The organism is Thorsellia anophelis DSM 18579, from assembly GCF_900111395.1.
GTDB lineage: Bacteria > Pseudomonadota > Gammaproteobacteria > Enterobacterales > Thorselliaceae > Thorsellia > Thorsellia anophelis.
Window position 1 is genome coordinate 57,672 of sequence record NZ_FOHV01000009.1, and the last position, 57,671, is coordinate 115,342.

46 protein-coding genes and 2 pseudogenes (2 of these 48 cut by a window edge) are annotated in these 57,671 nt (G+C 35.7%); 21 read left to right on the plus strand and 27 right to left on the minus strand.

Annotated features, from left to right (window positions below; translation table 11 throughout):
- Together rep and BMW37_RS07210 are read right to left on the minus strand one after the other, a co-directional pair.
- Positions 1-277, minus strand: the 5' end (the start) of a protein-coding gene (gene rep, locus BMW37_RS07205) for a DNA helicase Rep (RefSeq protein WP_093319106.1). 1,748 nt of this gene lie to the left of the window's left edge; the window shows 277 of its 2,025 coding nt (coding positions 1-277); it begins with the start codon at positions 275-277; its stop codon lies beyond the left edge, outside the window.
- 146 nt (positions 278-423) lie between these two features.
- A complete protein-coding gene (locus BMW37_RS07210) occupies positions 424-1,044 on the minus strand; it encodes an L-threonylcarbamoyladenylate synthase (RefSeq protein ID WP_093319108.1) in 621 nt (206 codons plus the stop codon).
- A 266-nt stretch (positions 1,045-1,310) separates the two neighbouring features.
- On the opposite strand from BMW37_RS07210, the gene BMW37_RS07215 reads away from it, so the two are divergent.
- Positions 1,311-1,505 (plus strand): hypothetical protein, encoded by a 195-nt coding sequence (locus BMW37_RS07215; protein WP_093319111.1) that lies wholly within the window; start codon positions 1,311-1,313, stop codon positions 1,503-1,505.
- Positions 1,506-1,891: 386 nt separating this feature from the next.
- On the plus strand, positions 1,892-2,428 hold the full coding sequence (locus BMW37_RS07220; protein ID WP_093319113.1) for a hypothetical protein: 537 nt from the start codon (positions 1,892-1,894) through the stop codon (positions 2,426-2,428).
- Between the two features lie 401 nt (positions 2,429-2,829).
- Here the strand turns inward: BMW37_RS07220 and BMW37_RS07225 are convergent, their stop codons facing one another.
- Positions 2,830-3,585 carry a M48 family metalloprotease gene (locus BMW37_RS07225; protein WP_093319116.1) on the minus strand — a complete coding sequence of 252 codons (756 nt, stop codon included), beginning with the start codon at positions 3,583-3,585 and terminating at the stop codon, positions 2,830-2,832.
- 491 nt (positions 3,586-4,076) lie between these two features.
- Between BMW37_RS07225 and putA the strand changes: the two genes are divergently transcribed.
- Entirely contained in the window at positions 4,077-8,198 is a 4,122-nt protein-coding gene (gene putA, locus BMW37_RS07230; protein ID WP_093319118.1) for a trifunctional transcriptional regulator/proline dehydrogenase/L-glutamate gamma-semialdehyde dehydrogenase, read from the plus strand.
- A 208-nt stretch (positions 8,199-8,406) separates the two neighbouring features.
- Here putA and serC read toward each other — a convergent pair whose 3' ends face one another.
- The 9 genes from serC to trxB form a co-directional block, all read right to left on the minus strand.
- Positions 8,407-9,495, minus strand: a complete 1,089-nt coding sequence (gene serC, locus BMW37_RS07235) for a 3-phosphoserine/phosphohydroxythreonine transaminase (RefSeq protein WP_093319121.1) — start codon at positions 9,493-9,495, stop codon at positions 8,407-8,409.
- Between the two features lie 109 nt (positions 9,496-9,604).
- Positions 9,605-10,228: a hypothetical protein gene (locus tag BMW37_RS07240; protein WP_093319125.1), complete on the minus strand. Its 624-nt coding sequence runs from the start codon at positions 10,226-10,228 to the stop codon at positions 9,605-9,607.
- Positions 10,229-10,245: 17 nt separating this feature from the next.
- Positions 10,246-10,860: an acyl carrier protein phosphodiesterase gene (locus tag BMW37_RS07245; RefSeq protein ID WP_093319127.1), complete on the minus strand. Its 615-nt coding sequence runs from the start codon at positions 10,858-10,860 to the stop codon at positions 10,246-10,248.
- 155 nt (positions 10,861-11,015) lie between these two features.
- Positions 11,016-12,638 (minus strand): membrane protein insertase YidC, encoded by a 1,623-nt coding sequence (gene yidC, locus BMW37_RS07250; RefSeq protein WP_093319130.1) that lies wholly within the window; start codon positions 12,636-12,638, stop codon positions 11,016-11,018.
- A gap of 28 nt (positions 12,639-12,666) precedes the next feature.
- Positions 12,667-12,954, minus strand: coding sequence for a membrane protein insertion efficiency factor YidD (gene yidD / locus BMW37_RS07255; RefSeq protein ID WP_093319133.1), 288 nt, complete (start codon positions 12,952-12,954; stop codon positions 12,667-12,669).
- A complete protein-coding gene (gene rnpA, locus BMW37_RS07260) occupies positions 12,918-13,277 on the minus strand; it encodes a ribonuclease P protein component (protein ID WP_093319235.1) in 360 nt (119 codons plus the stop codon). The genes yidD and rnpA overlap by 37 nt, the downstream gene beginning before the upstream one ends.
- A gap of 234 nt (positions 13,278-13,511) precedes the next feature.
- Positions 13,512-13,655, minus strand: coding sequence for a 50S ribosomal protein L34 (gene rpmH, locus BMW37_RS07265; protein ID WP_093319135.1), 144 nt, complete (start codon positions 13,653-13,655; stop codon positions 13,512-13,514).
- Positions 13,656-13,885: 230 nt separating this feature from the next.
- Positions 13,886-15,361 (minus strand): ribonuclease G, encoded by a 1,476-nt coding sequence (rng, locus tag BMW37_RS07270; RefSeq protein ID WP_093319139.1) that lies wholly within the window; start codon positions 15,359-15,361, stop codon positions 13,886-13,888.
- Between the two features lies 1 nt (position 15,362).
- Positions 15,363-16,343, minus strand: a complete 981-nt coding sequence (gene trxB, locus BMW37_RS07275) for a thioredoxin-disulfide reductase (protein WP_177168612.1) — start codon at positions 16,341-16,343, stop codon at positions 15,363-15,365.
- A 524-nt stretch (positions 16,344-16,867) separates the two neighbouring features.
- On the opposite strand from trxB, the gene rpoE reads away from it, so the two are divergent.
- The 6 genes from rpoE to BMW37_RS07305 all read left to right on the plus strand — a co-directional run bounded on the left by rpoE (position 16,868) and on the right by BMW37_RS07305 (position 26,245).
- The gene (gene rpoE / locus BMW37_RS07280; RefSeq protein ID WP_093319142.1) at positions 16,868-17,449 is read left to right on the plus strand and encodes an RNA polymerase sigma factor RpoE; all 582 of its coding nucleotides are present in this window, start codon (positions 16,868-16,870) and stop codon (positions 17,447-17,449) included.
- Positions 17,450-17,537: 88 nt separating this feature from the next.
- A complete protein-coding gene (locus tag BMW37_RS07285; protein WP_093319144.1) occupies positions 17,538-18,212 on the plus strand; it encodes an RseA family anti-sigma factor in 675 nt (224 codons plus the stop codon).
- A gap of 274 nt (positions 18,213-18,486) precedes the next feature.
- The gene (gene ybaL, locus BMW37_RS07290) at positions 18,487-20,160 is read left to right on the plus strand and encodes a YbaL family putative K(+) efflux transporter (RefSeq protein ID WP_093319147.1); all 1,674 of its coding nucleotides are present in this window, start codon (positions 18,487-18,489) and stop codon (positions 20,158-20,160) included.
- Between the two features lie 371 nt (positions 20,161-20,531).
- Complete coding sequence (gene malP, locus BMW37_RS07295; protein WP_093319149.1) at positions 20,532-22,970, plus strand: maltodextrin phosphorylase; 2,439 nt, start codon at positions 20,532-20,534, stop codon at positions 22,968-22,970.
- 227 nt (positions 22,971-23,197) lie between these two features.
- The gene (gene malQ / locus BMW37_RS07300) at positions 23,198-25,291 is read left to right on the plus strand and encodes a 4-alpha-glucanotransferase (RefSeq protein WP_093319152.1); all 2,094 of its coding nucleotides are present in this window, start codon (positions 23,198-23,200) and stop codon (positions 25,289-25,291) included.
- 303 nt (positions 25,292-25,594) lie between these two features.
- Positions 25,595-26,245, plus strand: a complete 651-nt coding sequence (locus BMW37_RS07305) for a PIN domain-containing protein (RefSeq protein ID WP_093319154.1) — start codon at positions 25,595-25,597, stop codon at positions 26,243-26,245.
- Between the two features lie 83 nt (positions 26,246-26,328).
- On the opposite strand, the gene aat is transcribed toward BMW37_RS07305, so the two are convergent.
- The 7 genes from aat to BMW37_RS07340 form a co-directional block, all read right to left on the minus strand.
- On the minus strand, positions 26,329-26,994 hold the full coding sequence (gene aat, locus BMW37_RS07310; RefSeq protein ID WP_093319157.1) for a leucyl/phenylalanyl-tRNA--protein transferase: 666 nt from the start codon (positions 26,992-26,994) through the stop codon (positions 26,329-26,331).
- Positions 26,995-27,035: 41 nt separating this feature from the next.
- Positions 27,036-28,829, minus strand: coding sequence for a heme ABC transporter ATP-binding protein/permease CydC (gene cydC, locus BMW37_RS07315; RefSeq protein WP_093319159.1), 1,794 nt, complete (start codon positions 28,827-28,829; stop codon positions 27,036-27,038).
- Between the two features lie 239 nt (positions 28,830-29,068).
- On the minus strand, positions 29,069-30,235 hold the full coding sequence (locus BMW37_RS07320) for a polyamine ABC transporter substrate-binding protein (protein ID WP_425441770.1): 1,167 nt from the start codon (positions 30,233-30,235) through the stop codon (positions 29,069-29,071).
- A gap of 215 nt (positions 30,236-30,450) precedes the next feature.
- Positions 30,451-31,617, minus strand: a complete 1,167-nt coding sequence (locus tag BMW37_RS07325) for a polyamine ABC transporter substrate-binding protein (protein WP_425441771.1) — start codon at positions 31,615-31,617, stop codon at positions 30,451-30,453.
- A gap of 526 nt (positions 31,618-32,143) precedes the next feature.
- Complete coding sequence (locus tag BMW37_RS07330; RefSeq protein ID WP_093319162.1) at positions 32,144-33,730, minus strand: ABC transporter substrate-binding protein; 1,587 nt, start codon at positions 33,728-33,730, stop codon at positions 32,144-32,146.
- Between the two features lie 269 nt (positions 33,731-33,999).
- Entirely contained in the window at positions 34,000-34,311 is a 312-nt protein-coding gene (locus BMW37_RS07335) for a Na+/H+ antiporter NhaC family protein (RefSeq protein WP_218139478.1), read from the minus strand.
- Between the two features lie 1,509 nt (positions 34,312-35,820).
- Complete coding sequence (locus BMW37_RS07340; protein WP_093319164.1) at positions 35,821-36,129, minus strand: transposase; 309 nt, start codon at positions 36,127-36,129, stop codon at positions 35,821-35,823.
- 211 nt (positions 36,130-36,340) lie between these two features.
- Between BMW37_RS07340 and cas3 the strand changes: the two genes are divergently transcribed.
- The 11 genes and pseudogenes from cas3 (at position 36,341) to BMW37_RS07395 (ending at position 46,399) form a co-directional block, all read left to right on the plus strand.
- Positions 36,341-38,986: a CRISPR-associated helicase Cas3' gene (gene cas3, locus BMW37_RS07345; protein WP_093319167.1), complete on the plus strand. Its 2,646-nt coding sequence runs from the start codon at positions 36,341-36,343 to the stop codon at positions 38,984-38,986.
- A 3-nt stretch (positions 38,987-38,989) separates the two neighbouring features.
- Positions 38,990-40,495 (plus strand): type I-E CRISPR-associated protein Cse1/CasA, encoded by a 1,506-nt coding sequence (gene casA / locus BMW37_RS07350; protein ID WP_093319169.1) that lies wholly within the window; start codon positions 38,990-38,992, stop codon positions 40,493-40,495.
- Entirely contained in the window at positions 40,476-40,991 is a 516-nt protein-coding gene (gene casB, locus BMW37_RS07355; protein WP_093319172.1) for a type I-E CRISPR-associated protein Cse2/CasB, read from the plus strand. Before casA ends, casB begins: the two co-directional genes overlap by 20 nt.
- Positions 40,991-41,626, plus strand: a complete 636-nt coding sequence (gene cas6e / locus BMW37_RS07360; protein ID WP_093319175.1) for a type I-E CRISPR-associated protein Cas6/Cse3/CasE — start codon at positions 40,991-40,993, stop codon at positions 41,624-41,626. The genes casB and cas6e overlap by 1 nt, the downstream gene beginning before the upstream one ends.
- A gap of 10 nt (positions 41,627-41,636) precedes the next feature.
- The gene (cas7e, locus tag BMW37_RS07365) at positions 41,637-42,677 is read left to right on the plus strand and encodes a type I-E CRISPR-associated protein Cas7/Cse4/CasC (RefSeq protein ID WP_093319177.1); all 1,041 of its coding nucleotides are present in this window, start codon (positions 41,637-41,639) and stop codon (positions 42,675-42,677) included.
- Between the two features lie 3 nt (positions 42,678-42,680).
- A complete protein-coding gene (cas5e, locus tag BMW37_RS07370; protein ID WP_093319180.1) occupies positions 42,681-43,391 on the plus strand; it encodes a type I-E CRISPR-associated protein Cas5/CasD in 711 nt (236 codons plus the stop codon).
- A 9-nt stretch (positions 43,392-43,400) separates the two neighbouring features.
- Positions 43,401-44,273 carry a type I-E CRISPR-associated endonuclease Cas1e gene (gene cas1e / locus BMW37_RS07375; RefSeq protein ID WP_093319183.1) on the plus strand — a complete coding sequence of 291 codons (873 nt, stop codon included), beginning with the start codon at positions 43,401-43,403 and terminating at the stop codon, positions 44,271-44,273.
- Positions 44,251-44,535 carry a type I-E CRISPR-associated endoribonuclease Cas2e gene (gene cas2e / locus BMW37_RS07380; RefSeq protein ID WP_093319186.1) on the plus strand — a complete coding sequence of 95 codons (285 nt, stop codon included), beginning with the start codon at positions 44,251-44,253 and terminating at the stop codon, positions 44,533-44,535. Before cas1e ends, cas2e begins: the two co-directional genes overlap by 23 nt.
- A gap of 391 nt (positions 44,536-44,926) precedes the next feature.
- Positions 44,927-45,229, plus strand: a pseudogene (locus BMW37_RS07385) (hypothetical protein); the annotation flags it as partial.
- A complete protein-coding gene (tnpB, locus tag BMW37_RS07390) occupies positions 45,219-45,557 on the plus strand; it encodes an IS66 family insertion sequence element accessory protein TnpB (RefSeq protein ID WP_093319192.1) in 339 nt (112 codons plus the stop codon). The pseudogene BMW37_RS07385 and the gene tnpB, both read left to right, overlap by 11 nt.
- A 422-nt stretch (positions 45,558-45,979) precedes the next feature.
- Entirely contained in the window at positions 45,980-46,399 is a 420-nt protein-coding gene (locus BMW37_RS07395; protein ID WP_177168613.1) for an IS66 family transposase zinc-finger binding domain-containing protein, read from the plus strand.
- A gap of 221 nt (positions 46,400-46,620) precedes the next feature.
- On the opposite strand, the pseudogene BMW37_RS07400 reads toward BMW37_RS07395, so the two are convergent.
- The 7 genes and pseudogenes from BMW37_RS07400 to BMW37_RS07430 form a co-directional block, all read right to left on the minus strand.
- Positions 46,621-47,666, minus strand: a pseudogene (locus BMW37_RS07400) (IS110 family RNA-guided transposase).
- A gap of 181 nt (positions 47,667-47,847) precedes the next feature.
- Positions 47,848-49,203 (minus strand): Na+/H+ antiporter family protein, encoded by a 1,356-nt coding sequence (locus tag BMW37_RS07405; RefSeq protein WP_093319197.1) that lies wholly within the window; start codon positions 49,201-49,203, stop codon positions 47,848-47,850.
- Between the two features lie 27 nt (positions 49,204-49,230).
- Positions 49,231-50,781, minus strand: coding sequence for a histidine ammonia-lyase (gene hutH, locus BMW37_RS07410; protein WP_093319200.1), 1,551 nt, complete (start codon positions 50,779-50,781; stop codon positions 49,231-49,233).
- A gap of 2 nt (positions 50,782-50,783) precedes the next feature.
- Positions 50,784-52,463: a urocanate hydratase gene (gene hutU, locus BMW37_RS07415; protein WP_093319203.1), complete on the minus strand. Its 1,680-nt coding sequence runs from the start codon at positions 52,461-52,463 to the stop codon at positions 50,784-50,786.
- Between the two features lie 162 nt (positions 52,464-52,625).
- Positions 52,626-53,882, minus strand: a complete 1,257-nt coding sequence (gene hutI, locus BMW37_RS07420) for an imidazolonepropionase (protein WP_177168614.1) — start codon at positions 53,880-53,882, stop codon at positions 52,626-52,628.
- A gap of 253 nt (positions 53,883-54,135) precedes the next feature.
- Positions 54,136-55,182 carry an arginase family protein gene (locus tag BMW37_RS07425; RefSeq protein ID WP_093319208.1) on the minus strand — a complete coding sequence of 349 codons (1,047 nt, stop codon included), beginning with the start codon at positions 55,180-55,182 and terminating at the stop codon, positions 54,136-54,138.
- 29 nt (positions 55,183-55,211) lie between these two features.
- A complete protein-coding gene (locus tag BMW37_RS07430; RefSeq protein ID WP_143047610.1) occupies positions 55,212-55,931 on the minus strand; it encodes an IclR family transcriptional regulator in 720 nt (239 codons plus the stop codon).
- A gap of 861 nt (positions 55,932-56,792) precedes the next feature.
- Between BMW37_RS07430 and BMW37_RS07435 the strand changes: the two genes are divergently transcribed.
- Positions 56,793-57,065: a hypothetical protein gene (locus BMW37_RS07435; protein ID WP_093319212.1), complete on the plus strand. Its 273-nt coding sequence runs from the start codon at positions 56,793-56,795 to the stop codon at positions 57,063-57,065.
- 584 nt (positions 57,066-57,649) lie between these two features.
- Here BMW37_RS07435 and BMW37_RS07440 read toward each other — a convergent pair.
- Positions 57,650-57,671: the final stretch of a Fic family protein gene (locus BMW37_RS07440; protein ID WP_093319215.1), read on the minus strand. Its footprint extends 743 nt past the window's final position; the window shows 22 of its 765 coding nt (coding positions 744-765); the start codon falls outside the window, past its right edge; the stop codon is at positions 57,650-57,652.

Below are 57,671 nucleotides of genomic sequence, written 5' to 3' on the forward strand. Positions count from 1 at the left end.
TAATAATCTCTAAGCCAAGCGTATGAAAAGTAGAAATCAGTAGCCCTCTTGCCTCTTTTTTGCCAAGCGTTGCTGCCACCCGCTCCTTCATTTCTCGCGCAGCTTTATTTGTGAACGTTACAGCTGCGATTTGCCTAGCTTCATATCCACACACTCTAATTAAATGAGCAATTTTGTTGGTGATTACCCGAGTTTTACCAGAACCTGCACCAGCTAATACTAGGCAAGGCCCTGTGACAAATTCAACCGCAGATTGCTGCGCATCATTTAATTTCATAAGATTAGATTCAACTCTATTTTAAGTAATCGATAAAACCTGGGGAAATTGATATGTTACTTCTAACCAATTTATAAAAATATTTATCTAAAACAGCAAAGAAAACTAGCTTGATTATTATGTGGATAAAATTTATTAGAGGCTTATTACTCAAATGGAGCCGTATCACCTATACCATAGCGAATGATGACAGGGCTATCTTCAGTCAAATCAATTACAGTAGTTGGCTTCTCTCCTAAAAAACCACCATGAATAACAAGATCAACTTGTTTACCTAATAAATCATAAATTTCTTCAGGTGAACTCAGCATGTCTTCATGATCAGGTAATATTAAGCTACAAGAAATCATAGGTTCACCTAATGTTTCAAGTAAAGCTAATGCAATAGGATTACTGGGTACTCTAAGACCTATCGTTTTTCTTTTTTCATTCATTAAACGTCTAGGTACTTCCTTAGTCGCTTTAAGAATAAAAGTATAACTACCAGGCGTGTTGTTTTTGATAAGTCGATAAGCACTATTATCAACATATGCATAAGTCGCAAGCTCGGATAAATCTCTACACATTAATGTAAAATTATGCTTACTATCGATTTTACGAATTCGATAGATTTGTTCCATTGCATTTTTCTCACCTACTCGACATCCGATTGCATAACCAGAATCAGTAGGATAAATCAACACACCACCAGAGCGAACAATTTCAACGGCTTGATTAATCAGTCTTGGCTGTGGATTATCAGGATGTATGTAGGAAAGCGGATTCATTTTATCAGTCTCATTTCATTCAAATTAGGTAATGATCCCTATTATAACTTGAAATCCTATATAATTTCATCTTAATCTTACTTCTGATGCTTAAGTGAACTTATCACAATCTCTTTTCATCAAGTGAATAAGTAAAACTTTACATTTAATTGCGCTTATTCATGATAAATGCGCTTGTAATTTATACAATTTAGTTCTAGACTGACACTAAGTTTTCATCAAGTAATAATTTATTACTTTAGAGCATTAATTATATAGGAGGCGTTATGGATATTTCAGCAGTTGATATGCCTATTGAGTCATCAAAAATGCAAGCTAACGTATTAGCTCAGCAAAATCAGGCAACAGAGTTAAGAAAAGTGATGACAGATGAAACGATTGAAACTGCTAGAGCAGTTGAAAAAATGCCTAGCTTAAGTCAAACGGATACTGTCGGTAGCCAAATCAATACTACCGCATAAATCGCTTTAATTAAGCACTATCTAGTTTATTTGATAGTGTCGTTATTTAAAAACCTGCAATCGCAGGTTTTTTTTCGACTAATTTATCCATTTAACCGCCCCTGTCCTTCAGGGCCTATTTTTTGATGAGATATTTTAAAATCGAAAAGATGTAGCGTGTAATATTTTATGCTAATTTACTACATAACTGAATGATTTTTTTTCACATTGGTGTAGTTAAATCTTCAGAAAACACAGTCCTTGTTTTGTGATACATCTCACGATTATGAGGGGAAGGTGTCAAGAAAATCGTTTACACATTTCCCCCTTATTAAGAAAGAGAGTTTAAGGCAGAATGGATGAAATGTTAATTTAACATCATATACTAATAATGAGATACCAATACTATGAATATAACTATTCCTAAAACCTTGCATCCATATGCAATTAACAAAAGAATTGAAGAAGAGTGTTTTTCCGTTATTGAACTTCAGTCATCAGTCGGTAATCAACTTTTTGAACTCCATTTTTTTGGTGACCAAAGTAATGATGGGTATATTCATGGACTACCACCGAGCTTTAGCAACCGACTAATCGTGGCAAAGTGTATAGTTTCAGGAGAAGAAATTATAATTTTTGATGAAAGTTTACAAGGTTATGATGGTATGTTTTGCATCCCTGTAAGTGAAGATGAAAAAAATAATAGACCGCTAAAAAAGCTTAACTTTATGCCAGCAGAAGTCACCATAAGCTTTGGATATGGTATTGATTACGAATCAGAAAAAGAAATCTATGAAACAAATGAGTTAGGTTTATTTAAGCTTATCGATGGTCGTGCAGTAACATTTACACAAGTACAAGAAGATGGTTTTGACTGGTTAATTGTTAGCTTAAAATCTCAATCTGGCGAATATAAAGAAATCATCAATACTGAATTAGCATAAACACTCCTCTAAGCTTGTAATGGCTAGTTCAATAGTCAACTTAAAGCCTTAGAATTACCAAAATTCGCATAAATTTGAGCGCTATAAAAAAGTTTTTAAGTAAAACTATACGGCAAGCCAGCTTACTGCCTGTGGCTTAACGCAGCATAAATACAGATTAAGATTTAAATGGAATATTAAAGAACGTTCTAAAGCAATGCGTAAAATTACTTATATTGAAAGTAGGGATTTTTCAGACGGAAAGGTATAAATTAATATTACAGTCTCAAATTAGTAATCAGCAAAGCTAAACTCTCATCCATAACGTCTAATACTGCGATATGCATAAAAGTTTAACTTAATGATTATAGCTTTTTTTAAGACAATTAATTGTACTTAAAATAATAACCTAGTCTCATAGATTATTGAGTTTTGATTTGCTCACGCATACGTTTAGCACGTTCAGCAGAGTCAGGATGCGTTGAGAACATTGAAGATTCTCCACCTAACGTCGCTAATTTTTCAAACGCGCTAGCCATACCTTCTTGGTTTAAACCATTCTTTTTAAGTAATGCAAGTGCATAGTCGTCAGCTTCAAACTCTTGAGCTTGAGAAAACTGTGCATTAATTAATGCTTGTGCAATATCACCTAATTCACTTTGTGATAACGCTGCAACTGCATTATTGCTTGATTGAGCTGCCGCATCACGAGCAATTTCTGCAGCATAAGCTACTTGAGTTGCCTTTTTACGATGACCTTCAACAACATGACCAATTTCATGACCAATAACACCAGAAACTTCATCATCATTCATAAAGTCCATAAGGCCACTGTAAACACGGATACAGCCATTTGCCATAGCCCATGCATTGATATTACCTTCATCCATGTAAACTTTATAATTCAAAGTTTCACCGTCAACATTAGTGCCAAATTTGCCAGCTAATTTTTCTAACCGTTTTGCATATTTACTGTCTGGTGATGCAATTGTTGCTTCTGCATCATAAGCCATACAAGCTTCGTTTGCGATTGATTTAATTTCAGCATCGCTCAAAGTGGCAGCTTCAAATGCTTTCATACCAGTACTTAGCATAGCATCTGGCGACATGTTTTTACAACCAGCTAATACCATTACAGATACTGCTGCAAGCGCTAATCCTAATTTTTTATTAATCATTATAATCTCTTTATGTATTAAATTTAAAGTTAATGCCAAAGCTCTATCTATTTTAAATGTATTAAAATATTTCTTCAGCACGATTATATTAACAAAGCATACTTAAATTGCCAATACTTTAAATTTAATGACATTACTTTATATTTAATTAATTATCAGTCATGAGATACAGAGATGATTATTGGCTTAATAGTAAGGCCTAATGCTGCATCTATCATGTGTATTTACGGGCTAGATGAAAATTCACGGGCACAACACCATAATATGCGAATTAAAATAAGTTCAAATTTGTTATCGCTGACTCAATTTTACAATTAAGTTGCACCTAGTTGCACTCGAAACTAGACATGTAAAATAATTTCACGTATTTTGTTTATTAGAAGAATAACTCGCAATCGTTACGATTTTTAAGCTAGTTACTGAACGTTACAAAGAACACTAATATTTGTTCAACTATTAATATATTTTCAGACAACTTCCATGAGGTCCTTATGTCAAACACCACCAGTACAACCGGGGTTAAACTCGATAATGAAACAAAAAATCACTTAAAAACTATAGCTTCAGCATTAGATAGAACCCCTCACTGGGTAATTAAGCAGGCAATTTTTAATTATATAGAAGCGTTTAATCATGGTTATGTTGATAATTTGGGCAACCTCTCTTTAGAATCAATATCAATACACGGGAGCAATTTATCTGATTCAGATATTGAAATTATTGAGTCTGATATGAACTCATCATCAGAAAAAACAAACCTATCATACCAACCAGAGCAACCCTTTCTTGAATTTGCACAATACATTCACCCACAATCTGTTTTACAAGCTGCAATAACAAGTGCATACAGACGCTCAGAATCTGATTGTATTGTTACACTTATTGAACAAGCTAAACTTTCAGATGAGTTACAAGTATCGGCACAACAGCTAGCCACTAAATTAACCACTACACTTCGTAATCAAAAGACTCAATCTGGAAAAGCGGGTATTGTTCAAAATCTCTTACAAGAATTTTCGCTATCTTCACAAGAAGGAGTTGCGTTAATGTGTCTTGCTGAAGCGCTTCTACGTATCCCTGATAAAGCAACCCGCGATGCATTAATCAGAGATAAAATTAGTGGTGGTGATTGGAAAGCGCATATTGGTCATAGCCCTTCTCTTTTTGTTAATGCTGCAACATGGGGATTGATGCTAACGGGTAAATTAGTTTCTACTCATAATGAAAATCAGCTTTCATCTTCTATAGGAAAAATTATTAGCAAAGGAGGAGAGCCTGTTATTCGTAAAGCTGTTGACATGGCGATGAGATTAATGGGTGAACAATTTGTAACAGGTGAAACCATTGATCAGGCTCTTGCAAACGCAGTAAAACATGAAGCTAAGGGCTTTAGGTATTCCTACGATATGCTAGGGGAAGCGGCTTTAACAGAGCAAGATGCAAAAGCTTATTTGGCATCTTATGAACAAGCTATCCATGCAATAGGCAAAGCGGCTGATGGTAAGGGTATTTACGAAGGTGCTGGGATTTCAATTAAATTATCTGCATTGCATCCACGATATAATCGTGCAAATTTTGATAGAGTCATGCTAGAGTTATACCCAATCTTAAAAAATCTTGTACTACTCGCTAAATACTATGATATAGGTCTGAATATTGATGCAGAGGAAGCAGATAGATTAGAAATTTCTCTCGATTTACTTGAAAAGCTATGTTTTGAACCTGAATTAAAAGGGTGGCATGGTATCGGCTTTGTTATTCAAGCTTATCAGAAACGTTGTCCTTATGTAATTGATTATTTAGTCGATTTAGCTAAAAGAAGCCAACGAAGGCTTATGATCCGATTAGTTAAAGGTGCATATTGGGATAGTGAAATAAAAAGAGCACAATTAGATGGACTCGAAGATTATCCTGTATATACCAAAAAAAATCATACTGATATCGCTTATATCGCCTGTGCACGAAAATTACTCAGTGAGCCAAATTATATTTATCCTCAGTTTGCAACTCATAATGCTCAAACCCTTAGCACGATTTATCACCTAGCCGGCAACCATTACTATCCTGGTCAGTATGAGTTTCAATGCCTTCATGGTATGGGGGAGCCTTTATATGAACAAGTAGTCGGCTCATCAGAAGAAGGTAAACTAAACCGCCCTTGCCGCATCTATGCTCCTGTGGGTACCCATGAGACTTTACTTGCCTACTTGGTAAGACGTTTACTTGAAAATGGCGCAAATACTTCATTTGTGAATCGAATTGCTGACGAAACGATTAAGATTGAAACGCTTATTGAAAGTCCAGTTGCAATCGCTCAGCAACTTGCACAAGAAGAAGGCTCACTTGGCTTACCACACTCTAAAATCCCAGTGCCAAGGCACCTATTTGGAGATAATCGCCTAAATTCACGCGGATTTGATCTTTCTAACGAACACAGGCTGGCATCTCTTTCATCTGCATTACTTAAAAGCACGCAAGATCAAATCGTTGCATACCCAGTTCTAAATGACACTGAGGTATTTTCAAAATCAAATAGTCATTCAAAATCTGACTTAAATGACTCACACCAAGTATTATCTACCATAATCAATCCTGCTAACCTGCAAGATACGGTTGGATTAGTTCAAGAGGCGACGATCGATCATGTTGATCAAGCATTTAGTATAGCTAAAAACAATCAAATGATTTGGTCCTCTACCCCAATTCAAAAAAGGGCTGATATTTTAAATAACACTGCAGACTTAATGGAAAATGCACTTCCTCAGCTTCTGGCTATTTTATCTAGAGAAGCAGGTAAAACCTATCAGAATGGTATTTCCGAAGTGCGTGAAGCGATTGATTTTTTACGTTACTATGCTGAGTTTGCTACATTACACTTATCCCAAGGTACAACTAGGCCTCTTGGAACCGTGATTTGTATTAGCCCTTGGAATTTTCCTCTTGCTATCTTTACAGGCCAAATTGCTGCGGCTTTAGTGACTGGAAATTGTGTGATTGCTAAACCTGCTGAACAAACACCATTAATTGCCTTCAAGGCAGTACAACTATTCATCGAAGCGGGTCTGCCTATTGGCATACTCCAATTATTACCAGGTAGTGGAGAAATAATCGGTTCTGCACTCACTAAAGATGATCGCACAGACGGTGTCATTTTCACCGGTTCTACCCAAGTCGCGAAACTTATTCAAAGCACACTGAGTGACAGATTAAGTAAAGATGGCAAATCCGTTCCACTTATTGCTGAAACGGGTGGCCTTAATGCCATGATAGTTGACTCTTCAGCATTAACTGAGCAAGTTGTCAATGACGTGATTGTGTCTGCTTTTGATAGTGCAGGGCAAAGATGCTCAGCACTTCGAATTCTTTGTCTCCAAGACGATATTGCGGAAAAAACCTTGCAAATGTTACGTGGCGCAATGGGACAATACAGAATAGATACCCCAGATAAATTAACTACTGACATAGGGCCTGTTATTGATAAAGAGGCAAAAACGATTATTGAAACTCATATTGAATCTATGAGAACACATGGATTTAAAGTTTTCCAAGGTGCTTTTGACTCAACCCACTTCAGTCGAATTTGGGAAAATGGTCACTTTATTGTTCCTACTTTAATTGAAATTAATTCTATTTCTGATTTAAAACAAGAAATATTTGGGCCTGTATTGCATGTTGTACGTTACAAACGTAACTCTCTTGCAAATTTAGTTGAACAGCTTAATGCGACAGGATATGGGTTAACTTTTGGAGTTCATAGTCGGATAGATGAAACCATTGATAAGCTCACCACAAAAGTCAATGCAGGTAATCACTATGTCAATCGTAATGTTGTAGGTGCAGTCGTGGGTGTGCAACCATTTGGTGGTGAAGGTCTCTCTGGAACTGGGCCTAAGGCAGGCGGACCTCTTTACTTATACCGCTTACTCAAAGATAAATCTTCAGATTCAGTTTATAGCTATTTTAATAATCTTGAAGAAACCATTTCTGAACACGTTGACGCGAGCAGAGAAAATATTGTATCAAGAACACTGCGTGATAAACTTATCGAAAATCATTATCTAATGATTAATAACGCTAATCAGTTTGAGTCTATCTTACCAACGTTTGCTAAACTTTCGGAACGCTATTTAATTGAAAGTCAATCAGGTATTGAACGAACATTAATTGGCCCAACTGGTGAGAAAAATAGCTACTTAATCAAGCCGAGACATTCTGTCTATACACAAGCTAACTCACTGCAAGATTATCTGACTCAATTACTTGCCATGACAGCAATTGGCGCTTCAGTGATTTGGGAGCGCAACACTCATACGGAACATCTTTTTTCAATGCTGCCTAAACCTATTCAAGCTTCTATCCATATGGTCGAACATTTTAAAGATAGTTTGGCAAGTTCAGTGATTGCACCAGATGCGATTTTGTTTCATGGTGATGCTGATATATTGCTTAACTTGCAGAAGGTTATAGCACAATCGCTGCAACCGATTATACCTATAGTCGCGTTACCTGCATTTGAAGATAATATTCCGCTAGAATTGTTTTATTTTGAAAGATCGCTCAGTGTTAATACCGCCGCTGCAGGTGGTAACGCAAGTTTAATGACGATTGGCTAGGTAGCTTTAAGTTAATTCATTCAATTTATGTGCATTCTTTGATCAAAAAGCCGGTTAGTACCGGCTTTTTATTTTAATCGCTAACTTATCTAGTATGCCGTACCCTCGTCCTTCAGAGCGGGGTAATGTCAATCAGCCTACCTTACTATGAAATGCCCTACTTCTTTTTAGATCTGCTTAACCCAAATAGCTGGCGAAGTCATGATAATTAGCCATGTTTTTTAGCGAACACATCCATAAAGTCACATAATGCCTGCACGCCTTCAAGCCCCATTGCATTATAAATAGAGGCACGCATCCCGCCTAATGCTCTATGCCCTTTAAGAGCTTGTAAGCCAGATGCTTCTGCTTCTTTTAAGAATAACTCATCAAGTTTACTGTCAGCTAATTGGAACGGGATATTCATCCATGAACGATTATTCGCGCAGATTCTGTTGATATAAAAATCATTGGAATCTATAGCTTTATAAAGCAATGCTTGTTTAGCTTCATTACGTGCTTCCATCGCTTTAATACCACCGTTTTCTTTCAACCATTCAAACACCAAACCAGATAAGTACCAAGCAAAAGTCGGCGGAGTATTAAACATCGAATCATTTTCAGCAAGGATTTTATAATTTAAAATAGAGGGAGTAACAGAGTTAGCCCTATCAAGTAAATCTTCTTTTATAATGATGATGGTCAGACCTGCAGGGCCAATGTTTTTTTGTGCGCCAGCATAAATAACATCATACCGACTGACATCAATTTCACGCGATAAAATTGATGAAGAATAATCCGCCACAACAATTTTTCCAGAAAAATCAGGCTGTTCATGAATTGCAATTCCATCAATAGTTTCATTTGGGCAGTAATGAACATAAGCAGCTTCATCTGTTAATAGCCATTCGCGCATCGGCTTCACACCACGCATGCCATCTGGGTGGACATGGTTAATATCAATCACATTGACCTTACAGTATTTTTGAGCTTCTTCAACTGCACTATGTGCCCAGTATCCTCCATCAATATAATCAGCAGTAGTCTTCAAACCTAATAAATTAAGGGGGATTGCCGCAAATTGTGCTCTAGCGCCACCATGAGCAAAAAGCACCTTGTAATTATTCGGTATATTCATCAACTCGCGTAGATCTTGCTCTGCTTTTGCTGCAATTTCCATAAAAGGTTTGCCTCTGTGGCTAACTTCCATCACTGAGGTGCCTTGATTGTTCCAGTTACGTAATTCAGCTTGTGCTTTTTCTAATACCGCTTCTGGTAACATTGCAGGTCCGGCACTAAAATTAAATACTTGATGCATACTGACTCCTTAAATTGTCAATAAATGGTCCGCAGAGCCTTTACAGCGCTCGTTCATAGTTGTTAAATAATCGTCTTACGCTTGACTTAAGCGATATTGACTCAAATAATTACGAATTTTCTTGCTCTAACTCTGTCAAAATAATATTAATTTCAACAATCACTTCTCTTGTTATCATGGCGACAACTTTGTAAAAGTCATGATCTGTATAAGCTTCGATTTTACCTAAAATACCTAGACTAAATGGCTCAATGAGTTCACTGAACACACAATTCATTAACTCTTGTAATTCTTCCACACGTTCATCTTCTACTTCTTCAGATTGTTTATGATATAAAGTTGTTTCAATCCAAGCAAGTATAAGCCAATGAAATCCATAATGTGCATAGTCAGTTGTCTCGGTCACGGGCATATCTATCGTTGCAACGATTTCTTTTATCTGTTCGATTGTAAGCGTTTGATATTTTTCACTCAACTCTGGTGTCAAGCGAAGGGAAAGTCTTTCATTAAACAAATCATCATACGCCTTTGCAATCTCAGTAAGGGGATGTTTTTCTAACCGTTTAAAAAGCTCCGCTTGTTCTATTGGCCAAGAGTCATAGAGTTTACCTGTTTTAATTAAGTCATATAACCCACTTAATTCTTGTGAACTTGGGTGCCTATAATATAAATTCCCCAAAATCCTCATAATTGCGCTCAATTCAGTTACATTTTGAGGGTTTACCGTTTGCATATTGTGTATCCTATTATTTAATTTACATTATTGCATTTAATATTATGCTTAATTTCATCTAGTGTATTTGCAACAAATTGCTGTATTTCTGGCATGAAATTAAAAAAATCAGCTTGATAAGATTCGTAATCAGTTTCGAGTGATTCAGTTGCAAAGCGCATCATTGATTTATTCTGTGTACGCTTATCCATTTGTATTAATATTGTTTTTAAGCCAAGTACATCTTGATATTGGCACAACCAATTTTCTGAAAACAAAAAAGGTAACATTCTATGTGTTCTCTCTGGCAATACCGATTCATGTTGTTTAAGCGATGTGTAGAAACTATCAACAAATTGCTCTAAAGGCACCGAGTGAAATTTATGCCAGTGCTTAGCAAGAAAGTGATCAAAAAACATATCAACAATCACTGGACTAAAGTGTCTAAACTTATCAAATAAGCGCCTTACACTTTGCCTGAAAAAAGGGTGAGCATCTGTAAACGTATCTATTTTACGGTGTAATAAAATTCCTAACCGGATTTCGTCTTCATACGCTTGGTACAATTGCCCCTTGACTGCATCAGCAATAAAGTTTCCGATCTGCCGCTTCGGTATATCATCAGATAAATAAACATGCGCTAAAAAATTCATTCAAAATCCTCAGTCAAAGGAATGCTAACAAATTAATATCCTATCACTTAGGATTTAAACTTGAAATAGTTTAGTAATAATCTTTATTTAATTTCTGATGAATATTACGCGCAAAAAAAACGGTCTAAAAAGACCGTTTCAAAAAGTGATTACTGTTATTTTACTTTTTTCTCACGTACATGTAGCCCACGTTTCTCAAGCCCACGATAAATCAATTGTTGTTGAATAATCGTCACTAAGTTACTCACAGTATAATATAATACTAGACCTGATGGGAACCATAAGAAAAATACGGTAAAGATAACAGGCATATAAGTCATAATCTTTTGTTGCATAGGATCAGTTACAGTTGTTGGGGAGAACTTCTGAATGAAGAACATAGTCAGCCCCATTAACAAAGGTAAGATAAAGTAAGGATCGCGCGCAGAAAGATCTTGTATCCAGAAAATAAACTCAGCATGGCGCAGTTCAACAGAGCTCATCAACATATAATAAAGTGATAAGAAAATTGGCATCTGAATAATAACTGGTAAACATCCTTTTAGAGGATTAACTTTTTCTTCTTTATACAACTTCATCATTTCTTGGCTCATGCGAGTACGATCATCTCCAAAACGCTCACGCATTTCTTGAATTCTCGGTTGCAATAGTTTCATTTTAGCCATAGAAGTGTATTGAGCACGGGTTAATGGATACATGACACCGCGCACTATAAAGGTGATTCCTATAATTGCAAAACCCCAATTACCAACGAATCCATAGATGAACTTAAGGAGATGGAATAAAGGTTGAGATAAAAACCATAACCAACCATAGTCAACTGTCAAATCTAGATGTTTAGCAACTAATGCCATTTCTTCTTGTAACTCTGGTCCTACCCATAATTTAGAAGAAAAAGTATGGCTTTGACCAGGAGAAATTTCTACAGGTGTCCCCACAAAGTTGATAGAGGCAATACCGGTATCTCTATTAAAATAGGTTGAAAATGTATTTCTATCAGTTTCAGATGGGATCCATGCTGTCGCAAAATATTGTTGCAACATCGCAATCCATCCACCTTGTGTTTCAATATTTAATTTGGCATCTTCTATATCACCAAAACCATACTTTTTATATTTATCATCAACAGTTGAGTACGCAGCTCCGCGGTAGGTGTGCAATGCAAAATTATCACTTTCACCTTCGCGCCCTGCTGGTAATGAAATCGATTGTTGTAGTTGACCATACAGTTTTAAATTAAGGGGAGTTGTTGTCGTATTATCAACTAAATAATCAACATTTATAACATATTGTCCACGTTTAAAAGTAAAGGTTTTCGTAAACTCGGCCCCGTTTGTATTTCTAAACGTCATCGGTACAACAAGCGTGTCTTGACCTTCTTTAAGATCAAAGCTTGACTGAGCTACTTCAAATTGTGCTCTACCCTTATTGGTATCAATAGCATCAGGTCCTGTTAGTCCACTTTGTGCGTGATAGGTATATCCTGGTAATGTCGTCAGTAAATTAAACGGAGTATCGGAATGTAATGCTTCAGGATAATTCAACAAAGATGCTTGAACAATATCACCACCGCTGGTATTAATTGTCAATCTTAAAACGTCTGTTGTGACTGTAATGAGCTTACCGTCTGTTTTTGCAGCAAGCAATGGATCTGCCGGTGCACTTGTGACTATCGCTGCTTGATTGAGGGCTTTCGCTTCATCATCCGTCCAGGCTTTCCAAACCAAAAAGGTGACAACAAGAAAGGCAATCAAAAAAAGATTACGTTGTTGTTCCATAGCTTACAATTCTCTCCTACTGATTAGACTAATTAGTATCTGACTTGTCAGTGCGCTTTTTTTTCTGTTCATTCGTTACGGGGTGATTTGGCACTGGGTCATCTCCCCCTGGGTGTAACGGATGGCATTTAAATATCCGTTTTAAAGACAATAAAAACCCTTTAACAAATCCGAATTTTTCTATTGCCTCTATTGAATAATGAGAACAGGTTGGATGAAATCGGCATGACGGGCCAAGTAATGGGCTAATAATATACTGATAACCTTTAATAACCACAATTAAGCATTTTGCGCCAAACGACGGTGACGACGCCATAATTTATCCAATATTACTCTTAATTCATCATTAGATAGCTTTTCAGCTGGTTTTTTCACAATTACCACAAAGTCTACTGCCGGTAAATCGTGCTGTATCAATCGAAACGATTCTCGAACAATACGCTTCACGCGATTTCTCTCATGTGCGCGTTTAATCTGTTTTTTAGCTACAGTTAAACCGAGCCTAGGATGAGTATTTGAATTTTTACGGGCAAGGATAGTTACTTCGGGGGTACCAGCTCGTGATGGATTTTGAAACACAAGACTGAATTGTGTGGGGGCTAATAACCTTAACACCCGAGGGAATGACAGTTTCACCACTTTAAAATTACCACCAATTTGAAACTTACGTTGGTAAGTGTATGGGTGCAATAACCAATACACTGACGACTAGCATTGCGTTTAACATTTCTATTTTAATTAGGTAACCTAAAAAGCTTACCTAATTTATACAGCGATTTGAGTTAAGTTAATATATTTAGGTGAATTTACACTTAATTAACTTACACTTGGCTAAAATATACTTAACGCAAGTTACAAAATGGAACAATAATCTTATTTTGAAGATACTGTTAAACGTGCGCGGCCCTTAGCACGACGGTTAGCAAGCACTTTACGGCCATTTTTAGTTGCCATACGAGCACGAAAACCATGGGTACGAAGACGCTTTGTATTAGAAGGTTGGAAAGTACGTTTCATTTTTAATCACCTATAAATGTAAATTTAACTACTAAAAGATCGGTACGCAGACAATCTAATGTCTTTTTATCAGTTCTGTTCGCGCACCAATACACAAAAAGTCGACGAATTATACAGAGATAAAGGTAATTCGCAAACTTTAATTTGATTTTTTATGCTTATCTGCTCAGTTTTTTCGCAGTCTAGCCAAAATAAAGTGCAATTTTACCTAATAATTTTGAAGAAATCAATTAAGTTAAAACAACATCAAACTGTTCATGCGAATATAAAGGATCGATTTGAACTTTAACTTGCTTGCCAATAAAAATACCAAGCTCGGCTAAATTATGGCTTTCTTCTGCTTGTAATGCACGCCCAAGTTCAGATGACGCGTAAATTAAAAAACTATCTGCACGATACAACTGATCCATCCTAACAACTTCACGCATCACTTCATGACAAAGTGTTTCAATATTTTTGACTGTACTTCTACCATGACATGTAGGGCATTCTTGGCATAAAACATGCTCTAAACTTTCTCTGATCCGTTTACGCGTCATTTCAACAAGCCCAAGTTGAGAAAATCCATTTACCACAGTTTTCACTCTATCGATAGATAATGCTGCATTTAAAGCTGCTAAAACTCGTTTTTGATGTTCGGGATTTTTCATATCAATAAAGTCAATAATAATTATTCCACCTAAATTTCTAAGGCGAAGTTGCCTTGCAATCACTTGGGTTGCTTCCATATTAGTATTAAAAATTGTTTCCTCAAGATTCCTATGCCCTACAAATGCGCCTGTATTGATGTCAATAGTAGTCATTGCTTCAGTTTGATCGATAATCAAATAACCACCTGATTTCATTAATACTTTTTTATCCAATGCCCGTTGAATTTCATTTTCAACATCGTGCAATTCAAAAATTGGCTGCTTGCCTGTATAAAGCTCTATTATTGAGCTTAATTCAGGAATGTATTCATCTGTGAATTTAACTAATTCTTGCATTGCGGTTTTGGAATCTATTCTGATTCTATCTAACGTACCAGTAGAAAAATCTCTAAGAAGTCTTTGTTCAAGCGGTAATTCTGCATACAGTTGTTTACTCGTTCCTTTTCTTTGCTTACGCTCTAAAATTTTTTGCCAAAGTCGTTTCAAAAATAAAGCATCATGAAGAAGCTCTTCTTCCCCAGCCCCTTCAGCAGCAGTTCTAACGATAAATCCGCCATGTTCATCGCAAAAAGGTAAAACAATTTTCTTTAATCGTTCTCTCTCTACTTCACTCTCAATTCTTTGAGAAACACCAACATGAGAAGAGCCGGGCATAAAAACAAGATGCCTACACGGTACTGTAATATCGGTTGTTAACCTAGGTCCTTTACTTCCTAAAGGATCTTTGACAACTTGTACAGTCACATCCTGACCTTGGCTCACTAGTTTTGAAATATCATGTACATTAAACTGTTTTTGTTCTTCCCCTGCAACGCACTCTGTATGGGGCATAATATCTGATGCATGCAAAAAAGCAGCTTTATCTAGGCCAATATCGACAAATGCGGCCTGCATACCTGGCAGTACCCTGATGACTCGTCCTTTATAAATATTCCCCACCATTCCACGTTTAGATTCCCGCTCAATATGTATTTCTTGTAACAGCCCACTTTCAATATGAGCAACACGAGTTTCTGATGGGGTGACATTGATTAATAATTCAATATTTTTACTCATTTTATAACGTATCCAAATAGCGTTCTGCATCTAGCGCGGCCATACATCCTGTGCCAGCTGAGGTAATTGCCTGTCTATAGATTTGATCTATTACATCACCTGCAGCAAACACATTTGGTAATGAGGTTTGTGTCGCAAATCCCTCTAATCCTGATTTAACTTTGATATAGCCGTTATTGAGTTCTAGTTGATTGACAAATAATTGTGTATTTGGTGAATGACCGATTGCAATGAACACACCATGAACATTTAAAGTGGTCAATTCATTTGAATTGACATGTTTTATTTGCACGCCATTGACCCCTGAGTCATCTCCTAGTACTTCTTGTAACGTATATTCCATATGGAGAATGATTTTACCTTCTGCTACTTTTTTATTTAACCTGTCAATCAGTATTTTCTCAGCTTTAAAAGCGTTACGCCTATGAATAATATGCACTTCACTTGCAATATTAGAAAGATATAGCGCTTCTTCAACTGCTGTATTTCCACCGCCTACAACAGCCACTTTCTGATTTCGATAAAAAAAGCCATCACAAGTCGCACACGCTGAAACCCCTTTCCCTTTAAAAGCTGTTTCAGAAGGCAAACCAATATATTTTGCTGATGCGCCAGTTGCTATAATTAACACATCGCAAGTATAGTGGAAATTATCACCAAAAAGTTGCAGCGGTTTTTCCTGCAAAGATACTCGATGAATATGGTCAAAAATAATTTCTGTATCAAATGTTTCAGCATGTTCATGCATTCTCTGCATAAGCGCTGGCCCAAGAAGTCCACTTGGATCGCCAGGCCAATTCTCAACTTCCGTAGTCGTCATCAATTGCCCGCCTTTATCCATACCTGTTATTAATACAGGTGATAAATTAGCTCTAGCTGCATAGATAGCAGCAGTATATCCTGCAGGGCCTGATCCTAAAATGAGGACTTTAATATGCTTAGTTTCCAATTCTTTTTTAGTTTGTACAAAGGGTTTGAGCATTAGTAGCACCTTATTTTTTGTTATAACGTCAATGTTAAATCTAAAAAGCGATCTTAATGTGATTCGATTTCTAACAGTACTGATATTACCACGATTATATATTACAAAAAGAGCAGTACATCAAAATAATGAATGTACTTACAATAAACCCCTGGATTATTTTTATATTGAAATATACTAATTCACACTCAATTACGTTTGAGTATGTTATGCTTTAGACTATTAACAATTATAGTGTATGACTAATAGTAAGTTGGTTGAACGATTTAATCTGAGCGAAAATTTTTTCAAAAAAACAATTGTAAAGATTTGAAAGTAAGCAATTCTCTCGTTAATTTTATTTCAATAAATAACAACTAATTACATCGATCTGACACCTAAAATTGTAATTTTATCCTTTTTTTGGCATAATATTTTTTAAATAAATTGAACTTTTTGCCAAAAAAACTTACTAAATGGAATGATTTCATGCTCAATCTGTGATCGATGACTTTGTTCCTTGTACAGACACAGGATGTCAGAAAATGAAACGCGAAGAATTGACAGACCAAATTTTAGTCGAAAAAGTACAAGCTGGTGACCAGCAAGCTTTCAATCTTCTCGTAATTAGGTACCAAAATAAAGTAGCAAGCGTCGTAAGCAAATATGTTCCTTATAGTGATATAGCCGATGTGACGCAAGAAGTTTTTATAAAAGCTTACCGCTCTTTGCACTCATTTAGAGGTGATAGTAGCTTTTATACTTGGTTGTATAGAGTAGCATCTAATATAGCCAAGAATCATTTAACTGCTGAAAAAAGAACGATTGATGCAATAGACATGGGTGAACAGGATATCTCCTTTTTTGAGTCAAACAGCTCAATGCAAGAGATTGATAACCCTGAAAGTATAATGATTTCAGAAGAATTAAATGATGTAGTGTTTTCAATCATACAATCATTACCAGACGATCTTAGGGTAGCAATCGTGCTTAGAGAACTTGAAGGGATGAGTTATGATGAAATTGCAGTAAAAATGAATTGTCCTGTCGGTACCGTGCGATCTAGAATATTTAGAGCCCGAGATATCATAGACACTCAAATTTTGCCGCATTTAAAAAATCGGTAAAATGACGTTTCTAGTGTGAAAAAATGTGTATAATTAACCAGACACAACCCTAGAGACTAAAATTTTAACTAAACAAAGGTATTTTAGTATGCAAAAAGAAGCTCTTTCGGCATTAATGGATGGTGAGTTAAACAGTCGTGAAACTGCACATTCACTGATCAATCAAATGAAAGAAGATGCGGATTTACGTGGTGCATGGCAACGTTATCATCTAGTTCGTGATGCTTTAAAAGGCGAAGCAACTCAATTACTAGACATTAATATTGCGGAATGTGTTGCAAAGCAACTTAAAGATGAACCGATTATTTTTACCGGCAATGCTCGTAAAAATGAAAATACTGATAAAACGTCTAGATCTATGCTCACAAAACTAGCAAAACCGTTTACTACTCAAGTTATTCAATTTGGATTCGCGGCTTCTGTTGCTTTTGCTGTGATCATAGGCGTACAACATTTTAATGCACCAAGTGATTCGCAAAGTATTCAGTTTACTGAAAACCCAGCTTTTAATACTCTGCCTATTTTTGGTGATGCGACCCAAGTTAGTTTAGGTGTACCTTCAGTTACAAATAAACAGCAACTTAGCCAAAGTCAGCAGCAACTTCAAGAGCAGCGCAAGCGTGTAAATGCGATGCTACAAGATTACGAACTTCAAAAAAGACTCAGTAAAACACAAAGTGAGTCGATAAAAACGCCTGCTCAAGCTGGTTTATCCGTTCCAGGCACTCAAAACTTAGGTGAAGAGGTTTTAAAAACACAATAATAAGTTGTTTTTAATTATTCACTTGATGTCGTTCGTATAAAAGCTGTGATTTATCACAGCTTTTTTTTCGCAAAAAAAATGAATGACGCATATGACTAAATAAGAATCATCACACTAGCGCTAAAATACGCTAATAATTTTATAAATGTTATTATTTTAAACCACCACGTTACAATCTCAAGCATCTTTTATCATAATTTTAAGGATAAAATACTTTATAAAAGATGTCATTAGCTAGTTATTATATTTTATGTTGTTTTGACAAGGAGGTTTTATGCATGCACCCATGCCTTTAATATCCACCATGGTAGGTGGGTTAGTATTAGCTTTTATACTCGGAATGCTTGCTCATAGAGTTAAAATATCACCACTCGTAGGTTATCTTGCCGCCGGAATCATTGTTGGACCATTTACACCTGGGTATGTAGCCGATTTGTCATTAGCCCCTCAGCTTGCTGAATTAGGAGTAATCATGCTTATGTTCGGCGTGGGCTTACACTTCTCAATTAATGATTTATTAGCCGTAAAACATATTGCAATTCCTGGTGCTATATTACAAATTGCTGCAGCGACATTACTCGGTTTCTGCTTAGGTCAAATGCTTGGATGGTCTCTTATAACAGGGATCCTATTTGGGCTATGTTTATCTACTGCAAGTACTGTTGTACTATTAAGGGCGATGGAAGAAAGGCAATTAATTACGACTAAAAAGGGAAAAATAGCAATCGGATGGTTAGTAGTTGAAGATCTCGTCATGGTTTTAGCACTGGTTCTATTTCCTGTTATCACAGAAATGCTTTCAAAAGAAGGTGTGTCACCCACAGAAATCCTTTACTCTCTTATTATTACGCTAACAAAGGTGATTGCTTTTATTGCTTTTATGCTAATTATTGGCAAGCGTGTGATTCCTTGGTTATTAATACGTGCGGCAAGAACAGATTCAGATGAATTATTTACATTAGCAGTCCTAGCGATTTCAATTGGAATTGCATTTGGAGCGGTAGAACTATTTGATGTTTCATTCGCTTTAGGTGCTTTTTTTGCTGGGGTCATTTTAAATGGGACCGAATTTTCACACAGAGCAACGAACAATACTCTACCGCTTAGAGATGCATTTGCTGTACTTTTTTTTGTATCCGTTGGTATGTTATTTAATCCTGCTGTTATCCTTGAATCTCCATTTGCGCTGATAGGAACGTTGTTCATTATTCTATTAGGTAAATCAATTATTGCCTATGGTTTAGTCCGTTTTTTTAAACATTCTAAAGAAACCGCACTGACAGTTTCAATTAGTCTTGCACAGATTGGTGAATTTGCATTTATATTAGCTGGACTAGGATTAGCACTAGGTATTGCGGATAGTAAATTACATAACTTAGTGCTGGCAGGCGCAATTTTATCTATCAGTATCAACCCATTTTTATTTACTATTGCGGATAAATTCGCCTTATCTCGTCTACGTAAGAATACAACTTTAACTGACACAACTAGCAAAGAAACAGCTAAACCTATTGATAAACAGCAACCAATGATGCCGTTTTCTGATCATATCGTCATTGTTGGATATGGTATTATTGGTCAAAAATTACTATCAGAGCTCAATGATGCAAATGAAGAAGTGGTCATTGTTGATCATGGAAAAGAGAAAGTTAGGTTACTCAAAATGGAAGGTCATCATGTCATTCTTGGTGATGGGATTTCAGAGGAGGTACTCACACTATCTGGGATTGCTAAAGCTAAATGGCTTTTTATTACCCTTGATAATCCATACGAAACAGCACAAATCATGCAAATGACAAAATCACTAGCAAGTCATGTCAAAATTGTAACCTATGGAAGCCATTTAGATGAAATTGAGTATTTATACGACCAAGGCGCGTATGAAGTCATCGAAGTTAAAAAAGATATCGCCATTACAATGGCTTCAAAAGTCATTCCCTCGTTATAGTAACGACAGTGTGCAGCTTTTAGGGATATCCCGAAACTTGCACACTATGCAACAACAATCACCCTATTAAATAAAAAGCTGCCTTATATTTGCGCCCTAAAGGACGGGATATAAGGCACGCATGGTAAGTGCATCTATAGCAGACGAACACTCCATGACAAAGTCAAATCATTCCCCAAAAGAAGATAATATTGTCTTAATACTCATTCTCCTCCCCCCTTATCCTCCCTATTATATTTATTAAGGATGATGTATTACTTTTAAATTCTGAGATTATATCAAACATGAAGTTAATTTTTGTTTTTAAACCCAACTAGCGTTTTAGCTAGCACTTAATAAAAGGGGATTCCCTTTAATAAGAGGATAACAACATGAGTAATAAATCAAACAATCAATCTAATCTTTCTTTTAATAAAGAAATGTTTAATGCATCTATTGCTAGAGTTTACCAAAAACTTGGTCTGTCCGCTGCAACTGAAATGAACCAAAAACAATGGTGGGAAGCTGTCAGCATAGCAGTTTCAGAACAACTAAATTTGTTGCCTTCACACTTTGAAAAACAAAAAATAAGTAAAAGTGATAAGCGTCACGTTAATTACCTGTCAATGGAGTTCTTAATTGGCCGTTTAACTCACAATAATTTATTAAATTTAGATTGGTATGATGCTGTTGCTGAGCTTGTGAAATCTCATGGCATTGAACTTGCTGATCTACTAGATGAAGAAATTGATCCTGCACTAGGTAATGGTGGTTTAGGTCGTCTTGCAGCGTGTTTCTTAGATTCAATGGCTACGTTAAATCAACCTGCAATGGGATATGGTCTTAATTACCAATATGGCCTTTTCAGACAAAGTTTCAAAGATGGTCATCAACAGGAGTCTGCCGATAATTGGAATAGAGATAACTATCCGTGGTTTAGACATAATGCCCAAAATGATGTTGTTGTTAATTTCGGTGGCCATGTTGAAACAGATGTGGATGGTAGAAAAAAATGGGTGTCATCTTTTAGTTTGCATGGTGAAGCATGGGACTTACCTGTACTTGGATACCGCAATGGTATCAGCCAACCGTTACGCCTGTGGAAAGCCAATACCCCTTCTCCATTTAATCTACATGAATTTAACATGGGCCATTATCTGCATGCCGAGCTTGATGGGAATAATGCTGAAAAGTTAACTAAAGTTTTATATCCAAATGATAATCATCAAGCAGGAAAAGAACTACGTTTAATGCAACAGTATTTTCATTGCGCTTGTTCAATTGCGGATATTTTGAAAAAACACTTTTCCTTAGGCCGTCAATTAAAAGATTTAGCAAAATATGAAGTCATTCAACTTAATGATACTCACCCTGCTATTGCTATTCCTGAATTATTACGTGTACTTTTAGATATTCATCATATGAGCTGGGAAGATGCTTGGGCCATTACTAGTAAAATATTTGCTTATACTAACCATACATTATTACCAGAAGCATTAGAGTGCTGGGATGAGCATTTAGTTCACCGCTTATTGCCTCGTCATGTAGAGTTAATGCACGCAATCGATCATCACCTCAAACCACTTGTCAATGCAAAATGGCCTGGGGATGAGGCTGTTTGGCATAAACTTGCCATCTGTCATAATCACCAATTAAGGATGGCTAATCTTTCTGTAATTGGTAGCTTTGCTGTTAATGGCGTTGCACAGTTGCATTCTGATTTAGTCGTTAAAGATCTCTTCCCTGAATATCATTCATTATGGCCACAAAAATTCCATAATGTAACTAATGGGGTCACACCTCGTCGTTGGCTAAAACAATGTAACCCTGCTCTTTCATCCTTAATTGATAAGACACTTAAGACTGAATGGGCTATTGACTTAGATAAACTATCTGATTTAGAAAACCACATCGATGATGAATCATTCAGACAAGCTTATCGCAACATTAAACAGGCTAATAAAGAAAAATTAGCTAATTATGTTCAGAAAAAACTAGGGATTACGATTAATCCAGAGGCAATCTTTGATTTGCAAATAAAACGTCTACACGAATACAAACGCCAGCATCTTAAATTACTCTATATTTTGACGCTCTATCGTCAATTAAGAGCAAATCCAGATCTCGATATCGCGCCACGTGTCTTTTTCTTTGCAGCAAAAGCCGCTCCTGGCTATTATTTGGCAAAAAATATTATTTATACGATAAATAAAGTTGCTGAAAAAATTAATAATGATGCAAGCATTAAAGATAAGATTAAAGTAGTATTTTTGCCAGATTATCGTGTAACAATGGCAGAATTACTGATTCCGGCTGCCGATCTATCTGAACAGATATCAACTGCAGGAAAAGAGGCATCTGGTACAGGTAATATGAAACTTGCGTTAAATGGTGCACTTACAATAGGTACCTTAGATGGCGCAAACGTTGAAATTGCACAAGAGGTTGGTAAAGAAAACATTTTTATTTTCGGTAATACGGTAGAACAGGTTAAAGCGATTAAAACTTATGGTTATAACCCTCAAGCTTTAGTCCATGGAAATTCTGATTTACAAGCCATTTTAGGTGAATTATCTGACGGTACTTTCAGCGATGGCAATACTGAAGTTTTCATGCCACTAGTTGAAAGTTTAACGATTCATGGCGATCACTACTTAGTTCTTGCAGATTATGCTGATTATGTCAGAGCTCAGACAGAAGTTGATATTTTATTCCGTCAACCAGATGAGTGGACACGCAAAGCAATTTTGAATACTGCTAGAGTAGGTATTTTTAGCTCAGATCGTTCAATTCGTGATTATCAGCAACGTATTTGGGAACAAAAACTGTAAAATAGTATTACTTTTTTTAGTAAACCAGAGTGTACTACTGTAAAATGCCGCCTTTATATTGGCGGCTTTGTTGTATGCTTTATTGAAACCAATATAACTTAAGCGTTTCATGTGATTCAGATAACAATGCACCATAGGCTTATAAAAGTGATGTATTCTTTTATGTACGCTATATGAGCATGATTAATACCATAAATACGTTTTACATTATTTATTAGGAGCTTTAAATGGATAATTCTTCTTATGATGGTTTACGCCAATCTGCTATTGCAGCAGGGATTGGTCTTAATTTTTATAATGCATATGGTCATCTTCAAGAAATCAGTGAAGAAAGTTTATCTAAATTACTTGCTGCACTTGACACAGATGCCGCACATAAAATTGATAAAGATAGATTACTTGATCCTGTATATGTAACCTACCAAGGAGATGAACAGCACTATACCATTAGGAATGCTGACCTATTTAAATGGGAGCTAAGATTAGAAGATGGTACACTTAAAGCAAATGGTCAACAAGATTGGCCTAGTTTACATTTTCCAAGTGATTTACCTCTTGGTTACCATACTCTTACACTCACTAAACTTTCAGGTACACCTACAGAAAAAGAAACACGCATTATAGTTGCACCTAAACGCTGTTTCGAACCTAAAGCGCTTCAGGAACATAAACGTTTATGGGGGGCGTGCGTCCAGCTTTATACTCTAAGAAGTGAAAACAACTGGGGAGTAGGCGATTTTGGTGATTTAAAACAGTTAGTACGCAAAGTATCTGAAAAAGGGGGAGCTTATGTAGGCCTTAATCCTTTACATTCCCTATTTCCAGCTAATCCTGCAAGTGCAAGTCCATATGCTCCCTCTTCTCGTAGATGGTTAAATGTAATTTATATTGATGTCACCGCGGTTGAAGATTATCAAAATAGTGATGAAGCACAAACTTGGTTTAAACGTCAAGATATTCAAAACAGGCTCCAAATGGCAAGAAATACCGAGTATGTCGACTATTCACTTGCTCAAGAATTGAAACTAGAAGCATTAGAAATTGCTTATAAACAATTTAAACAACGTCCTCAAACGGATTTACTACATACTCAATTTGCTGAGTTTGTCCAAAAAGGAGGAGATAGCCTATATCAACAAGCTGCATTTGATGCGCTTCATTCAAAATTGGCTGAGCACGATAAAATGCAATGGGGTTGGCCTGTATGGGATAAATCTTATAGCGATTTTCATTCTCCTGCTGTTACAGAATATTGCAAACAAAATGCGGATAAAGTCAACTTTTATCTATGGTTACAATGGATAGCTGCAGCTCAACTAGAAGCCTGCTATCAAGAAAGTCAATCACTAGAAATGCCAATTGGTATTTATCGTGATTTAGCTGTTGGAGTGGGTGAAGGTGGTGCTGAAATTTGGGGGGATAAAGATCTATATTGCCTTGGTGCATCAGTAGGCGCTCCGCCAGATGTCCTTGGCCCACAAGGTCAAAATTGGGGTTTGCCACCAATGCATCCTGCTGTGATGTTTGATAGAGCCTATCAACCTTTTATTGATTTATTACGTGCTAATATGGCGTCATGTGGTGCATTACGAATGGATCATGTTATGGGCTTACTGCGCTTATGGTGGATTCCTTATAGTCAAACTGCTGATAAAGGTGCTTATGTTCATTTTAACGTTGACCATTTCTTAGCAATATTGGCTTTAGAAAGTCAAAGACATCAGTGCATGTTAATTGGTGAAGACTTAGGGACAGTGCCGCCTGAAATTGTTGAGAAGCTTAAAAACAGTGCTGTGTATTCCTATAAAGTGGTATATTTCGAGAATGCGAATAATCATTTCTTTGCGCCTTATGACTATATTCAACAAGCGATTGCAACCATTACAACGCATGATCTTCCAACACTTCGTGGATATTGGGAAAAAAATGACTTTGACTTAGGTCGCAGTTTAGGAGTTTATAAAGATGAAGGCGTTCTTCATCATTTATCAGAAGACAGAGACTGGAAAAAGCAAGGGATGTTAGATGCATTGCATCAACATGGGTGCTTGCCACATGATTATCAACGTGATGCAAAACAAGTTCAGATGGACGCAACACTTAACCGTGCAGTACATCAGTTTATTGCACAATCTAAAACTGCATTGATAGGTTTGCAACCAGAAGATTGGTTAGATATGAGCTCACCAGTTAACATTCCTGGTACAAGTGAAGAATACCCTAACTGGAGAAGAAAACTAACTCATTCGATTGAAGAAATCTTTGCACAGCAAAACGTGAGTGATTTGTTGAACCTAGTCAACCATCATCGTAATAGTTAATTTTTTAATTATGCATTCCCTGGGCCTCATGATCTAAGGGAATGCTGTGATTTAATAGAGTAATTGATCCAAATGCCATTTATGCTAAACTAACCCAAATTCAAATCATTTCTTCTTTAATTCAATGCTGTGATTTAACTTGATTAATACCATACTATACCAATGCATCATTAACTTTCGCATGTTTTTTAAGTTATCTGTTCATATCAATATTAGAATATAAAGCGTGATTAATTGTTTACTCAGTTTTGCTAAATGGCACCATAAACTCATTAATTCCCAAAGCAAAATAGGCCCATTACTATGACCCAAAAATGGATATTTATTGACTTAACTGCCGTGACAAATATCAATGCTGTCAATTTTGATGAATATACTAGAATCATCTTATTTATTCCTCAAAATAGCCCAAACCTTGATTTAAGCATCAACCGTCAAAAAAAACCTGTGAATATGACGCTCATCAATGTACCTGTAAATCAAGTCAATAGTATTAGTCTATTTATTTCTCTGTATATTGGCATTTATGACAGTCAAACTGATAAAAAAATTGATTTCGTTATTCTCTCTCACTACAGTGGGTTTACAGACTTAACTAAGCATATGTCGATTCTAGGCCGCAATTGTACAACTATTAATGTACAATCTCTCAAAGCACTAGCACCATCATCCTCTGACGAAATTGATGCAGCCGTTGAAGCGCTGAAAACTCTTTGGGGATCGGGTAAAATTAAAAACTACCCAAAGAAATTAACCGCTCTGCGTAATGTCATAAATTCAACAAATAAAGCACTATCTGGAGCCCAAATCACCTCCATAATCGATAAACTGTGCTCAGAAAAAATCATCACATTAAATGGACAAAATATTACATTCAACCTGAGTAAATTTACGCATGCAGGTGACTATACAAATAAATATGAAATTATAGATAATTTAGATATTCCCTTCTAATCAATTAGAGAAATATAGTCAACCTCTGAATTGATTTTATTAAAAGCGAATTCAATTAGAGGTACTGCTATGTGAGATAAATGTTAAAAACTTATTTGTTTTCGCTTTAGGTTATGCAGATAGGATAAAAATTCCATTCTTGATATTTCTGTTGCACCAAGAGAGGCTGTATATGGGTTTAGAATTTGGCAGTCAAATAACTCTCCACCGCAGTCAGTAAATTTTGTGACTAGTGCATGAAATGCAACTTTAGAAGCATTACTTTCAAGACTAAACATCGACTCACCACAAAAAAGTGCACCTTGTTTAATTCCGTAAAGACCACCAACCAAGCGCTCTGCATCCCATACTTCTACGCTGCGAGCAAGCCCTATAGAATGCAAAATTTCATAGCTTTTTATGATCTCTGCAGTAATCCAAGTCCCCTCAGCTCGAATTGAGCAATGACGGATAACTTGACTGAAGGCCTTATCAAAAGTAACCGTCCAAGCAGTATTGGCAAAAAAACGTTTAAACCGTTTATTCGGTTGATAATTACTTGGAAAAAGGACTGCTCTTGGATCAGGAGACCACCATAAAACGGGTTCCCCTTCATTAAACCAAGGGAAAATGCCATTTTGGTAAGCCTCTTCTAAGCGAGAAGAGCTCAATTCGCCTCCAACGGCCAGTAATCCATTAGGATCAACTAATGCATGACTGGGATCTGGAAAAGGCGTGAAGTTATCTAAATAAGTAAGCGAGTTTGACATCTTATTGTTATCACACTTTTATTGTGTATCTACATATGCACTTATTGCATTATCAGTAGTTTATTTTCAACCGAAAAAACCCGATTAAATTTATCTAAATTAGTTTTTCGATGAGTTACCATCAACATGGTTTTATCTTTGGTTACCTCAAAAATGAGATCTAAAATGTTCTGTTCAGTAACAGCATCAAGCCCTTCAGTTGGTTCATCTAAAAGCCAAATATCTCCATTATGTAATAATGCTCTTGCAATACCTATGCGCCTAAGCTCTCCACCTGATAAACTGCGTCCGCCATCACCCATTATTTGATCTAATCCAGCACCTTCTAATAAGCGCTCTAGACCAACTTGTTTTAGAATGGATATTAAGTGCCTGTCTATTAACTCATGGCCCGCATCAGCATCATCTGACTTTAATTCATACTTAGGGTTTAATGCGATTAATATATTATCTCTAAGCGTATCATTAAAAAGATATATTTTTTGTGGCACGACAGTTATAAGTTGCCTAAGCTCAGCTTCACTATACTCTTCAATCCTTCGCCCAAGTAGTTCAATTTTCCCACCCTGATAAGGAAAAGCTCTTGTTAAAATCTGGAATAATGTTGACTTACCACTACCAGTTTTACCAATTATCGCTATTTTCTCCAGGGGTTGACTCACTAGAGTCACGTCATTTAGCACTGATTCAACTTGAGATGGATAAGTAAAACTCAACTGAACAATATTTAAAGCTGTTTTCGCTTTACTGTCGTGACGTTCTTTAATATTAGTTGTAGGGCTAGCAAATTCTACAAATGGAGATAATTCATTAATCTTATTTATTCTTTCTGCTGAAGCTAACACTAAGCCTAAATGAACAAATGCTTGACTAACGGGTACAAGCATTTCAAATACAGATAAGGTTGCAAATACAAATAATGCAGCGATGGCAGAAAAAATAACGCTATTGTCATAAGTTGGAACATGAAAAAAGGAATTTTCAGCTGGCATATTTAAAACAGGTTCTGTTCCTGTTTCAATTATAAATGCCCCTACAAAGTAAATCATAATACAGACCGTCAATCCTGCTAATATTAAAATAGCTGCACTGGCTAGCTGGGTTTGAAATGATTGTTTGGCTTCCTCAGCCATTGTGTTAGATTCAAGATTAGCTAAATCTTTAATGCCAGAATACCATTTATCATATATCAACAATACAGTTTGACCATTTAATAGTCTATTTAACGCTTGGCGATAATCCGACCTTAGTTGCACTATTTTATAACCAACCGGTTTGGCTAAATGATGAAATATAAACGGAAACGTGATTAAGATAAAACTTAATATTGAGCCGAGCATGAGGGCAAGGGAAAAATTAAAATATGCAAGTACTGTAGTTAATCCAATAATCACAATTGCAGCGCTGAGCAAGGGCGTAATTACTCGCAAGTACAGATTATCCAATGTTTCAACATCCGTAATCAAGCGATTGAGTAAATCTGCTTGGCGATAGGTTTGAGTAAGGGTGGTATACCTTGGAAAGATTGATTCAAAGACTGAAATTCTGATTTGAGCAAGTAATCTAAAAGTCGCTTCGTGCGTGACAACTCGTTCAAAGTATCGCGATGCAGTTCTTCCTATCGCAAAGCCTCTTACAAATGCAGCAGGCAAGAGATAGTTATAAGTCGCAAATCCTACAATTCCTGCAATCGCACTTCCGGCTAAAAACCAACCTGAAAGGGTTAACAGTCCAATTGTAGCTAAAAGTGTTGTGATAGATAAAAATAAACCGAGTAATAACCATCCTAAATGGTTTTTATATAATAAGAGAAAGGGTTTTAATATTTTTAACATAGGATAAGCCTAATTAACCTGCATATTCATGTAACCTAAAGTAAACCTATTCATAATAGCGCTTTATTTTAAAGCTGCAGTTAAGGATTTAAATTACACATAGTAATCATCAATCATTCAATTTTGAATGGTCATGATACCATTTTATGCTTTATCTGGCACAATTAATCTAGGCCTATTTATTTTTCATACTAATCACTCCTTCACTTTAAATCCTATGTATACTCTTATACTCCTGTTTAATTCATTTCATTCGATAAGTTTGCAAGTGAACGACTTTCTAGTATATCAGCCCATGTTCTTAGAATTGCACGTTCAATCCGGGGTGATTTTAATGTCAGAGCAAACAAGTGCTCAAGTACATTTTTAGGTGGATAAATATTCGGATCTTGCGCTATAGCTTCATCAACAAATTGCGTAGCTGCAAGGTTGGGATTGGCATAATACACATAATTACTAATATCAGCAATGACCTTAGGTTCAAGTAAATAATTTAAAAACTGATACGCTTCATCAACATTTTTTGCTGTTTTCGGGATTGCAAATACATCAAAAGACGCAAAGGTGCCTTCTTTTGGAATCACATAGTCAATTTTAATGCCATTATTAGATTGTGCTGCTTTATCCATAGCCTGGTAGATATCTCCACTCCAGCCTATCGCAACGCAGACTTTCCCTGAGGCAAGATCATCAATTAAGTTCGTCGAATCAATATACCTAACATAGGGGCTGACTGCACTTAATAAATTGGATACTTTCACATAATCTTCGGAAGTGGCACTGTTTGGATCTAATCCTAAATAGTTCAATGCTAACGCAAACAGTTCAGAAGGAGCTTCTAACCAAGCAATGCCGCAGTCAGCAAGTTTTTCTGCATTGTTTGGCTCAAAAAGTAAAGCCCATGAATCTACTGGTGGTGCATTATTAAATCTTTTATTGAGTTCATCTACATTATACCCAATACCGGTTGAAATCCACATATAAGGTAATGAATACGTATTCTCTGGATCATCTTTAGATACCATCTCTAAAATATCAGGATCTAAATTTTTCAAATAGCTAGGTAATTTGGTTTTATCGAGTGGTTGATAAATATTTGCATCTATCTGCTTTGCTAAAAAATTCGAGGTTGGAACGACTAAATCATATTTAGCTGGTTGAGTCATTAAAAAATGTTCTAATTCTTCATTTGAATTAAAAGTATCATAAGTAACTTTAATTCCAGTTTTTTGTTCAAATTGGGAGATAGTTTCAGGTCCCATATAATCTGACCAATTATAGATATAAAGTTGTTTTTGATCTGCATAAGCTTGTAATGTAATTAGACTAACGATTAAAATTCCAATTTGAGATATTCCTTTAGTTTTATGGCACATTACTACATTTAAAAGTACTTTTCTTAACATAATTTTCCTCCTTCATTAATAAAAAACTTAACAAATACATTTATGTTATGAGTGTGCAACATAAAAAATATTTTTAGGCTCTCAAAAAGTTAAAAGTAGCATTTTAGTAATTTTTCATATGGTTAATAAAATATACCTTTATTATTTATAGTCATTCAAATTTTAAGCTAACTGGTTAATTTAGATATTAGGTAACTATTAGCAAATGCTGAGTTCTAATTTATTTCATTAGATAAATGAGCAAGCGAACGAGTTTCTAATATATCAGCCCAAGCCCTTTTAATCGTCCGTTCAATTCTTGGTGATTTTGGCGTAAGTGTGAATAAATTATCAAGAACCTCATCTGGTGGATATATATCAGAATCTTGTGTCAGGTTAGAATCAACAAACTGCGTTGCTACTTGATTAGGATTTGCATAATAAATATAATTACTGATGTCAGCTATAACTTTAGGATCAAGTAAATAATTTAAAAATTGATAAGCCTCATCAACATTTTTTGCCGTTTGTGGGATTGCAAATACATCAAACGAAGCAAAGGTACCTTCTTTTGGAATTACATAATCTATTCTAGTTCCATTATGAAGTTGATTTGCTTTATCCATAGCCTGATACACATCCCCACTCCATCCTATAGCAACACACACTTTTCCTGATGCAAGATCGTCAATTAAGCTAGTTGAATCTATATATTTAACATACGGACTGACATTATTAAGTAATTTGGCTACCTTAACATACTCTTCAGGATCAGCACTATTTGGATTTAATCCAATATAATTCAATGCTAAAGGAAATAGTTCTGATGGAGCCTCTAACCAAGCAATACCACATTCAGCTAATTTTGAAGCGTTTTCAGGTTCAAATATTAACGCCCATGAATTTGTAGGTGGGTTATTGTCAAATCGTTTATTTATTTCATCAATATTATAACCTATACCAGTTGATACCCACATATACGGAAAGGAATATTGATTACCAGGATCATCTTGAGCTAGCATCTTTAACATTTTAGAATCTAAATTTTTATCATAAGCAGGAAGTTTTGTTTTATCTAGGGGTTGAAAAATTTTCGCATCAATTTGTTTTACTAAAAAATTAGAAGTAGGGGCGACTAAATCGTATTTAGGAGGTTGAGTCATTAAATAGGTATCTAATTCTTCATTTGAATTAAAAGTATCATAAGTAACTTTAATTCCGGTTTTTTGTTCAAATTGGGAGATAGTTTCAGGTCCCATATAATCTGACCAATTATAGATATAAAGTTGTTTTTGATCTGCATAAGCTTGTAATGTAATTAGACTAACGATTAAAATTCCCATTTGAGATATTTTTTTAACTCTACCGCAGCATACGCGAATTATTCGCAATTGACTTAGCATCACCTTTTCTCCCTACAATTAATGTAAAATAAAAAATATCATCAAAAATTAACCAAAATATTATCAGTTTGTAACATAAAAAAATACTTTTTTCTAACATGAGTGGTAATATTTTTTTGAATTTATATTCATTTATTTACTTTCAATTATTTGCAATAAACTTCAATATTCCTAATTTAGAAGCTCGTGGATCTTTCACCATAGCTAATATCAAAACATGATGCTTAATAGTAGAAGAACAATAGATTGTTTAACGTAATGTTAAACATCTAAAAAAGATGCGACATCTAAATAGCCATCCTATAAAAAACTATTTATGCAAAATATTCGACTAATTATTTTTTTGATTATATGTTTAAGATTTTAATACTAAAGCAGGTAATTCATATTTAGGTGTATTCGGTAGGCGTGAGTAAATTGACTATTCATATAGGTTGTCACTTTACTTAGTAAACTATGAAATGAAATATCAAGTTGAGTGCTTAATGACGCACTAGCAAGAATGCCACTAGTGCGCATGTATAATTTACTCTATAGTCACCTGACTAAAAGACTGGCGACCAAATGGGCTTGTTTGATATCCTTTAACAGAATTACTTAAAAGTGTCGCGGCGGTAGGGTGTGCTAGAGGTATCCAAAGTGCTTGCTCATGAATAATTTTTTGAGCCTCTAAATATAATTCAGTTCGTTTAGCAATATCTGAATTTTGCTTACCCTCCCGAATTAAGCTATCAAGCTTCTCATCACAGAATCGAGCAAAGTTTATTCCAGATGTTACTGAATCACAACTAAATTGTGGGGTTAAAAAGTTGTCAGGATCGCCATTATCCCCACTCCACCCCATAAATAAAATCTCATGTTCACCTTTTTTAGCAGACTGAATTAATTCTCCCCATTCAATGACTTGTATATCAGCCTCTATACCAATGGAGTTTAAATCAGCTTGTAATAGCTCTGCACCTAATTTCGGATTTGGATTGAGTTGACTTCCTGTTGGCCTAACCCAAATGGTTGTTTTAAATCCATCAGGCAAGCCTGCTTCTGCTAAAAGTGCTTTAGCGCGTTCATTATTTTTACTATAAGGAGTAATAGACTGATTAAAACTCCAAGTATTTGGTGGATAAGGTGTATTTGCTTCAATAGCTGTCCCTTCAAAAACAGCATTAAGGTAGGTTGCTTTATCAAACGCATAATTAACAGCTTGCCTAACTTTGCTATTATCAAATGGCGGTTTTTGTGTATTGAGCGCAACAAATGCAGTCATAAATGCAGGCACAGTACTAACTTGTAAGGAATTATTATTTTGAGCTTCAATCACATCAGAAGGTTTAGGTGATAGCGCCACTTGGCATTCATTGGCTTTTAATTTTTGTGCTCGAACAGCTGCATCTGGTGTAATAGCATAGGTTAATTGCTTAATTTTAGGTTCACCAGCAAAATAATTGTCATGACTTACATATCTAATATTGGCATCTTTTGTATATCGTTTTAAAATGAATGGACCAGTTCCAATAGGTTGTCTATTAAGATCGGCTTCACGATTTTCAGCAGCTAATTTTTCAGCATATTCCTGTGAATAAATTGAAGCAAACCCCATCGTTAATAAAGGTAAAAAAGTGGCATCAGGATTATTTAAGGTTAAGATAACTTGATTTGGAGAGGTAGATTCAATAGATTTAATCAATTTAGCTAAACCAAACGATTGAGCATGTGGAAACCCATTTGGACCTACCACTTTATGCCAAGGATGCGTTTCATCGATCATACGCTTAAAACTAAATATTACATCATCTGATGTTAATTTACGGGTAGGGGTAAAATAATCTGTTGTGTGAAAAGATACATCTGTTCGTAAATTAAACGTATAGGTTAGCCCATCTTCAGAAACATTCCAAGATTCAGCAAGGCTCGGAACAACTGCTTTTTTTGATTCATCATATCTTACTAATGAATCAAAAATAACATCAGCAGAAGCATTCGTTGTAACTTGAGAGTTATATTGCACCACATCAAATCCATCTGGGCTTGCTTCAGTGCAAACAATTAAATTATCTGAATAGGCTACAATTGGTGATAAAGTAAGGATTAAGCTTGCAATCAAATTTTTCTTCATAAAGTCCTCTTTGTTCTTCTGATAAATTTAACTTCATTAATATTCAATAGTAGAACAACATCTTGTGATAGTCGAATAGCAAATTAATATAGACCATAACAAAAGAGTTTGCTTTTGTCTATTTTGAAAAGTTAACATCATGTTAATATTTAAATGAAATTATTCATATTAGAAAAAGTTTGGGTAGATAAAAGTATATTGACAGGAGGGGGAGCGCCTTTACCCTAAAATAAAGACGTTCATCTCATGAATAAAAATTTTAACCTAACTTATAACACCATTGCCGCAATCCAACCAAAAATAATAAGAGGAATATTATAATGAAGGAAAGTAGGCACAACTGAATCCCAAATATGGTTATGCTGTCCATCAGCATTTAAACCAGCTGTAGGGCCTAATGTTGAATCTGATGCAGGTGAACCGGCATCCCCAAGCGCTGCAGCCGTACCAACTAAAGCAACAATTGCTGCAGGTGAAAAACCTAAATTATGAGTAATAGGGACAAATATCACTGTAATAATCGGAATGGTAGAGAAAGATGAGCCAATTCCTAATGTAATAAATAGCCCACTTAGAATCATCGAAACTTACTTTAATTGCCTAAAGACAGTACCACATAAAGCAATAACAAGCAGAGCCATTTGCAATGGCTGTAATATTTGTAAGCACCACATAAACTTTATTTTTCTTGCAAATTACCTAATCGAAATTGTATTAAAGTGGGCGTGAAAATGTAATAAATTCATTAGCAATAGGGACATATTTTATGAAAATTGTTTTGTAAGAAACTACATTTATTAATAAAATTACTTTTTTTCAATTTTTTTGGTAAAAAAGCGTATAAATCTGCATAAAAATCAAAAATTAAAATAAATCATTTAAATACGATTAGTTATAATATCCATCGAATGAATATTACTTAATAGATAATAAACATTAGTCAACCATATGTCATAACGTAGTATTTAATTAATTTGAGAAATAATTTTCCCCTGCATCTGCAAATGAAAACTGTCGATTAAATGGTACTGTAATACAAAAAATAAAATTGTTTAAAAGCAGCATGTTGGATAAATTATTATTCAAATTTGAGTGACTTACAGAATAAATTAGAGTAGTATACTATTACACTAATTGAATAGTACGTAGTATACTAGTATTTGTCTCAATATTTATGATTAGGTACAAGATGCATTTAGAATACTAATTTTAATACTAAAATTAAATTTTCCACTTTTGTGGAAGTGTTTCTTATAATTATACTTATTCAGTTTAATCGCTCGAAACTTCCCCATTATATGGGGGTGCCTTGGATGATCTTAAATCAAATATGGATATAAATCATTCATACCATATTACCTAACTCATCTTTGTTCGGAAGATTGAGTAATAGTATTGAAGTGACTAACTAGCCCACTTAATTAAAACTTAATGTGGCGAATTCAAATAATAAATTTAAGTAGAATTAATTACAGGTAAAATCGACTAAATACATGCCTAAAAAAACTCTTAATTACACTGTTCTATCGGTAAAATTCCTCTATGTATCGACAATATATCACTGATTTATTTTTACTCGACTCTGATGAAATACCAACAAATAATTGATTTTAAATAATTAAATATCTAATTATTTGATCATACATTAATTGATTGATTGCCTTCATTGTTGATAATGCAATTACAGTTACTATATTACAGACAATCAAGTAGTCACATCTCAAACACAGACTTGATTTGGCTAAGTTTCAGCAAATTGTTTATCTAAATGATTTGGAATATCAACATATTCAGTATCTGCCAAATAGCATTAATTTATACCACTGATTAACCCATTAATTTCATTCGCTTATTAATGATATAGCGTGAATAATGAATCCCATCTGAATGATAAATCATATCCGATATGGTTCTTGCCCCAGCAGAGCCTCGACTATCAGTGAAAGCTTTATTTATCAAACTGCGCAATTCAATTTCTGTCCTATTAATAGAACCAATGCATTCTCGCTAGTAATAATAACTACTGCGATTGGCGTTAAATACTGAATATAATGTTTTTACTGGGTAGCTTTGCTCGAGTTTCTTGATTATCAAGAATTGTTCAGCGTGTCTATCATGAGCAAAGCTGAAGCCTTTTTTAAGATTTCATTATGTAATTTAAGCTTTGCAATTTCTTTTTTAAGTTTCTGTATTTCAACTAGTTCTGGAGATATCGCTGAACCAGGTGCTACCTTGCCAGTTTGTTCATCTTTATACTGTTTAACCCATTTGCCTAGTCCATATAAACTCACATTTATGGCTTGAGCTGCTTCTTGTACCGAATGATTATGCTCAGTCACTAATTTGACACATTCAAGTTTGAATTCAGCACTAAAAACACGTCTTGTCTTCTTGGTCATAATTTTACCCTCATTATTTAATGATACTCATTCTATCACCTCTTAATGAGTGTCCAAAATCAGTATAGCAGTACAATTTGATATTTAAAGAAAATTTAAACATTAAGCAAAGTGTGAGTTTGCTTTGCCTTTTTAAGGCGAGAATAGAATATAATTAATATGAATTGCCGTCATCTGTATTAAATACCTTTTTAACTGTTAAGAAATGGATATGCTAAATAGAAAACCTAATAATACACAAAATAGTTTGCTAACTGACAATATTATTTCATTCAAAGACTGCCCAGCTAAAACTTACATTGATAAACAAGGAAAAACTCAATTCGGGTATAATGTTTTCGAACATTGCTTAATTGTCGGTGAAATTGCAAAAGCTTTAATTAGACGCTTTCCAGCGCAATTAGCTAGCAATTTATTTCCTCAAGGAAGTGCTTTAATGGCATCTTTGCATGATATAGGAAAGGTTAGTCCATCATTTTACTTAAAACTATACAAAGCTGTAGATATTAATCTTTTGCCAAAAGATTTTAATATATCTAATGTTATCCCTGATGAAAGTTCATGGGGTGGTCATGCCGGCGTCAGCGCCCTTACATTAGAAAAAATTTGCGATGATTCAGTCATATCAATTATTGCTGGGCAACACCACGGTTTCACGCCTAATACAGGCATGTTGAATGCAAATTCCAAGTGTCTTGGTGGCGAAACATGGCAAGCACAAAGAGAACTTTTAGTAAATGCACTGAAAGAAGCACTGGTAGAAGATTTTCCTATTGTCAAAGACCATTACCAAGCGTTATTTTTGTCTGGTTTAACAAGTGTAGCTGATTGGATAGGATCTGGGGATCATTTCGAGGCACCAAATTTATCTTGGAAATCAAATATTGAAAAAGCCCTAGATCAAGCAGGATTTATCTTCCCACTTATTCGTAAAGATCTTTCATTCGGTGACATTTTCAAGGATCAAGATGGAAATCCATTCACCCCTAATCATGCACAAGAAACATTAAGCATCGAATGTAAAGAACCAGGGCTTTATATATTAGAAGCACCGATGGGTTTAGGAAAAACTGAAGCTGCACTTTTTGCTGCATATAAAATATTAGAATCAGGTAAATCAAATGGTATTTATTTTGCCCTTCCAACTCAGCTCACATCCAATAAAGTTTATGACCGTTTTAATGAATTTTTATCGGCTATCGTAAGCGTAGATAGCCCAAATAATAATTCTCTCTTACTACATAGTAACGCTAGTCTGTTAGACGTTTCCTTTGGTGAAGAAGGACGTCCAGGTAATAGCTGGTTCAATTCAAATAAGCGTGGATTACTAGCCCCATTTGCTGTTGGCACTATAGACCAAGCTTTGATGGCATCAATGAATGTCAAGCATGGATTTGTAAGAGCATTTGGCTTAGCTGGCAAAGTAGTTATTCTAGACGAAGTACATAGTTATGACTCATACACTGGCACATTACTAGATGAACTTATTTCCTTACTTCGAAATTTACACTGCACAGTAATTATATTAAGTGCAACACTCACACAATTTCGAAGAACAAAATTTTTAGAATCCAAAACATCGTCACACTCTTACCCACTGATTTCAATATCTCACAATTCCAACCCCAAAAATATTCTAGAGTACCCTCTTCCATCATTAAGCCATCAAAGAATTAAAATTGATTTCAAATCAATGGATCATAAATTGCTAATAAATGATATTTTAACTCGTGCAGAGCAAGGAGAGCATATCTTATGGATAGAAAATACGGTTCATGAAGCTCAGCAACTGTATATGGAATTTGCTACTCATTGCAAAGAACTTTCCATCGATTGTGGCTTATTACACTCAAGATTTACACAACATGACAGGCAAATTAATGAGGATTATTGGGTTGAGCTGTTTGGAAAGAATGGATGGAACAATAGAACTAAATCAGGTCGTATTTTGATTGGTACACAAGTCCTTGAACAATCATTAGATATAGATGCCGATCTCTTAGTAACTCGTTTTGCCCCATGTGATATGTTATTTCAACGCTTAGGACGATTATGGCGGCACAGAAACACTCCTAGACCTAAAAATGCATTATGCCAAGCATGGATATTGAGCCCTACTTACCAAGAAGCACTTTGCGATCCTTATTCTGCTTTTGGTCCCACCTCTAGTGTTTATGCCCCCTATATCCTTTGTCGCAGCTTACTAGCTTGGTCAGAGCATTTAAAAACTGGTGTTGTAACTTTACCAAGTGATATTCGTTTGTTACTAGAACTAACCTATTCAGAGAGACCTGAATTAGGGGTTATGGAAACATTACGCAATGAACTCATCAATGGCAATAGAAATAGAAAAGGCTTAAATACACTTCAACAACTTGCGAAAATGAATATAGCAAGGGGTGGTAAGACTTTATCAGATGTAAAGGTTCAAACCCGTTATTCAATACAAAACACAGGTCAAATATTGATAGTGAAGCACCTTAATTTCAATTCTGATAAAAAAATAACTGAAATTGGTTTTACAGATGGGAGTCGCATTAATATTCCATGGCAAAAACATATGATAGCAAATTTTGAATGGCGAAAATTATCAGTGCACCTTGCAAAACATATTGTTAACTGTCCTTACAATCGAATGCCAGAGTCACTTTCTAAAGATTGGTGTAAAAAAGTAGGGCTAGGGAATGTTCACTACCTTGGTGAAAAAGAAGCAGATGAGACTAATTTTGCTATTGGGATACTATCTTCTACATTTGAGTTGAAATCTATTGACAACCATTCAAACCTAATTAATAATAATTATAAATATACATATAGGAAAGACATTGGTTTACGTATTCACAAAATTGAGAAATAACACATGAAAAAGCATTTTAATCTAATTGATGATCCTTGGATTCCTATTGCAGATATAGGTCTAGTTAGCCTTTTGGATATATTTACACAGCCTCGATACAAAATGATTGGTGGTAATCCAATACAAAAACTAGCGATATTCAAACTTTTACAAGCTATTGCACAAGCTGCAAAAACACCTAAAGATCAATCAGAATGGCAAGAACTTGGCCAACATGGACTTGCAGAACTAGTATGTAAATATTTAGAAAAAAATAGCGATAAATTTAATCTGTATGGTAACCAACCATTCTTACAAATGCCAAGTATTTCTAAAGCAGAAATCAAATCTTTCGGTACACTAATTCCAGAAATTGCAACAGGCAATACAACCGTTTTAACACAATCTCAAACTGAACGCGCCCTTACTGATGCAGAAAAGGCACTTTTAATCGTTGTACAAATGGCGTTTGCTCTAGGTGGCAAAAAAACAGATAATAGAGTTGTACTTACACCTGGATACACAGGAAAATCCAAAGAAAATGGTAAACCAACATCAGGAAAACCTGGGCCTAGTATCGCTCATATGGGGTTACTACATACCTATGGCCTCGGCTCCTCATTAATGGAAACTATCTGGCTAAATCTTTTTACTCATGATGAAATTTCAGAGCTATCCTTTTATTCAAATGGCTTAGGAACGGCTCCATGGGAGAAAATGCCTGAAGGGGAAAATTGTAGTACTGCAATTGATTTAAAAAATTCACTTATGGGTCGATTGATTCCCTTATGCAGATTTTGTCTTTTAACAGATGAAGGCATTCATTATTCAGAAGGTATTGCTCATTTAAATTACAAAGAGGGTATTTACGATCCTTCAATAGCTGTTGATTTGAGTGGCAAGGAAGTTAAAACACGTTGGTGTGACCCTGATAAAAGACCATGGCGATACTTAACAAGTTTTTTGAGTTTCATAGACACCAATAACAGCTCCCGCTTTGACTGCATTCAATTACGTTTATTTCTTAAAAAAGCCAAGCATAAAGATCAAGCTATTTCAATTTGGTCAGGGGGCTTAAGGGTAAGCAGCAATGCAGGAGAGCAGTATGTTTCAGGTATGGATGATTTTATTGAATCTCTTAGTTCTCTTATTCCAAGTCAAACAGGAGAAATCTGGTTTAAATATTTTGAACACGAAATGATTCAACTCGACAAGCTAGCAAAAATCTTATATGGGTGTGTGTTTAATTATTATCGTGAATTTAAAGTTGAAGGCTCAAATTATGCTTCCCATGCATCCAATCTATTTTGGCAACTTGCAGAGCAACAATCTCAGGAATTAATCAATGGCTGTGATAATCCTACCATTCGCTTTTCTTTAAGGAAAAAATTTGCGGATTACATATTTCAAATTTTCAACCAAACTTGTCCATACCAAAGCGCGAGGCAATTAGAATCGTGGGCTAAAACAAAGCCTAATTTAAGTAATTATTTACAAGAGGATACATCAGATGAACAAAAAATCAATTAGTAGACCATTTATTGAGTACTTGTTTAAACGAATTCAACAAGATAAGGGGTTTGCTGCTAGGATGAGAAAAGCTGATAATCCAGCAACAGAGTATCAATGCTGGGATACTTTAGCTTCATTTGATATAAATCTTGAGTTTACTAATCAAAGACTTCCTTTTACGTTAGTAGCTGCTGCAATTGCTCGCTCTGATCAGGTCATGAATGGAGATTTAAAAATTGGCCGAGCATTAGCTCTTGCTTTTGATGATGGTAACAAAAATGAGCAAGCAATTGCCAGATTACGTAGATTACTAGCTTGCAGTGATATAGAAGAACTATTTCATATATTGCGTCCCCTAATAAGATTAGTTCAATCTAGAAAAACTCCAGCGATTGATTATATCAGCCTGTTAGATGACCTTCGTTGGTTTTATAAAGATTCTGAGAGAGTGAAAGCCCGGTGGGCGCAGCAGTTTTATAAAAAAGAAGATGACCTTCAGCAGGAGGATGCATAATGCTTTATGCAACAGCCCTACGCCTAGATAGGCGTGCAGTTAGAAATTTAAAGATAAGGGATTCCTATTCATTACATCGTGTTGTATATGATCTTTTTAATGATATTAGAACTGAATCAGAAAAAAAAACTAGTGTATCGAGTGGAATTCAATGGGTAGATAAAGGCGTTAAGAATGATCATAGACAAATAATTATAGTTTCTGATCGGCCACCTTCTCCGCCTAAAATTGGTCAGATTGAAAGTAAAATAATTCCAGAAAATTTTCTTAACTTTGAGCATTATAATTTCGCCATCACCATATCTCCAACAATTCGTAATAAATTAACAAGTAAATTAATACCTATTAAAGAAAAATCGGAAGTACAAAAGTGGTTCACAGGCCGTTCTTCTAAAAATTGGGGATTTGTTGTTGCACCTAATAATTTAGAGGTTTCAGCTATACGGATGAACCAATTCGAAGGTAAAGCGAGTCATTTGATTACTTTGCATCAAGCAACGATTCAAGGCACTTTAACAGTTACCAATAAAATATTATTTGCAAATAGTTTTAAAAATGGTCTTGGCCGAGGCCGTAGTTTTGGATGTGGTTTATTACAAATAACCCCTATTGACAACCTCACTTTTTTTAAATAAGGAAAATATCATGTTACTAAAAAATAACTTACGTATTGAATATCATATATTACAATCATTCCCTGTGTCTTGCTTAAATCGAGATGATGTTGGCGCCCCAAAAACGGCGATCATTGGGGGAGTTAATCGCGCAAGAGTCAGCTCACAAGCTTGGAAAAGACAAGTAAGAATGGCTATGCAAGAACTAGGAATAAGACTTGGAATGAGAACTAAAAAAATCTTCGAAATTCTACACCCCATTTTAATATCCGAGGGAGCTAATGAAGAACAAGCTCAGCTTTGTGCCGATAAAATTGCAAACCTACTAGGTAATGACACTCTCATATTTATAAGCGAATCTGAAGCAAGAGCTTTTATTGATTATGCTAAAAAACTAAATTTCAATTCTGATGATTTTAAAGATAAAGAATTAGCTAAAGTTGCTAAAAAAGCTCTAACGCCTTCTATTGATGCTTTAGACATTGCCTTATTTGGCCGCATGGTTGCAAAAGCAACCGACATGAACGTTGAAGCAGCCGCGTCATTTAGTCACGCAATATCAACTCATAAAGTTTCAAATGAAGTCGAATTTTTTACTGCCCTTGATGACTTGTCAACAACACAAGGTTCAGCTCATATGGGCAGTCTAGAATTTAACTCTGCAACTTATTATCGCTATATCAGTCTTGATTTAGGTCAATTAGCTCAATCATTTGGTGATATTGAAGACACTGCTGAGCAAATTAAACTTGCAATTGAGGCTTTTACAAAAGCATTATTTATTGCACTACCATCTGCTCGTCAAGCAACACAATCAGCAGCATCTCCTTGGGAATTTGCTAAAGTTTTAGTTCGCACCGGCCAGCGAATACAAGTGCCCTTTGAAACAGCAATAAAATCAAATAACGAAGGTTTTTTATCACCTAGTATTCAATCGCTTAAAGATTATATTTCATTAAAAGAAAAACTCTCAGGAAGTTTATTTGGTAAATTAGGTGATTATGAATGGGGTGAAGATGAAACATTTAGCATAGATGACTTAATTAAAATTTTACAAAGTCACGTGGAGTAGATAATGGCATATCCATACTTATTATTATGGTTAGAAGGCCCTTTACAAAGCTGGGGGCATGATTCACTATTCGGCAGACGTGATACGTTAAATTTCCCAACAAAATCTGGAATCATGGGGATTATTTGTGCTGCTCTTGGTGCTGGTGGTTCACAAGAAGATTTACTAGCCGAATTTGCAGATCTAGATCTACAGATTATAGGTTTTGCTAAAAAAAACGAATCTGGTTCCAAAATATCAATACCGCCACTAATGTGTGATTTTCATATGATTGGCAGTGGGTATGATTCTACTGATCCTTGGCAAAACCTTTTAATCCCTAAAACAAATGATGCAAAAAAAGCTGTGGGCGGTGGAACCAAAATCACGTATCGGTACTACTTGCAAGATAGTGTATTTGCAGCATTTTTAGCCATCCCTGAGCACCTGAAGCTTAAATTAATTGAAGCTCTTAAAAACCCAGTATGGGATTTGTTTTTAGGGCGTAAAAATTGTATTCCCACTGAGTTTATTTATCAAGGTATATTTCAGTCTATTGCCGAATGCGAAGAGTATTCTTTAAACTTAGCTAAAGAAAAAAATCTTCTTAAATCTTTAACAATAAAAAATGGATATCACTCAGGTGGGGAAGTGATAACTATAAATGATATTCCTATATCTTTTGGTAATCAAAAACGGTATAGAAACCGACAAATTACAATAATTAATGAGTGATATTCTGTCATGTCAAATATGAGATTATTCGTCAAAATAACAAGAGAATCCCTTCCACAAGTTAAGGATAAGTATCCGTTTATATTCCTTGAAAGAGGAAGATTAGAGATTGATGATAGTAGTCTAAAATGGCTTGATGCTGATGGTAATATTATTCGTCTACCAGTAGCCACCTTAAATACTATACTACTTGGCCCGGGCACTTCAGTTACGCATGAAGCCATTAAAACAGCTGCTTCTTCTAATTGTTCTATTTGTTGGGTAGGGGAAGACTCATTATTATTTTATGCTGCAGGTATTCAACCTACAGCAAGCACTCGAAATTTTAGACGTCAAGCTATACTATCCTGTAATAAAAAAAATAGTTTAGAAATAGCAAGAAGAATGTTTAATTATAGATTCCCTGAGGTTGATTTATCAGCTAAGTCTCTTAAAGAAATGATGGGTATGGAAGGTTCTAGAGTTAGAGCTCTTTACCAAGAAAGAGCTCAGAAGTATGGTGTAGGTTGGAAAGGCAGGAATTTCACACCTGGTAAAATGGAACTGAGTGATACTACAAATAAAATATTAACTTCGGCAAATGCTGCTTTGTATGGCATTATTTGCTCGTCTGTCCATGCAATGGGTTATTCACCACATTTAGGTTTTATACACTCAGGAAGCCCTCTGCCATTCGTTTATGATTTAGCTGATCTTTACAAAGAATATCTTTGCATTGATTTAGCTTTTGCATTAACTCTAGAGATGGCTGGAATGTATAATAAAGAGCTTGTTTCTGCTAGATTTAGAGAGCGTGTAATTAAATTTAATCTTCTTGCTAAAATTAGTAAAGATATACCAAATTTACTTGGAGTAGATAATGTTAATAGTGATAGCGAATGACTTGCCCCCTGCTGTTCGAGGTAGAATGAAACTTTGGTTTATTGAACCCAGGCCAAATATTTTTATATCTGGTTTAACAGATCATGTTGCCAATAAAGTCGTCTCTTATCTATATGATTTTTGCACACCAGCTGCTGGAGTACTTATTATTAAAAGTATTTCTAGAGCTCCTGGCTATGAACTCAGTTTTATTGGTTCACCAACTAAGGAACTTATAGAAATATCCGGATTGCAGTTAATTATAGAAAAAACACGATTATAATAGATACTCAAAATTACAACATATAGTGTTTTTCACTCGCTCTTTTACAATATATTGGTCTTTTCCCCACGCATGTGGGGGTGTTTCTCGCTTGCTCAACTTCTCTCTCTTTATCATCAGCTTTTCCCCACGCATGTGGGGGTGTTTCTAGTTATAAAAACACCTGAATTTTCTGAAAATTCTTTTCCCCACGCATGTGGGGGTGTTTCCAATTATTGGTTAGGGGTTGAAACAGAGTGTCACTTTTCTGTAAGAACACGGTGAATACACCTACCTAACCGAGATTTTTTCAATAATAATGCATTCATCTTAAATAACAAGGAGATGTCCCATGTAGTTATACTCGTTAGATGAAAAAATAGTGCATAATGAACGTTAGCGTGCTAGTGGCCTTACTAGAGCACAATATGCTAATGAAAATGGTATTAAATTTGGCTCTTTTAAAAACTGGCCAACACAAATTAAAAAAGCACAAGCTGAACAGAATGAGTTATTGATTATTCCTGTTCAAATACAGGAACTAGATAATAAATATTCAAAGCCTTCTTCTAAATCTCATCTTGCTAATGATTTTAATCAATCTCATCCTCATGATGATTTATCTGTTTTTCTGCCATCTGGTTTGGTCATAAAATGCAATTTATCTGTTTTAACTCAGGTCGTTAAGATGATGGAGTCTCAGCATGATGCTTAAGCCTAATTCTATTTATTTTATCAATCAACCTATCGATATGGGTTATCGGATAACTTGGTTTACCTCATTCGTTCAGGAAAACTTTAAGGGGGGATGGCAAAATGGTGCTGCCTTTATTTTTATTAATCGTAGTGCAAACGTGATTAAAATCTTGCAGCTAGACTCTCATAGTGTTTGGCTATGTCAGAGAAAATTACATCAAGGTTGTTTTCCAAAATTGAATTTTGGTGAAGTGCATTTATCTTTGTCAACTAGTCAGTTCGAGTGGTTGTGCAAAGGGGTTGATTATCGTCAAGTAGAAGGAGGTAATTTAAGTCAACATCACTGATTTTAATGAAAAGAGCAAGCGTGTAGTCATCATTCATGGCGTGCAAATCAAACTGAAACAGCATCAGAAAATAGATTTGTTAAGTTCGTGTTTAATTGAATTTAAAATAATTAAATTATTGATATAAAATCATTTAATGATTATACCCATGCATGGAACAATCTCATTCCAACCTGATACAGAGCCCTTTTTTACCACTGACTCATTCCGAGCTAGTGGCGATGACGGCTGTGCAAACAGTTCAAGATCTAGATTTAAATGCTCAGATAAGGCTTTTGACTGAAACGAATATTTTGTTGGTATTGGAAAACACCTAGCTTAATCAAGAAAATATTGAGCTTAAGCAGGTCAATACTAATCTCAGTGCACAGTTAAGGGCTCTACAAACAGAGCCTTTTATGAGCAAAAGTGAAGCGCATCTTATGAATAACACAGATGCATCTACGCCAGATAGCGTTGATATTAATACTTTTAATATGTCAGATGAAAATATCTACAAGAATACTACCCACACTGCTGAGTCTACAGCTAATAGTACATCTGCGCCTACTTCAAACCACAGAAAATCGTCTGATTCACCTCCACCCCCCCTTACGCAAGCCCTTGCCAAATGTATGGATTGTGGTAACGAAATGATGGTCATTGGGACAACAAGCACTGAAAAGCTATCGATTGTTCCAGCAAAATTTGTTAGCATTATCTATGTCCGAAATAAGTGCTCTTGCCGAAATTGTGGAATAGTCAAATCTCCCATATTACCTTATATGGACTCTTCGCGTTTGCCAAGCAAAAAATATGATTTTTTAATGGTTTCGAATGCTTCCATATATTCGGCTTCTTAGTGAGCATTTGTCTCGAGCACAGGATGAAATCCGCGCATGAGGTCTAATCATTACAACTGCTTTGAAAGCAGGGAGCCTTGGTCAAGTACTGATTCCTCTCATGCAGGTTCGACTTTTTAATTCAGATATTCATAAGTGTTTTAATTTTAACCTTCCTTGAAGCATGACTTAGCTGTTTTATGCTAAGTCATGCTTCAAGGAAGGACCCTACGGGAGGCATTTTATCCCATAAGCTGACTGCTCTCTCGTATACCTATATCGGTTCTATAGCCTGTTCCCTTATTCAATATAGCCCATACAATTCTAGCGGTTTTATTCACCAAGGAGACCGCAACAACATTAAACTGTTTTTTAATAGCCATGTTATTAATACATTTAGCTATACGTCCGGTCTTATTTCCTATAGTTCTTAAAACAGCTCTAGCACAATGAACCAAAAAGTTCTTAGATAACTATCACCTCGCTTAATAATACTCCCTAATCTAGTTTTACCGCCAGAGGAGTGTTGATTAGGCACTAGACCAAGATTTGCAGCAAATTCACGACCAAATTTATATTGACTACCATTGCCTAGTGTACTGACTAAAGCAGACGCAGTAATAGGTCCTATTCCTTCAATGGCTTGTAGTTGTTTGACCCTGTAGTCGCTATCTGCATGCGAAGCTATGATTTTAGTCAATTTGTCTATTGCCTCATCAAGATTATCGAGCATTAATTTTTGCACTTCTAAAGCTTGTTTTAAAACCCAAGGTACATCGATTTCTGGTTCAAGTACAGAAGCAATCAACGGCCTGACCTGACTAAGACCTCTTTTGGTATGATAACCAAACTCAGAGAGTAACCCTCTTATGGCGTTAATTAATGCTGTTCTTTCTTTTATTTGTTGTTGCCTGATTTTATGCACTACTAATCTTGCTTGCTGCTCTTCACTTTTAACCTCAACAAATGTCATATGTGGACGGCTAACTGCTTCACAAATCGCCTCAGCGTCTCTCATATCATTTTTATGACCAGTGACATAAGGTTTCACTTTCTGAGGTGCGATGAGTTTAACGGTATGCCCTAATTTATTTAAGGTGCGAGCCCAGTAATGAGCACTGCTACAAGCTTCTATCCCTATCAAGCAAGGTTCACACTCACTGAAAAATTTCATCACTTCTGCACGTCGTAAGGCTTTATTAAAAACACGCTTTTCATTATGATCAACTGCTCAAACCTGTATAATATTTTTAGCTAAATCAATACCAATGCGTTTGTATTTTTTCATACATCCTCCTGAAATTATCAACAGTGTATATATTTTGCCACAATGTCGATTTAGAGGGGAAAAGTCCATTACATCATTAAAAAGCTTTATCTTAATATTTATAGAAAGGACTTACAGCCGCCTAAATTCATGATATTACCTATTTAGGCATTAAAATCAGAAAAATACTGTTAATAATCAACTATAGTATCATTGCTGCAATCCAACCAAAAATAATAAGAGGAATATTATAATGAAGAAAAGTAGGCACAACTGAATCCCAAATATGGTTATGCTGTCCATCAGCATTTAAACCAGCTGTAGGGCCTAATGTTGAATCTGATGCAGGTGAACCGGCATCCCCAAGCGCTGCAGCTGTACCAACCAAAGCAACAATTGCTGCAGGTGAAAAACCTAAATTATGAGCAATAGGGACAAATATCACTGTAATAATCGGAATGGTAGAGAAAGATGAGCCAATTCCTAGCGTAATAAATAGCCCAACAAGAAGCATTACAAATGCAGCAAGCCCTTTATTATCTCCAATAACATCCATTGAAGTCGCAACTAAGGTATTAACATGGCCCGTCTCTTTCATTACTGCTGCAAAACCAGCTGCTGATATCATGATAAATCCAACAAGTGCCATCATGCGCATTCCTTCAACAAACACGCTATCTTGATCTTGCCATTTAAAGACGCCTGCAACAGAGAGAACCGCAAATCCAAATAAGCCGCCCAAAATCATAGAGTCATATTTAAGTTGAAGTACAACGGTACCAATCAAAGCAACCATAAGCATGACAATTTGCCAAGGTGCTAAAACCATTTTAGGACCTTTAGCTTTCCCGTTTTCGATCTGAGGGTCTGTTGATTGAGTGATATAGTGACGGGGTTTTCGATACGAATAAAAATAGGCAATTAGCAATCCGATGACCATCCCCCCAAAAGGAATAGCCATTGACTTAACAACGATAGAGCTCTCAATGACAAGCCCAATATCTTTGCCTGCAATATTTAAATTTTTTAACAATAAATCGTACAAAAAGATTGAACCAAACCCTACTGGTACAAACATATAAGTACCAACTAAACCAAATGTCAAAACGCATGCAGCAAGCCGTCTATCCATTTTAAGCGTATTCATTAGCCCAAGTAAAGGCGGGACAAGAATAGGGATAAAGGCAATATGAACTGGGATAAGATTTTGTGAACTGACAGCTGCTAAAATAAATACAACTAGTAATAAAAAACTGACTCTTTTCGTTGTTTGTTCTGTCGCATCTTTACCAGTTAGCTTTGAAATTGCCAACTGAGCCATAGTTTCAGCAATCCCTGAACGCGATAATGCAACAGCAAATGCACCCAAAATAGCATAAGATAACGCAATAGTGGCACCATCGCCTAAGCCTTTTGTGAAAACATTAATAGTATCAACAACAGGCATCCCAGCAAGTACTCCTCCTAAAATAGAGGAGAAAATTAAAGCAAACACAACTGAGACTCGGCAGAGGCTCAGTGCAACCATTACAATCACAGCTATAATCACGGCATTCATAAATCACCTTCTTTTATTGAAATGAACTTAGCATTGGCTAGGTAACATGTTTGATGGTAGGTAAGACCAAAAAATATTTTGTTTTAGTAACTGAGCAGCTAATTCAATGTCAGGGGAAAAAAACCTATCACAGTCATAGAATGGAATAAACTCTCTCAGTTTATTCCTTGCATTTTCTAATAATACCGAACTTTTTTTGCCTTGCCTAAAATCTAATCCTTGGCACGCAGCTAACCACTCAATTGCCAATAAATATCTCGCGTTTTCGCTCATTTCCCATAGTCGCATTCCTGCAGCTGGCGCCATAGAAACATGATCTTCTTGATTAGCTGAAGTTGGGATTGTATCAACACTTCTTGGGTGCGATAGCGCTTTATTTTCACTTGCCAGTGCAGCAGAGGTTACCTGCGCAATCATGAATCCTGAATTTACCCCACCATTGTCGACTAAAAATGGAGGGAGCTGTGATAAATGCTTATCCATCAATAAAGATATTCGTCTTTCTGATAAATTAGCAATTTCAGCGATAGCAAGTGCTAAATTATCAGCTACCATAGCAACAGGTTCTGCATGAAAATTACCGCCCGATAATACATCGCCTTTGTCTGCAAATACAAGCGGATTATCAGACACTGCATTAGCTTCTGTCAATAAAATAGATGCAGCAAATCTGATCTGTTGCAAGCAAGCACCCATTACTTGAGGTTGACATCTAAGTGAATACGGGTCTTGAACTTTATCACAATTTGCATGTGATAATGAGATTTCACTTTCATCCCCTAACAAATGACGATAAATTGTTGCTGCATCTATTTGGCCAACTTGCCCTCGGATTGCGTGTATTCTTTCATCAAATGGGGTTCTTGATCCCATACTTGCCTCTACGCTTAATGATCCACAGACACTGGCTGCAGCGTAGAGTTCTTCTGCAAAAAACAATCCTTTCAGTGCATAAGCCGTTGAGACCTGGGTACCATTTAGAAGAGCAAGTCCTTCCTTTGGCTTTAATGTTAGTTGTTTTAAACCTGCTATCTCTAATGCTTTTTTAGCCTCTATCCACTCACCTTTATGTCTTGCTTTCCCTTCACCTAACAATAAAGCAGACATATGAGCCAGTGGTGCGAGATCACCTGATGCACCGACTGAACCCTTAGCTGGTATTGCAGGATAAACTTCATGATTAATTAGTGCCATAAGTGCATCAAGAACTTCGCGTCTAATACCAGAATATCCCCTTGCAAGAGAGTTGATTTTAAGAACCATAATTAATCGAACTAAATCATCACTAATTGGTTCCCCTACCCCTGTTGAATGAGATAGTACCAATGATTTTTGAAGCTGCTCTAAATCCTTATTTTGTATTCTGGTTTGAGCCAATAATCCAAAACCAGTATTAATGCCGTATGTCGTTTTTTCAGCTTTAACAATTTTATTGACACACTCAACTGAAGCATTAATTGCGTCATTATATTTTGCATCTAATGATATTTTGATAGGCTGTTTAAATATCGAACGACAATCAGCTAAAGTTAATTCCCCTGCTTTTAAATTTAAATCAAAATGCGTGTCCGTATGCATATTTATTCCTCCATCATGGGTAAGTTTAAATTATTATTCTTTGCACAATTTATAGCGATTTCATATCCAGCATCGGCATGACGCATTACTCCTGTGGCAGGATCATTATGTAAGACTCTTGCAATGCGCGCCGCTGCTTCATCCGTTCCATCACATATAATTACGACACCTGAATGCTGAGAAAAGCCCATGCCCACACCACCACCATGGTGTAAACTCACCCAAGTTGCACCACCTGCTGTATTTAGTAGAGCATTAAGCAATGGCCAATCGGATACAGCATCAGATCCATCTAACATGCTCTCAGTTTCACGATTTGGACTTGCAACTGAGCCAGAGTCTAAATGATCGCGCCCAATCACAATAGGTGCTTTAACCTCACCGTGACGCACCATTTCATTAAATGCCAAACCTAATTTAGCCCTATCTGCAAGCCCTACCCAACAAATTCTAGCAGGCAGTCCCTGAAATTCGATACGCTCTTTTGCCATATCTAACCAGTGGTGTAAATGTGGATTGTTCGGAATTAATGATTTAACTTTGGCATCTGTTTTATAAATATCTTCTGGATCGCCGGAAAGAGCAACCCATCTAAAAGGCCCAATTCCCTGACAAAATAATGGCCGGATATAAGCTGGGACAAATCCAGGGAAATCAAAGGCCTTTTCAACCCCCATTTCTAAAGCCATCTGCCTAATGTTATTGCCATAATCTACAGTAGCACTTCCCCGTTGCTGCAAAATCAACATCGCTCTAACTTGTTTTGCCATGCTTTGTTTAGCGGGGAGTGTGATTGTTTCTGGTGCATTAGCCCTAGCTGTTTGCCACTGTTGCATTGTCCAGCCACTTGGTAAATAGCCATTAATAGGATCATGCGCACTCGTTTGATCGGTTGTTACATCAGGCGTAATACCTCGCGAAACTAACTCAGCAAATATATCTGCGGCATTACCAAGCAAGCCAATTGAGGTTGGTACTTTATTTTTTTTTGCAGCTTCAAGCATCTCAAGCGCTTCATCAAGTGTCTTAGCTTTTTTATCCAAATAACGGGTTTTGATTCTAAAATCAATACGAGTCTCATCACATTCTATTGCAATCATATGAAACCCAGCCATTGTGGCAGCTAAAGGTTGTGCTCCTCCCATCCCCCCTAACCCACCTGTTAATACCCAACGATTGAGTGCTTCACCATTAAAATGCGTTTTAGCCATTGAAACAAAAGTCTCATAGGTGCCTTGAACTATTCCTTGTGAACCAATATAAATCCATGAGCCGGCTGTCATTTGTCCATACATCATGAGCCCTTTTTTATCGAGTTCATGAAAGTGATCCCAAGTTGCAAAATGCGGTACAAGATTAGAATTGGCAATTAAAACCCTAGGGGCATCTTTATGAGTTGGGAATATACCGACAGGTTTCCCTGACTGCACAAGCAATGTCTCATCATCTTTTAAAGTCTTTAATACTTCAGTAATTTTATCAAAACAATTCCAATCTCTTGCTGCTCGGCCAATACCGCCATAAACAACAAGAGATTGCGGATGCTCTGCAACTTCTGGGTCTAAATTATTATGTAGCATCCTTAAAGCTGCCTCGGTTTGCCAGCTAAGACAAGATTTTTCACTACCACGATCGGCTTTGATTACTCTATTTACATCTAATCTTGGATTATGTTTTGTCATAGTATTTTCCTTTATAAATGTCTATCCATACCCTATGCTTCTTCTATTGAAATTAAAAACCATTAGACTTGTTGTGCCCTAAATAACGTATAGTGACTCCTTATCACTGTACTTTTTTCTTAAAATTGCAATCTGTCTTATCCCACATTCAAATATATTTCACTAATTCGTTATATCTCCTTCAAACACTCGGTATATGAGCGGATTTGTTCCTAATTCATAAAATATTTCTACCGGTTTATCTACTTCCCAAATAGCCAAGTTAGCCATAAATCCAGGGGCTATTTTTCCATGTGTATTATCTCTTCCTAATGCTTTTGCTGCATGTGTAGTGACACCTAAAAGTATTTCATCGACTGTTAGACCAAACTCTACAGCAGCCATATTCATTGCTAATCTAAGCGAAGCTAGAGGCGCTGTTCCTGGATTAAAATCTGTTGATATCGCCATCGGTATAGCGTACTTACGCAATAAATCGATCGGCGGTTTTTGTGTTTCTTTTAAAAAATAAAATGCGAGAGGTAATAATGTCGCAACAGTACCAGAATGTTGCATGGCGATAACATCAGATTTTTGCAAATACTCAATATGGTCAACAGATAACCCCTTAAAGTTTGCCACGAGTTCACTTGTACCTAAATGAGATAATTGTTCTGCATGTGCTTTAATCGGAATTCCAAGTTCTCTTGCCGCTTTAAATAGACGTGTAGCATCTTCAACCGAGAAGGCAATGGTTTCACAGAAAATATCAACTGCTTCCATCAGTCCTTTATGCCAAAAATCAGGTAACATTTTATTGATAACAGTATCTAAATAGCCCTCAGGATCAGTTGTATATGCTTTAGGTACAGCATGTGCACCTAAAAATGTAGGTGAGATATCTAACTTGTGATTTTCCTTAATCGTTTTAATGACAGATAGGATCTTAAACTCACTGTCATAGCATAAACCGTATCCTGATTTAATTTCTAATGTCGTTACACCCTCTTTTACTAACGCTTCTAATCTTGGTAAGCTTAATTCATACAGCATCTGTTCTGATGCCTCTATAGTTGCATTGACTGTGCTTTGAATACCGCCTCCAGATTTAACTATCTCTTCATAGCTTTCACCGGCCAATCGCCTTTGCCATTCGTGTGCACGATTACCTGCAAAAACTAGATGCGTATGACAATCAATTAATCCTGGAGTGATAAGCGCCCCTTCTAATTTGATATTTGTATAGGTTGATTTTAATTCGGATTGAACTTCGTTATCTGGCAAAATTGCCTCAATTTTCTTGCCCTTGATAAATAATTGATGACCTGTAACAACGCCCTCTTTATCCGCTTTAGGGTGCGAAGGCATCCATATTCTGCCTTGTGTAATGCATAAATTCTGCTCATCTATAGTAAATGAGTTAGGCCCTCGCTTATTCATAATCACTCCTGTTTTATGCATTCGTTCCAGTTAATTCAGCTATTTAATAGAACTCCATATTTCCATTCGTTGCAATGGAAATTTAGCTATTATTTGATTTGTCTATAGTGATAAAAATTTAGATTCACTTTGAGTTATAACTAATACACAACAAAGCGCTGCATGTTATAAATTTGTTAAGTTTGATTAACGGTAAGATATCGATAATTGGCCTAAGTTAACAATTAAAATTCCTAAATTATGAGAATTTTAATCATGCATTCGATTTATATTTCAATTTTGTTAACACGGTCACTAAATAAGCTGCTAGTTTACTCGTATGGTTATCTATATCGAAGTTAGGGTTCAATTCAGCTATATCCGCTATACGAACTTTACCTGAACTAAATAGATAACCCAAAATCCATTCAATGACATATAAAGGCACTCCACAGACAGCAGGAGCACTGACTCCTGGCGCTTGTGTATACGAAAATACATCTAGATCAATTGATATATATAAGTGTTCAAAACGATTTAAAAAATCATCTAGCCATTTTGCAAGCCATTTTTTATCAAGCACCTGTAATTCATTGTCAAATAAATAGCTCACGTCCAGTTGACGCGCCGTTTCAAATAAAATAGCAGTATTACTGTTTTCATTTATTCCAATACATGCATAGTTAAAATCGACATTATCTATATCAAGCTGCTTAGCAATTTGAAAAAACGGGCTTCCTGATGTTGCAATTGGTTGTTGCCTTAAGTCAAAATGGGCATCAAAATTCAAAATACCAACCTTGATCATGTTTTGGCTGATAATAGGATTCTTATTAATAAGAGGTAACGTGGATTGATCCTGTATTTCTAAGGAAACTTGTTTTGTCCGAGGTATTTCATTTAATCTATGCATCAGCCCATAATACATCCCCATAAAGCTTCCAAATGCAATTTCATGACCGCCGCCTAGTACAATTACAAACCCATGAGCTTGAATAATTTGACTAATTCTTTCAGTCTGTTCAATCTGAATTTTCTCTAAACTGGCTGCATCACCGCCAATATCACCCGCATCATAGAGAGTATAGCAATCATGCAAAGCTACATTTGCGAGCTGCTGCCTGATTGCTTTAGGGCCTTTTGCTGCTCCCACTCTACCTTTATTTCTCCGCACACCTTCATCACTTTCTACACCAAGCAGAACTACCGCATTACCTAGTTCAGACAGATTATTAGATGTATCCAACTCGACAATCTGATTATGCCATCTATGATGAAACTTACCTTCCCCATCTTGCCTGCCTTGCCACTTAAATGTCATATTGACCCCATACTATAAAAACAAGCATGTTAATATAATGAAAAATATTCATTGATAGATGCAGCACAGTGAAGAGTAGCATCAATCAATAAATTTTCTCTTGTCTCAATCCGTGTTTCAGGACTCATAGTAGTCACAACACCCTGCAATTTTTTCTTATGAAATATTGGTACAGATACTCCCCATATCCCTTGATCGACTTCCCCTTGGCTCACACCATAACCTTCTTTCTGGATATGCACTAATTCATCAAGTAAATTTTTTTGTTTATGTTGACTGGTAATTAGCAACTGGACAGCCGCATAACGCTCATCCTCATCCATAAAAGCTAATAATGTCTTCGCACTTGCCCCTTGGCTTAAAGGGGTGCCTTTTCCGACCATAAAAGAACATCTAAGTGCTTGACGACTCTCAATCATCTCGACACAAATTGCTTGCAAATTACTCGGTACCATTAGTGCAGCTGTTTCTTGTGTTTTTAATGCGAGTCTTAATAAATCAGGCTTTACAACGTCAATAAGTAAAGTATGCTCTAAGTAATGATTAGCCATTTGTAATCCAATAGCACCAATCGTAATTCTATTTTTTTGTTTACCTTCTGAAATAAAACGAGATTTCCTAAGTACAGCTAAATGTCTATAGACACTCGATACAGGTATATTGAGGTGTTCAGCTAATGCTTGTGGCGTAGTTGCATTTGGCTGCCTCGCAATAAAACTTAAAATATCTAATAGTCGATCGCTGCTCACATAATCCTCCAAGTAGTAATAAATATCAGTTTAATGGGAAACTCTTGTTTTAAACCAGTATAATTCTCATTATTTAGGAATAAATATAACTGAAAAGTGACCTAAATCTCACTATATCTTTTTTTAGCGTAATTGATTGCGTGGTTTATAATAAGTACATTTAAACTGGTTGTTTTTGAAATTTAACAATATTAAATGCATGATAGTGGATAAATAATAGGTTATATTAAGAGTGTTAATGAAAAACATAGGATTTTTATTAACCTGCTAGGTAAACCTAGCATGTCGAAATATAAAGATGTCAAAAAATGTAGTTGTATACTGATTTCAGACACTCATTAAGAGGTGATAGAATGAGTATCATTAAATAATGAGGGTAATATCATGACCAAGAAGACAAGACGTGCTTTTAGCGCTGAATTCAAACTTGAATGTGTCAAATTAGTTGAATCTTACATTACATGTTACCATCGGAAACTATCAATCCCAAAGCCCCCTTATCGAAAGGATAAACCACATCACATTTTTCACTAAAACTTTACATGTAACTATAATTATTACGTAAATTTGAAAAGTACGTTATAAAACCAAAATTACGCATTTTTTAACAGCCATTGAGATCATTTGATGATTTACCATTAACAACGGTTAAATCAGCAGAGCTCATGGTTACAATTTAAGCTATTTTACTTGATATCGAGAAAAACTGTACATTAAATAAACACATTTAGTGCAGATTCATAAAAAAAACTTAATCGCCTTGTAGATTTAGTAAGATAAGTCAATCAGCCCACCAATGACCTTTGGTATAACCTGCGAAAGTTTGGCTGATTAGGCTTTCGTGATTAATAGGAAACTTTTATGCTAGATGAACTAATAGAAGAATTTGAAAATGATTTAGTGCATAACTTTGCAACTATTTTGCTGATGCAATTGACGTCTAAGGAGGAAATGGAACTGGAATCACCAGAAAATCTAATACCGAAGTTAGAAAAATCAATTAATTTTCATACGGATAAAGTAATTAATTTACATATGGATAAAACAATAGAAAACCTTCACATTCAAACTAAAGAGTTAAAAGAAAAAATAAGGCTTCATGCTTTAAGTTTGCTTGAAAATCTTAAGGAGTGACTTAATCAAACCCTTACCCCATTAAATTATTCCTCTTTATCAACAGCAATAATTTTATAATGATGTTGTAGAGGAATTCTAAATCCAGATATTGATGTGAATTTTTTTGAAAAAAACACATCAATATCTTCTTTTAAATAAAGCATACTCGATAGCTGCTAATACAGCTGGCACAAAATTTTATGATATTATTTATCAAATTTTTAATCAGGATTTAGCGTCACCTTCGTGATTTGTGAAAAGCTGCTATTAATTCCTTTAATTAATCGATCGGTGGGATTCTTTTAACCATTCATCTCTTTTCTTTAATGACTCAACACTTTTCCCTATACAACGTTCCCTCTAGCATAACAAAGTTAATGATGTGTACTGGTCTAGCTTATTAAATGTTGCGAATATCTTTATGACATGCAGGTTAATCAAAAAGCAATAAATCAAGCAACATGTTAAAAGATATTGATTTATAAGACAGTATATACTTTAATTTCTATACAGTAATTTTTTTGCATTCAAGATTTTTGCAAAACTTTTAATATGTATTTGTATTATGAGACCACTGACTATTCATGCTTTGAGTAATCCTGCTATTCAGCAGAACGAACTTCA

Bases quoted from the DNA above. Each gene is read 5' to 3' on its own strand.
- BMW37_RS07210 (WP_093319108.1), bottom strand. From the start codon at position 1,044: ATGAATCCGCTTTCCTACATACATCCTGATAATCCACAGCCAAGACTG.
- BMW37_RS07215 (WP_093319111.1), top strand. From the start codon at position 1,311: ATGGATATTTCAGCAGTTGATATGCCTATTGAGTCATCAAAAATGCAA.
- BMW37_RS07220 (WP_093319113.1), top strand. From the start codon at position 1,892: ATGAATATAACTATTCCTAAAACCTTGCATCCATATGCAATTAACAAA.
- BMW37_RS07225 (WP_093319116.1), bottom strand. From the start codon at position 3,585: ATGATTAATAAAAAATTAGGATTAGCGCTTGCAGCAGTATCTGTAATG.
- putA (WP_093319118.1), top strand. From the start codon at position 4,077: ATGTCAAACACCACCAGTACAACCGGGGTTAAACTCGATAATGAAACA.
- serC (WP_093319121.1), bottom strand. From the start codon at position 9,495: ATGCATCAAGTATTTAATTTTAGTGCCGGACCTGCAATGTTACCAGAA.
- BMW37_RS07240 (WP_093319125.1), bottom strand. From the start codon at position 10,228: ATGCAAACGGTAAACCCTCAAAATGTAACTGAATTGAGCGCAATTATG.
- BMW37_RS07245 (WP_093319127.1), bottom strand. From the start codon at position 10,860: ATGAATTTTTTAGCGCATGTTTATTTATCTGATGATATACCGAAGCGG.
- yidC (WP_093319130.1), bottom strand. From the start codon at position 12,638: ATGGAACAACAACGTAATCTTTTTTTGATTGCCTTTCTTGTTGTCACC.
- yidD (WP_093319133.1), bottom strand. From the start codon at position 12,954: ATGGCGTCGTCACCGTCGTTTGGCGCAAAATGCTTAATTGTGGTTATT.
- rpmH (WP_093319135.1), bottom strand. From the start codon at position 13,655: ATGAAACGTACTTTCCAACCTTCTAATACAAAGCGTCTTCGTACCCAT.
- rng (WP_093319139.1), bottom strand. From the start codon at position 15,361: ATGAGTAAAAATATTGAATTATTAATCAATGTCACCCCATCAGAAACT.
- trxB (WP_177168612.1), bottom strand. From the start codon at position 16,343: ATGCTCAAACCCTTTGTACAAACTAAAAAAGAATTGGAAACTAAGCAT.
- rpoE (WP_093319142.1), top strand. From the start codon at position 16,868: ATGAAACGCGAAGAATTGACAGACCAAATTTTAGTCGAAAAAGTACAA.
- BMW37_RS07285 (WP_093319144.1), top strand. From the start codon at position 17,538: ATGCAAAAAGAAGCTCTTTCGGCATTAATGGATGGTGAGTTAAACAGT.
- ybaL (WP_093319147.1), top strand. From the start codon at position 18,487: ATGCATGCACCCATGCCTTTAATATCCACCATGGTAGGTGGGTTAGTA.
- malP (WP_093319149.1), top strand. From the start codon at position 20,532: ATGAGTAATAAATCAAACAATCAATCTAATCTTTCTTTTAATAAAGAA.
- malQ (WP_093319152.1), top strand. From the start codon at position 23,198: ATGGATAATTCTTCTTATGATGGTTTACGCCAATCTGCTATTGCAGCA.
- BMW37_RS07305 (WP_093319154.1), top strand. From the start codon at position 25,595: ATGACCCAAAAATGGATATTTATTGACTTAACTGCCGTGACAAATATC.
- aat (WP_093319157.1), bottom strand. From the start codon at position 26,994: ATGTCAAACTCGCTTACTTATTTAGATAACTTCACGCCTTTTCCAGAT.
- cydC (WP_093319159.1), bottom strand. From the start codon at position 28,829: ATGTTAAAAATATTAAAACCCTTTCTCTTATTATATAAAAACCATTTA.
- BMW37_RS07320 (WP_425441770.1), bottom strand. From the start codon at position 30,235: ATGTTAAGAAAAGTACTTTTAAATGTAGTAATGTGCCATAAAACTAAA.
- BMW37_RS07325 (WP_425441771.1), bottom strand. From the start codon at position 31,617: ATGCTAAGTCAATTGCGAATAATTCGCGTATGCTGCGGTAGAGTTAAA.
- BMW37_RS07330 (WP_093319162.1), bottom strand. From the start codon at position 33,730: ATGAAGAAAAATTTGATTGCAAGCTTAATCCTTACTTTATCACCAATT.
- BMW37_RS07335 (WP_218139478.1), bottom strand. From the start codon at position 34,311: ATGATTCTAAGTGGGCTATTTATTACATTAGGAATTGGCTCATCTTTC.
- BMW37_RS07340 (WP_093319164.1), bottom strand. From the start codon at position 36,129: ATGACCAAGAAGACAAGACGTGTTTTTAGTGCTGAATTCAAACTTGAA.
- cas3 (WP_093319167.1), top strand. From the start codon at position 36,341: ATGCTAAATAGAAAACCTAATAATACACAAAATAGTTTGCTAACTGAC.
- casA (WP_093319169.1), top strand. From the start codon at position 38,990: ATGAAAAAGCATTTTAATCTAATTGATGATCCTTGGATTCCTATTGCA.
- casB (WP_093319172.1), top strand. From the start codon at position 40,476: ATGAACAAAAAATCAATTAGTAGACCATTTATTGAGTACTTGTTTAAA.
- cas6e (WP_093319175.1), top strand. From the start codon at position 40,991: ATGCTTTATGCAACAGCCCTACGCCTAGATAGGCGTGCAGTTAGAAAT.
- cas7e (WP_093319177.1), top strand. From the start codon at position 41,637: ATGTTACTAAAAAATAACTTACGTATTGAATATCATATATTACAATCA.
- cas5e (WP_093319180.1), top strand. From the start codon at position 42,681: ATGGCATATCCATACTTATTATTATGGTTAGAAGGCCCTTTACAAAGC.
- cas1e (WP_093319183.1), top strand. From the start codon at position 43,401: ATGTCAAATATGAGATTATTCGTCAAAATAACAAGAGAATCCCTTCCA.
- cas2e (WP_093319186.1), top strand. From the start codon at position 44,251: ATGTTAATAGTGATAGCGAATGACTTGCCCCCTGCTGTTCGAGGTAGA.
- tnpB (WP_093319192.1), top strand. From the start codon at position 45,219: ATGATGCTTAAGCCTAATTCTATTTATTTTATCAATCAACCTATCGAT.
- BMW37_RS07395 (WP_177168613.1), top strand. From the start codon at position 45,980: ATGAATAACACAGATGCATCTACGCCAGATAGCGTTGATATTAATACT.
- BMW37_RS07405 (WP_093319197.1), bottom strand. From the start codon at position 49,203: ATGAATGCCGTGATTATAGCTGTGATTGTAATGGTTGCACTGAGCCTC.
- hutH (WP_093319200.1), bottom strand. From the start codon at position 50,781: ATGCATACGGACACGCATTTTGATTTAAATTTAAAAGCAGGGGAATTA.
- hutU (WP_093319203.1), bottom strand. From the start codon at position 52,463: ATGACAAAACATAATCCAAGATTAGATGTAAATAGAGTAATCAAAGCC.
- hutI (WP_177168614.1), bottom strand. From the start codon at position 53,882: ATGAATAAGCGAGGGCCTAACTCATTTACTATAGATGAGCAGAATTTA.
- BMW37_RS07425 (WP_093319208.1), bottom strand. From the start codon at position 55,182: ATGACATTTAAGTGGCAAGGCAGGCAAGATGGGGAAGGTAAGTTTCAT.
- BMW37_RS07435 (WP_093319212.1), top strand. From the start codon at position 56,793: ATGCTAGATGAACTAATAGAAGAATTTGAAAATGATTTAGTGCATAAC.